This window comes from Streptomyces sp. NPDC041814, assembly GCF_055590565.1.
Map to the genome: position 1 here is coordinate 228,845 of NZ_JBVJAM010000002.1, position 57,061 is coordinate 285,905.

General features: G+C 72.7%; 48 protein-coding genes, 1 pseudogene and 1 riboswitch (2 of these 50 cut by a window edge). Of the genes and pseudogenes, 28 read left to right on the top strand and 21 right to left on the bottom strand.

From position 1 onward, the window contains the following. The 6 genes from ligD to ACZ6C6_RS06435 form a co-directional block, all read right to left on the bottom strand. A protein-coding gene (gene ligD / locus ACZ6C6_RS06410; RefSeq protein ID WP_469199681.1) for a non-homologous end-joining DNA ligase crosses the window boundary here: on the bottom strand, positions 1-925 show its 5' portion. Its footprint begins 44 nt before the window's first position; the window shows 925 of its 969 coding nt (coding positions 1-925); it begins with the start codon at positions 923-925; the stop codon falls past the left edge of the window. Positions 926-967: 42 nt separating this feature from the next. Continuing rightward, complete coding sequence (locus ACZ6C6_RS06415; RefSeq protein ID WP_469199682.1) at positions 968-1,522, bottom strand: hypothetical protein; 555 nt, start codon at positions 1,520-1,522, stop codon at positions 968-970. Between the two features lie 3 nt (positions 1,523-1,525). Next, a complete protein-coding gene (locus tag ACZ6C6_RS06420) occupies positions 1,526-1,786 on the bottom strand; it encodes a hypothetical protein (RefSeq protein ID WP_469199684.1) in 261 nt (86 codons plus the stop codon). A 128-nt stretch (positions 1,787-1,914) separates the two neighbouring features. Continuing rightward, positions 1,915-2,547: a class I SAM-dependent methyltransferase gene (locus ACZ6C6_RS06425; RefSeq protein WP_469199691.1), complete on the bottom strand. Its 633-nt coding sequence runs from the start codon at positions 2,545-2,547 to the stop codon at positions 1,915-1,917. A gap of 89 nt (positions 2,548-2,636) precedes the next feature. Then, positions 2,637-3,371 carry an SDR family NAD(P)-dependent oxidoreductase gene (locus ACZ6C6_RS06430; RefSeq protein WP_469199694.1) on the bottom strand — a complete coding sequence of 245 codons (735 nt, stop codon included), beginning with the start codon at positions 3,369-3,371 and terminating at the stop codon, positions 2,637-2,639. Between the two features lie 142 nt (positions 3,372-3,513). Beyond that, positions 3,514-3,681 (bottom strand): DUF6381 family protein, encoded by a 168-nt coding sequence (locus ACZ6C6_RS06435; RefSeq protein ID WP_469199696.1) that lies wholly within the window; start codon positions 3,679-3,681, stop codon positions 3,514-3,516. A 151-nt stretch (positions 3,682-3,832) separates the two neighbouring features. Here ACZ6C6_RS06435 and ACZ6C6_RS06440 point away from each other — a divergent pair, with 151 nt between their 5' ends. Together ACZ6C6_RS06440 and ACZ6C6_RS06445 are read left to right on the top strand one after the other, a co-directional pair. Continuing rightward, positions 3,833-4,519, top strand: a complete 687-nt coding sequence (locus tag ACZ6C6_RS06440) for a ribonuclease H family protein (protein WP_469199698.1) — start codon at positions 3,833-3,835, stop codon at positions 4,517-4,519. 148 nt (positions 4,520-4,667) lie between these two features. After that, positions 4,668-5,399, top strand: a complete 732-nt coding sequence (locus ACZ6C6_RS06445) for a CDP-alcohol phosphatidyltransferase family protein (RefSeq protein WP_469199700.1) — start codon at positions 4,668-4,670, stop codon at positions 5,397-5,399. Here ACZ6C6_RS06445 and ACZ6C6_RS06450 read toward each other — a convergent pair. Beyond that, positions 5,368-5,814, bottom strand: a complete 447-nt coding sequence (locus tag ACZ6C6_RS06450; protein ID WP_469199701.1) for an FAD synthase family protein — start codon at positions 5,812-5,814, stop codon at positions 5,368-5,370. The genes ACZ6C6_RS06445 and ACZ6C6_RS06450 overlap by 32 nt on opposite strands. Positions 5,815-5,966: 152 nt before the next feature. Here ACZ6C6_RS06450 and ACZ6C6_RS06455 point away from each other — a divergent pair, with 152 nt between their 5' ends. The 3 genes from ACZ6C6_RS06455 to ACZ6C6_RS06465 are packed head-to-tail and all read left to right on the top strand — an operon-like array spanning position 5,967 to position 10,269. Further along, on the top strand, positions 5,967-7,229 hold the full coding sequence (locus tag ACZ6C6_RS06455) for a glycosyltransferase (RefSeq protein ID WP_469199703.1): 1,263 nt from the start codon (positions 5,967-5,969) through the stop codon (positions 7,227-7,229). After that, positions 7,226-8,953 carry a P-loop NTPase family protein gene (locus ACZ6C6_RS06460; protein WP_469199705.1) on the top strand — a complete coding sequence of 576 codons (1,728 nt, stop codon included), beginning with the start codon at positions 7,226-7,228 and terminating at the stop codon, positions 8,951-8,953. Before ACZ6C6_RS06455 ends, ACZ6C6_RS06460 begins: the two co-directional genes overlap by 4 nt. After that, on the top strand, positions 8,950-10,269 hold the full coding sequence (locus tag ACZ6C6_RS06465) for an MATE family efflux transporter (RefSeq protein WP_469199707.1): 1,320 nt from the start codon (positions 8,950-8,952) through the stop codon (positions 10,267-10,269). The genes ACZ6C6_RS06460 and ACZ6C6_RS06465 overlap by 4 nt, the downstream gene beginning before the upstream one ends. Here ACZ6C6_RS06465 and ACZ6C6_RS06470 read toward each other — a convergent pair. Next, the gene (locus tag ACZ6C6_RS06470; protein WP_469199709.1) at positions 10,163-11,629 is read right to left on the bottom strand and encodes a hypothetical protein; all 1,467 of its coding nucleotides are present in this window, start codon (positions 11,627-11,629) and stop codon (positions 10,163-10,165) included. The genes ACZ6C6_RS06465 and ACZ6C6_RS06470 overlap by 107 nt on opposite strands. A gap of 113 nt (positions 11,630-11,742) precedes the next feature. Here ACZ6C6_RS06470 and ACZ6C6_RS06475 point away from each other — a divergent pair, with 113 nt between their 5' ends. Then, the gene (locus tag ACZ6C6_RS06475; protein WP_469199711.1) at positions 11,743-12,933 is read left to right on the top strand and encodes a glycosyltransferase; all 1,191 of its coding nucleotides are present in this window, start codon (positions 11,743-11,745) and stop codon (positions 12,931-12,933) included. Here the strand turns inward: ACZ6C6_RS06475 and ACZ6C6_RS06480 are convergent. The 4 genes from ACZ6C6_RS06480 to gmd form a co-directional block, all read right to left on the bottom strand. Next, entirely contained in the window at positions 12,905-13,732 is an 828-nt protein-coding gene (locus ACZ6C6_RS06480) for a glycosyltransferase family 2 protein (protein ID WP_469199713.1), read from the bottom strand. The two genes, ACZ6C6_RS06475 and ACZ6C6_RS06480, sit on opposite strands and share 29 nt — an antisense overlap. Further along, positions 13,729-14,445: a hypothetical protein gene (locus ACZ6C6_RS06485; RefSeq protein WP_469199715.1), complete on the bottom strand. Its 717-nt coding sequence runs from the start codon at positions 14,443-14,445 to the stop codon at positions 13,729-13,731. Before ACZ6C6_RS06485 ends, ACZ6C6_RS06480 begins: the two co-directional genes overlap by 4 nt. Further along, positions 14,442-16,685 carry a LamG-like jellyroll fold domain-containing protein gene (locus tag ACZ6C6_RS06490; protein ID WP_469199717.1) on the bottom strand — a complete coding sequence of 748 codons (2,244 nt, stop codon included), beginning with the start codon at positions 16,683-16,685 and terminating at the stop codon, positions 14,442-14,444. The genes ACZ6C6_RS06485 and ACZ6C6_RS06490 overlap by 4 nt, the downstream gene beginning before the upstream one ends. A 130-nt stretch (positions 16,686-16,815) precedes the next feature. Beyond that, on the bottom strand, positions 16,816-17,829 hold the full coding sequence (gene gmd, locus ACZ6C6_RS06495) for a GDP-mannose 4,6-dehydratase (RefSeq protein ID WP_469199719.1): 1,014 nt from the start codon (positions 17,827-17,829) through the stop codon (positions 16,816-16,818). A gap of 112 nt (positions 17,830-17,941) precedes the next feature. Between gmd and ACZ6C6_RS06500 the strand changes: the two genes are divergently transcribed. Then, a complete protein-coding gene (locus ACZ6C6_RS06500; protein WP_469199721.1) occupies positions 17,942-18,919 on the top strand; it encodes a GDP-L-fucose synthase family protein in 978 nt (325 codons plus the stop codon). A gap of 87 nt (positions 18,920-19,006) precedes the next feature. On the opposite strand, the gene ACZ6C6_RS06505 is transcribed toward ACZ6C6_RS06500, so the two are convergent. After that, positions 19,007-20,506 (bottom strand): sugar transferase, encoded by a 1,500-nt coding sequence (locus tag ACZ6C6_RS06505; RefSeq protein WP_469199723.1) that lies wholly within the window; start codon positions 20,504-20,506, stop codon positions 19,007-19,009. Between the two features lie 423 nt (positions 20,507-20,929). Here ACZ6C6_RS06505 and ACZ6C6_RS06510 point away from each other — a divergent pair, with 423 nt between their 5' ends. Then, positions 20,930-22,192, top strand: coding sequence for a D-arabinono-1,4-lactone oxidase (locus tag ACZ6C6_RS06510; RefSeq protein ID WP_469199725.1), 1,263 nt, complete (start codon positions 20,930-20,932; stop codon positions 22,190-22,192). A 9-nt stretch (positions 22,193-22,201) separates the two neighbouring features. Here the strand turns inward: ACZ6C6_RS06510 and ACZ6C6_RS06515 are convergent, their stop codons facing one another. Together ACZ6C6_RS06515 and ACZ6C6_RS06520 are read right to left on the bottom strand one after the other, a co-directional pair. Then, positions 22,202-23,197, bottom strand: coding sequence for an MASE1 domain-containing protein (locus ACZ6C6_RS06515; RefSeq protein WP_469199727.1), 996 nt, complete (start codon positions 23,195-23,197; stop codon positions 22,202-22,204). A gap of 68 nt (positions 23,198-23,265) precedes the next feature. After that, positions 23,266-24,099: a PP2C family protein-serine/threonine phosphatase gene (locus tag ACZ6C6_RS06520; protein WP_469199729.1), complete on the bottom strand. Its 834-nt coding sequence runs from the start codon at positions 24,097-24,099 to the stop codon at positions 23,266-23,268. A 166-nt stretch (positions 24,100-24,265) separates the two neighbouring features. Between ACZ6C6_RS06520 and ACZ6C6_RS06525 the strand changes: the two genes are divergently transcribed. Beyond that, a complete protein-coding gene (locus ACZ6C6_RS06525) occupies positions 24,266-24,565 on the top strand; it encodes a DUF1876 domain-containing protein (protein ID WP_469199731.1) in 300 nt (99 codons plus the stop codon). 54 nt (positions 24,566-24,619) lie between these two features. On the opposite strand, the gene ACZ6C6_RS06530 is transcribed toward ACZ6C6_RS06525, so the two are convergent. Then, complete coding sequence (locus tag ACZ6C6_RS06530) at positions 24,620-25,930, bottom strand: pectate lyase (protein ID WP_469199733.1); 1,311 nt, start codon at positions 25,928-25,930, stop codon at positions 24,620-24,622. A gap of 258 nt (positions 25,931-26,188) precedes the next feature. Then, on the bottom strand, positions 26,189-28,261 hold the full coding sequence (locus ACZ6C6_RS06535; RefSeq protein ID WP_469199735.1) for a SpoIIE family protein phosphatase: 2,073 nt from the start codon (positions 28,259-28,261) through the stop codon (positions 26,189-26,191). A gap of 192 nt (positions 28,262-28,453) precedes the next feature. Between ACZ6C6_RS06535 and ACZ6C6_RS06540 the strand changes: the two genes are divergently transcribed. Continuing rightward, positions 28,454-30,343 carry a rhamnogalacturonan lyase gene (locus ACZ6C6_RS06540; protein ID WP_469199737.1) on the top strand — a complete coding sequence of 630 codons (1,890 nt, stop codon included), beginning with the start codon at positions 28,454-28,456 and terminating at the stop codon, positions 30,341-30,343. 53 nt (positions 30,344-30,396) lie between these two features. Here the strand turns inward: ACZ6C6_RS06540 and pgm are convergent, their stop codons facing one another. Together pgm and ACZ6C6_RS06550 are read right to left on the bottom strand one after the other, a co-directional pair. After that, positions 30,397-32,037, bottom strand: a complete 1,641-nt coding sequence (gene pgm / locus ACZ6C6_RS06545; protein ID WP_469199739.1) for a phosphoglucomutase (alpha-D-glucose-1,6-bisphosphate-dependent) — start codon at positions 32,035-32,037, stop codon at positions 30,397-30,399. A gap of 46 nt (positions 32,038-32,083) precedes the next feature. After that, a complete protein-coding gene (locus ACZ6C6_RS06550) occupies positions 32,084-32,818 on the bottom strand; it encodes a 4'-phosphopantetheinyl transferase family protein (protein ID WP_469199741.1) in 735 nt (244 codons plus the stop codon). Positions 32,819-32,973: 155 nt separating this feature from the next. On the opposite strand from ACZ6C6_RS06550, the gene ACZ6C6_RS06555 reads away from it, so the two are divergent. Next, positions 32,974-33,456, top strand: coding sequence for a GNAT family N-acetyltransferase (locus ACZ6C6_RS06555; protein WP_469199743.1), 483 nt, complete (start codon positions 32,974-32,976; stop codon positions 33,454-33,456). Between the two features lie 7 nt (positions 33,457-33,463). Here ACZ6C6_RS06555 and ACZ6C6_RS06560 read toward each other — a convergent pair. Then, positions 33,464-33,964: pseudogene (locus ACZ6C6_RS06560) on the bottom strand (TetR family transcriptional regulator); the annotation flags it as partial. A gap of 401 nt (positions 33,965-34,365) precedes the next feature. Here ACZ6C6_RS06560 and ACZ6C6_RS06565 point away from each other — a divergent pair. From ACZ6C6_RS06565 to ACZ6C6_RS06640, 16 genes are all read left to right on the top strand, one after another. Beyond that, a complete protein-coding gene (locus ACZ6C6_RS06565; RefSeq protein WP_469199745.1) occupies positions 34,366-38,643 on the top strand; it encodes a discoidin domain-containing protein in 4,278 nt (1,425 codons plus the stop codon). 214 nt (positions 38,644-38,857) lie between these two features. Beyond that, positions 38,858-40,282: an extracellular solute-binding protein gene (locus tag ACZ6C6_RS06570; protein WP_469199747.1), complete on the top strand. Its 1,425-nt coding sequence runs from the start codon at positions 38,858-38,860 to the stop codon at positions 40,280-40,282. A 91-nt stretch (positions 40,283-40,373) separates the two neighbouring features. Further along, on the top strand, positions 40,374-41,333 hold the full coding sequence (locus ACZ6C6_RS06575) for a carbohydrate ABC transporter permease (RefSeq protein ID WP_469199749.1): 960 nt from the start codon (positions 40,374-40,376) through the stop codon (positions 41,331-41,333). Positions 41,334-41,349: 16 nt separating this feature from the next. Next, positions 41,350-42,309 (top strand): carbohydrate ABC transporter permease, encoded by a 960-nt coding sequence (locus ACZ6C6_RS06580; protein ID WP_469199751.1) that lies wholly within the window; start codon positions 41,350-41,352, stop codon positions 42,307-42,309. A gap of 108 nt (positions 42,310-42,417) precedes the next feature. After that, complete coding sequence (locus tag ACZ6C6_RS06585) at positions 42,418-44,043, top strand: glycoside hydrolase family 13 protein (protein ID WP_469199753.1); 1,626 nt, start codon at positions 42,418-42,420, stop codon at positions 44,041-44,043. A gap of 99 nt (positions 44,044-44,142) precedes the next feature. Next, positions 44,143-44,469: a cupin domain-containing protein gene (locus ACZ6C6_RS06590; RefSeq protein WP_132902544.1), complete on the top strand. Its 327-nt coding sequence runs from the start codon at positions 44,143-44,145 to the stop codon at positions 44,467-44,469. A gap of 43 nt (positions 44,470-44,512) precedes the next feature. Then, the gene (locus ACZ6C6_RS06595) at positions 44,513-45,139 is read left to right on the top strand and encodes a GNAT family N-acetyltransferase (protein WP_469199755.1); all 627 of its coding nucleotides are present in this window, start codon (positions 44,513-44,515) and stop codon (positions 45,137-45,139) included. A gap of 100 nt (positions 45,140-45,239) precedes the next feature. Beyond that, positions 45,240-46,112 carry an ABC transporter substrate-binding protein gene (locus tag ACZ6C6_RS06600; RefSeq protein WP_469199757.1) on the top strand — a complete coding sequence of 291 codons (873 nt, stop codon included), beginning with the start codon at positions 45,240-45,242 and terminating at the stop codon, positions 46,110-46,112. Positions 46,113-46,203: 91 nt separating this feature from the next. Continuing rightward, positions 46,204-47,136, top strand: coding sequence for a carbohydrate kinase family protein (locus ACZ6C6_RS06605; protein WP_469199759.1), 933 nt, complete (start codon positions 46,204-46,206; stop codon positions 47,134-47,136). Positions 47,137-47,217: 81 nt separating this feature from the next. Continuing rightward, on the top strand, positions 47,218-48,465 hold the full coding sequence (locus ACZ6C6_RS06610) for a beta-ketoacyl-[acyl-carrier-protein] synthase family protein (protein ID WP_469199760.1): 1,248 nt from the start codon (positions 47,218-47,220) through the stop codon (positions 48,463-48,465). 51 nt (positions 48,466-48,516) lie between these two features. Beyond that, on the top strand, positions 48,517-50,361 hold the full coding sequence (locus ACZ6C6_RS06615) for an acyl-CoA dehydrogenase family protein (protein ID WP_469199762.1): 1,845 nt from the start codon (positions 48,517-48,519) through the stop codon (positions 50,359-50,361). Positions 50,362-50,603: 242 nt separating this feature from the next. After that, entirely contained in the window at positions 50,604-50,846 is a 243-nt protein-coding gene (locus ACZ6C6_RS06620; RefSeq protein WP_469199764.1) for an acyl carrier protein, read from the top strand. Then, positions 50,843-52,066, top strand: coding sequence for a beta-ketoacyl-[acyl-carrier-protein] synthase family protein (locus ACZ6C6_RS06625; RefSeq protein WP_469199766.1), 1,224 nt, complete (start codon positions 50,843-50,845; stop codon positions 52,064-52,066). Before ACZ6C6_RS06620 ends, ACZ6C6_RS06625 begins: the two co-directional genes overlap by 4 nt. 36 nt (positions 52,067-52,102) lie before the next feature. Then, positions 52,103-52,289, top strand: a riboswitch (cobalamin riboswitch). 62 nt (positions 52,290-52,351) lie between these two features. Continuing rightward, a complete protein-coding gene (locus ACZ6C6_RS06630) occupies positions 52,352-53,380 on the top strand; it encodes an ABC transporter substrate-binding protein (RefSeq protein WP_469199768.1) in 1,029 nt (342 codons plus the stop codon). Next, positions 53,377-54,453 carry a FecCD family ABC transporter permease gene (locus ACZ6C6_RS06635; protein WP_469199770.1) on the top strand — a complete coding sequence of 359 codons (1,077 nt, stop codon included), beginning with the start codon at positions 53,377-53,379 and terminating at the stop codon, positions 54,451-54,453. Before ACZ6C6_RS06630 ends, ACZ6C6_RS06635 begins: the two co-directional genes overlap by 4 nt. Further along, positions 54,450-55,229, top strand: a complete 780-nt coding sequence (locus tag ACZ6C6_RS06640) for an ABC transporter ATP-binding protein (RefSeq protein ID WP_469199772.1) — start codon at positions 54,450-54,452, stop codon at positions 55,227-55,229. Before ACZ6C6_RS06635 ends, ACZ6C6_RS06640 begins: the two co-directional genes overlap by 4 nt. An 84-nt stretch (positions 55,230-55,313) precedes the next feature. On the opposite strand, the gene ACZ6C6_RS06645 is transcribed toward ACZ6C6_RS06640, so the two are convergent. After that, a complete protein-coding gene (locus ACZ6C6_RS06645) occupies positions 55,314-56,333 on the bottom strand; it encodes a PRC and DUF2382 domain-containing protein (protein WP_469199774.1) in 1,020 nt (339 codons plus the stop codon). Positions 56,334-56,707: 374 nt separating this feature from the next. Here ACZ6C6_RS06645 and ACZ6C6_RS06650 point away from each other — a divergent pair, with 374 nt between their 5' ends. Next, on the top strand, positions 56,708-57,061 hold the 5' portion of the coding sequence (locus ACZ6C6_RS06650; RefSeq protein WP_469199776.1) for an adenosylcobinamide amidohydrolase. The gene runs 237 nt beyond the window's last position; 354 of the gene's 591 nt are visible here — the first part of the coding sequence; its start codon is at positions 56,708-56,710; the stop codon falls past the right edge of the window.

The window sequence follows — 57,061 nt, forward strand, 5'->3', positions numbered from 1 at the left end:
GGTGCCGCAGCCGCCCCGCCGCCGTCCACTGCGACGCGCTGACCTCCGCCACCAGCCGCGGCTCCACCCAGTGCGCCCCGGCCACGTCGACCGGCCCCGTGAACGGGGACTCCGGGCGCGCGATCACCCTCAGGTACTCCCTCAGCTCACCCAGCTCCCGGTCCGACATCCCCGACCCCACGGACCCCGCGTACCGCAGTCCGGCCGGGTCGTCGAGCCCGACCAGCACGGCCCCGGGGACACCCGCCGGCGCGCCCTTGCGCTGGGTCCAGCCGCCGATGACCACGTCCAGCGTCTCGACCCGCTTGGTCTTGCGCCAGTCGGGTGAACGGAGACCCGGTGTGTACGGGGAGGAGAGCCGCTTGGCGACCACGCCCTCCAGGCCCCCGCGCACGACGGTCTCCCACGCCTTCGTGCCCTGGCCACGCACGTAGGACGGCACCGACCAGTGCGGTCCCGAGGACAGCAGCCCGGACAGAACCGCGCGGCGCTCCTCGTAACCCAGTGCCGTCAGCGTCCGGCCGTCCAGGTGCAGCACGTCGAAGACCACCAGGTGCGCAGGGACGTCCAGCGCGAGCCGGGCCGCGCGCCGTGCGTTCAGGATGCCCATGCGGCGCTGGAGCAGCCCGAAGTCGGACCGCCCCGACGCGTCCAGGGCCACGATCTCGCCGTCCAGGACCACGCCGCGGCCGCGCAGCACGTCGCCGAGCGCGTGCAGCTCCGGATAGGTCGGGGTCACGTCGTTGCGCGCCCGTGAGGTCAGCCGCAGGGTGCCGTCGCCGGGGGTCGCCAAGATGCACCGGGCACCGTCCCACTTGGCCTCGAAGGCCCACTCCGTGTCCGGGACGGGGAGCGGTCCTGGCACGGCCAGCATCGGTGCGATCCACGAGGGCGCCCCGGAGGCATCGGCGGGGATGGGGGCCATGGCCCCATGATCGTGCGACCGGCCGGACCTCGCAGTCCGGGCTCACGCCGCCCAGGCGGAAACGGTCAGGGTGGAGGCGAGGACCTGCCACAGGGCCCAGGCGCCCGCACGGCTCGCCGCGCCGCACAGCACCTGCCTCGTGCAGTCCGTCTCCCGGTCCTGCCACGCCGCGACGTCCAGGTAGTGGAAACCGAGGGAGCGGGTGAACGTGAACCGGATGTGCAGGCCGTTGCCCAGGTCGTGGCCGGGCAGCGTGGCGATCTGGAGGTGGTCGCCCACGGCGGACTCCACGCGCACCGGATTGGCGCCCAGCAGCTCGCAGGTGTCTCCGGTACGCACCCGGCCCGGGCAGCTCCCGCTCACCGGGAACAGCCGGAAGTTGTCGGTGAGCTGCAGGCGCACGGCCTCCGGCGTCGTGAACGGGTGTACGCCGAGCCCGTAGCCGTACCAGTACAGCAGGCGCCTGCCGTCGAGGCAGCGCTCGCGGTCCTGGTCGCACGAGGCAGCCCGGGCCGCCGGGGCGGCGAGTGCCAGGGCGAGGCACGGGGCCACCGCGAGCGCCAGGACGCGCCGGGCGGCCCGGCGCTCACGGGGCACGGCTCAGCCCGGTGACTCGTCCGGCACCGGATGCTCCGGGTGCACTCCGGCGTTACGGGCGGAACCGCGTCCCGACCCGGACTCGTCGGGGTCGGGCAGGTCCTCCCGGTCGTCGTCCCCGGTCTGCCCGGTGCGCGGCGGGGCCTGCACGTCCATCGGGTCCTCGCCGTCCTGGACCTGCTGGTCGGGCAGGTCAGCGGGCACCGGAGGCGGGCTCGGGGACGCGCCCTCGTGGACAGGGCCCTCTGGTCTGCGGTCGGTCATGGAAGATCCTCCGTCGTCGTCCCCGCAGGCGGGCGGCGGGGCATCGGCAGCCTCGGGGAGCCGGGTACCCGAGGTGGGCCCGCCAACTCATTGTGGGCCGGTGCGGACCGCACGGCATGTCCGCCCGCTCAGCGCCGCCGCGCGAGCAGGAACATCTGCGGTTCGGGCACGGCCGCCGGGACGGCGGGCACGAACATCGTGCTCTCCCGGGACAGGACGGTGAACCCGGCGTCCTCCACCAGCGCCGCGAACGCGTCCTCGCCGAAGCTGGTCACCTCGACCGGCTGACCCATGAACGTGCCGCTGACGCCCTCGACGTCGAACGGCACCGTCGCCACGGCCAGATGGCCCCCCGGCCGCAGCACCCGCGCGGCCAGGCGCAACACCTCGGCCTGGTCCGCCCGCGACATCTGCAACAGCGCGAAGTACAGGCACACCGCGTCGAAGGAGGCGTCCTCCAGCGCGAGCGTGCGGATGTCGGCGCAGCGGAACTCCGCCCCCGGCACCTGGCGCGCCGCGATGTCCACCATGACCGGGGAGACGTCGACGCCCAGCACGTCGTGCCCGGCGTCCACGAGGGTCTGTGCCGTCGGCCGGCCCGTACCGCTCCCCACGTCGAGCACCCGAGCGCGCGGCGGGAGCACCCCCAGCAGCCGCTCCAGTGAGGCGCGGTGCATGGCCGAAGCGGCGAACGCGGCCTCGTAATCGGTGCCGAGAGCGTCGAACACGGCTGCGGCGGTGCGACCTCGTCCCTCTGACATGGCAGGCCCCTTCCTGTTCCGGTGCACCACCACTTCTACTGCAACGGACGCACCCTCGCCCCGGAACGCCGGAAACCGGTGTGCCGCGCTCAGCGCCCGCCCGACACCCGCAGTACCGTCCCCGTCGCGTACGAGGCGTCCGGCGAGAGCAGCCAGGCGACGGCGCCCGCGATCTCCTCCGGTTCGCCGGGCCGGCCGAGCGGGGTGCCGGGACCGAGCTTGTCCGGGCGGGCCGGGTCCGCGTGGAACTCGGTGCGGATGACGCCGGGGGCGACCGCGTTGACGCGGATGCCGGACGGGCCGGTCTCCTTGGACAGGCCGACGGTCATCGTGTCGACGGCCCCCTTGGCGGCGGCGTAGTGCACGTACTCACCGGGGCTGCCCAGCGTGGCGGCGGCCGAGGACACATTGACGATCGCCCCGCCGCCCGAGGCCGTCATGTCGCGCACCGCACGGCGCGCGCAGAGCAGGTAGCCGAGGACGTTGACCTCCAGGGCCCGCCGCATGCCCGCCGCGTCGGCGTCGGCCAGCGGGCCCACCGGGCCGCTCATACCCGCGTTGTTGACCAGGCCGGTGACCGGGCCCAGCTCGGCGGCGGCGGTGTCGAAGAGGCGGTCCACGTCCACCTCGTCCGCCGTGTCCACCCGGACCGTCACACAACGGCGGCCCGTCCCCCGTACCGCGTCGGCGACCTTCTCCGCCGCGTCCGCGTCCGAGTGGTAGGCCAGCGCGATGTCATGGCCCTCACCCGCCAGGCGTACGCAGACCGCCGCACCGATGCCGCGGCTGCCTCCGGTGACCACGGTGACCGGTTGACCGTTCATGGCAGGCTCCACCCTTCCTCGTACTCGCTCGCGGAGCCATCGTAGGCGCGGGTGATCACCCACCCGGAGGGGGCCGGAACGCGGCGGTGGACTGCCACCCACTCATGGAAGGGTGACAGTCCACCGGTCTGTGCGGTCCGCCTCACACGGGCAGGCCGTCCTGCCGCTCGCTCTGCTCCTGGAGCTTGCGGGCCTTCTCCTGGAGGCGGCGGCGCTGCTCCGGGTCGCTGGTGCGCTCCGCGGCCTCGGTCAGGTGCCGCGCCTTCTCGCGCATCTGCTGGGCTCGGTTCACCTCTCGTGCAACGCTCATCGTCACTCCTCGGGGACGGTAGGGGAGAGCGGGCCCCTTCAGGGAAGCAGCGCGCCGTCACCGACGCACGCCGAAGCATCACCCACCGTGAAGGCCGCAGGTGGGGGGCTGGGGGACGGAACCGTTCCCGCGCGCTGGCATGATCGAGGGTATGAACGAGCGCATGATCGCCGCGTGTGACGGGGCGTCGAAGGGTAATCCGGGGCGGGCCGCCTGGGCCTATGTGGTGGCCGACGCCGAGGGCCGTCCCCAGCGGTGGGAGGCGGGGCCGCTCGGCACGGCCACCAACAACGTCGCCGAGCTCACCGCCCTCCAGGAGCTCCTGGAGTCCGTGGACCCCGCCGCGGCACTTGAGGTCCGGATGGACTCGCAGTACGCGATGAACGCGGTCACCAAGTGGCTGCCCGGCTGGAAGCGCAACGGCTGGAAGACCTCGGCCGGCAAGCCCGTCGCCAACCGTGAGCTGGTGACCCGCATCGACGAGCTCCTGACCGGGCGCGCCGTGAGCTTCGTCTACGTGCCCGCCCACCAGGTGGACGGCGACCCGCTCAACGCACTCGCCGACCAGGCCGCCAGCGAGGTCGCCGTCACCCAGAGTGCCGCCGGCACCTCCCACGGCTCGGCCACCCCGGTCCCGGCACCGTCCCGCGCCACCGAGGGCCGCCGGACCGGCGCGACCGCGAAGAAGGCCGCTCCGCGGAAGTCGGGCGGCGGCGCCACCATCCGGGCCAAGTTCGCGGGCCGCTGCCACTGCGGACGGCCGTACGCCGCGAAGGACATGATCGCGAAGAACGACCACGGCTGGGGCCACCCGGAGTGCCGGACCGCCTCCGCCTGACCGGTACTCTCGGCCAACTGCCCCCGTAAGCCCACCAGATGGGGCGTTCCGCCCGCGCGCCGGACGTCCCCGTGCCATGATGCGCTCCGGCGGCGCGCGGGGAGCGCCGCCGTGGGAGCGGTGGCGACACCGGGACGCTGGGGGGCGCATGGAAACCACGACGACGGTGCTCGGCCGGCTGCGCGGGGCGCAGAAGACGGCCAAGGGGGTCTCGCTCTACTCGCGGTACGTGAACCGCCCGGCCGGCCGGGTCTTCGCCGCCGCCGCGTACCGGCTCGGCATGACGCCCAATCAGGTCACCCTGACCAGTGCGGCGTTCACCTTCACCGCCATCGCCTGTGTGGCGCTGGTGCGCCCGGGCCCGTGGCCGGCCGTCCTCGTGTACCTCGGGCTCGCCGTCGGCTTCGCGCTCGACTCGGCCGACGGGCAGCTCGCCCGGCTGACCGGGCGCGGCGGGCCCGACGGCGAGTGGCTGGACCATGTGGTCGACTGCGCCAAGATGATCCTGGTCCATACCGCCGTACTGGTCGCGTTCCACCGGTACTTCGCACTGCCCGGCGACGGCTGGCTGCTGCTGCCGCTCGGCTTCCTGTTCGTCGCGGTGCTGACCTTCTGCGCGGGGCTGCTGCGCGAACAGCTCGGCAAGGCGGCGGTGCGTGTCGCTGCAGGCACGCCCGGGCCCGCGACGCCGCCGTCCCGGCTGCGGGCCGTGGCGCTGCTGCCCGCCGACTACGGGGTGTTCTGCCTCGTCTTCCTGCTGCTCGGCGACGAGTCCGCGTTCCGGGCCGGATACGCCGTACTCGCCGCCGTGCACGCGCTGTTCCTCGTCCTGTTCCTGGGCAAGTGGTTCAGGGAGCTGAAAGCGCTCCGGGCACACTGACGAGCGTGTCCAGCGCCCGGCGCAGCTGCGTGCTGGAGGTGTGCACGGTGTACGGGAAGTACACGACCTCCACACCCACTTCGGCGAAGTCGCGTTCGAGCTTCCTGCCCTTGTCCGTGTCCCGCCAGTCGTCCCCCTTGAAGATGACGTCGAACCTGACCTGCTGCCAGGTCTCGACCTTCTCCGGCACGGTCTCCACGAAGGCGGCGTCCACGTACCGCACGCTCCGCACGATCTCCAGCCGTTCCGGGAGCGGGATCACCGGCCGGTGTCCCTTGGCGAGCGTGGCCATCTCGTCCGATACGACCCCCGCCACCAGGTAGTCGCACTGGCTGCGCGCATGACGAAGGATATTGAGGTGTCCCACATGGAACAGGTCGTAGACCCCCGGCGCGTAACCGACCCTGTGCACCATCCGTTCTCTCCCCCCACGGTGAACGCGATGTCCGCGATAGTCCAACGAATCTACTGTGAAGACGACTTGCTCATCTCATGAACGGATAAGCTCGTTTTTGGGGCTGTTCCTCGGTGGAACACCGGTGGCTCCGGGGGGAAGGCGATCGTCCGATGCCAGACGAAGAGCACCGCAGACCGTTCGAGCAGCGCCGCCTGCTGGTGGTCTCCACGAACTACGCGCCGGAACTGACGGGCATCGGTCCGTACGCCGCTCAGCTCGCCGAGCACTGGGCCGCGTCCGGCGCCGACACCCACGTGCTCACGGGCATGCCGCACTACCCGGCCTGGCGGACCGACGCGGCCTACCGGGGGGCCTGGCGCGTCGAGGAACGGCGCGCGGGCGTCACCGTGCACCGCAGGCGCCACTACGTCCCGGCCCGCCAGAGCGCCTTGCGCAGAGCCGCCTTCGAGGGCAGCGTCCTGGCGCACGGCCTCCTCGCACCGCCCGCCATCAGGCCCGACGCAGTGGTCTCCCAGATACCCAGCCTCGCCGGCGGGGTCATCGGCGCCCGCCTCGCCCGCCGCCACCGGGTGCCGTACCTCCCCGTCGTCCAGGACCTGATGGGCGCCGCGGCGGCCCAGAGCGGCATCCGGGGCGGGGACGGGGCGGCGGCCCTCGCGTCGAAGGCCGAACGGTTCGCCCTGACCGCCGCGACGCTCGTCGGCGTCATCCACGAGAGCTTCGTGCCCCGTGTCACCGCCTACGGAGTGGACCCCGGGCGCATCCGGGTCGTGCCCAACTGGAGCCACGTACAGGCCCCTTCGGCCGACCGCGCCGCGACCCGGGCCCGGCTCGGCTGGTGCGAGGGCACACCGGTCGTCCTGCACTCCGGCAACATGGGCCTCAAACAGGGCCTGGAGGTCCTGGTCGACGCCGCCCGGCTCGCCCCCGAGATCCGGATCGTCCTGATGGGCGACGGCAACCAGCGCGAGGCCCTCCGCGCCCGCGCCGCCGGGCTGCCCAATCTCGACTTCCTGCCCCCGGCCGGGGCGGACGAGTTCACCGACATCCTGGCCGCCGCCGACGTCCTCGCCGTCACCCAGCGCGCCTCGGTGCTCGACATGAGCGTGCCGTCGAAGCTCACCTCGTACTTCGTGTCGGGGCGCCCCGTCGTCGCCTCCGTCGCCGAGGAGGGCGGCACCGCCGAGGAGGTGCGGCGCTCCGGGGCCGGGCTCCTCGTCGCGCCCGAGGATCCGGCCGCCGTGCTCGGTGCCGTCCGCAAACTGGTCGAGTCACCCGCCGGGGCCGACGCGCTCGGCGCCCAGGGGCCGCGCTATGTGGCCGGCCATCTGGGCCGGGAAGCGGCGCTGGCCCGCTTCGACGCCCTGCTCACCGAGGCCCTGCGGGACGGCCGGGGAGGCCCACGCCGATGACCGAACCGATCCGTTCCCTGGACGAGCAGGACGAACCCGCCCTGCTCCGGGACCAGTTCCGCCAGCTCCTGCGCTACCGGACCCTCCTCGTCGCCGGTGTGCTCCTCGGCCTCATCGGCAGCGGCTGGCTCGCCCTCAGCGGGGACGACACCTACGCGGCCACCGGCGAGGTGTCCGTACGGTCCGCCACCTCCGACCCCTTCGCCGCGGGGGCCTCCGCCGACAAGGGCATCAACATCGGCTCCGAACGCCAGACCGCCGTCAGCGACGCCGTGGGCACCATCGCGGCCGGCACCCTCGCCAAACAGGGCGACACAGTCGAGGTCGGCGCACTGCTCTCCGGGCTCCAGGTCACCAACCCTCCCAACACCCTCGTCCTCAAATTCGCCTACACCGGCCGCACCCCCGAGCAGGCCAGGGCCCGGGCCGAAGCCCTCGCCGAGGCATACCTGGAGATACGCCGGGAGCGCACCGAGGACAGCATCGACAACATGATCGACGGCTATCGCGCCCAGCTCAAACCCCTCACCGAGCAGCGCGACCGGCTCGCCGAACAGGAGACCGGCACCGGCGGCGACGACGTCACCAGCGCCCGCGCCAACCTCATCGTCGCCATCTCCGCGCTCAACCAGAAGATCTCCGAACTCCGCGCGCTGGACACCACCCCCGGCTACCTCAACAAGAAGCCCGTCGCCCCCCAGCACCCCACCGGAGCGGGCCTGCCGCTCCTCCTCGGGCTGGGCGGCGTCGTCGGTCTCGCCCTCGGGCTGCTGATGTCGTGGGTGCGCCTCGTCTTCGACCCGGCCGTCCGCTCCACCAGGGAACTCGTCCGCTCCCTGGGCGCCCCGCTGCTCGGCACCCTGCCCAGGGAACGCGCGGCCGCCGGCACCCTGCTGGCGATCGGCCGCCCCGGCAGCCGGCTCGCCGAGGAGTACCGGGCGGTGGCCTTCCGGCTCGCCTACGACCCGTCCTTCGCCGAACGCCGCCGCCTCCTCGTCACCGCGCCCCGGGGCGACAACGACATGGCGCGGGCCGCCGCCGCCAACCTGGCCGCCGCCTTCGCCGAGATGGGCCGCGACGTCCTGCTGGTCGAGGCCGACCTGCGGACCCCGTCCCTGGCCGGCGACCTCGGAGCCGCCCACCCGGGCCGCAGCCCCCGCTGGGCGACCGGCAACCAGGACCGCGGCTGGCCGTCCGACAGCCGGGCCAACGTCGACGTGCCGGGGTCGGGAGCCTTCACCCTGGTCGCCGGACGCCGCACCGACAACGTGCCGCGCGCCCTGACCTCCGCCCCCGTCAGCCGCATCATCGCCGAGGGCGGCAGGCCCGGCGCGGTCGTCATCGTGCTCGCCCCTCCTGTCCTGTCGTACGCGGACGCCGTCGCGCTCGTGGACCGCGTCGAAGGCGTCGTCATCGTGTGCCAACCGCGCGAGGTGCACCGCAGCGACCTCGAACGCATCCGCGAGATCATCGGCGCGGCGGGCGGCTCCGTCCTCGGCACCCTGCTCCACCCCGGCTTCGGCCGGCTGGACCGGCCGGCCCGCCGCAACGCACCCCGGGGCGGGCGGGGGCAGCAGCCGGCCACCCGGGAGGCCGCCGCACCGCGCGGCAGGTACGGCGACCCCGAGGCGGCCGGCCGCACCGGTGACCCCGCCGAGACACTCGGCCTCCGCACCGTGGACGACGGCCGCGGCGGCCGCAACAGCGCGGCCGGACACCGATGAGAGCCCGTACCGCGATCGCCTGCTCGGTCGCGGACCAGGGGGTGGCGGCCCTCACCAACATCCTGGTCCTGGTGGCCGCCGCCCGGCTCTCCAGCGTGACCGGCTTCGCCCGCTTCTCGGCCGTCTACCTCGTCTTCACCGTCCTGCTCGGTGTCTCCGGCGCCTTCACCGGACAGCCGCTCGTGCTCCGCCGGGGCGGCGGCGAGGACACCAGGTCGGCCTGCCGGTCGGCAGTCTGCTTCACGCTGCTCGCCGCCACCGCCCTCGGCGGTCCGCTCGCCGCCGTCGGCGTCCTGCTGCCCGGCTCCACGGCAGGGGCCCTGATGGCGCTGGGCCTGGTGCTGCCGGTGGTACTGGGCCAGGACATCGCCCGTTACGCCTTCGCCACCCTGCACGCCCAGCATCTGGCCCTGGCCGCCGACACCCTCCGGCTGGTGTGCGTCATCGGCGCCCTGGCCGTACAGCCGCACGGGGCGCCGGCCGCTCGGCTGGTCGCGGTCTGGGGGCTCTCCGCCCTCCCCGCGCTGCTGCTGTCCCTGGCCGCCCTGCACCGCAGGACCAGGGGGGCTCCGGTGGCGCTGCGGCCCCTGCTGGCGAAGGGGCACCTCGGCCGGAGGTTCGTGGTCGAGTTCGGCGTGGGCAACGCCACCTCCCAGCTCTCCGTGCTCGGCCTCGGCGCCGTCGGCAACCCCCTCGTCGTGGGCGCCCTGCGCGGCGCCACCACGCTCTTCGGCCCGCTCAACGTGCTGTTCACCTCCGCCACCGGCTTCGGCCCGCCGCTCCTCGGGCGGCTCGCGACCGACCGGCTCCGGGTGCGCGCGACCGCCGCGCTGGCCGCCGTCCTGGCGCTGACGGCCGCCGCCTGGGCCACCGCCCTCGCTCTGCTGCCCGGCTCGGCCGGCCGCCACCTGCTGGGCGCGACCTGGCCCACGGCGGCGGCGCTCCTCCCGGCCACCGGCAGCCAGTACGCGGCGATGGCCGCCGGGACCTGCGGACTACTGGCCCTCCGGCTCCTCGACCCGCGCACCACGCTCTCGATCCAGGTGGTGTTCTCGCTCGCCGCGGTCGCCTTCCTCGCCACGGGTTACGCGATCGGCGGGGTGACCGGAGCCGCCTGGGGTCTGTGCCTGGGCTCCGTCTGCAAGGCCGTCGCGACCTGGACCCGGGTGGCCCGGCTGACCCGGGCGGGCGCGCGGGCCCCGGAGCCGGTCAGCGCGGACGCCGCCCGGACCGGAGACTCGTCACCAGCGCCAGGCACAGGGCCGCGATCGCAGGCTTCCCCGCCGCCTGCAACAACGGACCGCGCAGCAGGATGAAGGTGTACCCGGCGATCAGCGGCGCCGCGATCGCCAGCACACTGCCCGCCCCCGGACCGTCCCGCGAGACCGCCCGCGCGTAACGCCGATCGGTGCGTGCGGCCCCGTACCCCGTCAGCGCCAGCCCGCCGACCAGGCCCACCACCCCGAAGTCGACCCACAGCTCCGCCCACAGCGGCGCGGAGAGGTTGGTCATGTTCATCCCCATCCACTGCCCGACGCGCACCCCGGTGTCCTCCGGCTTCCCGCTCCACGCCGCCCTCGGCACGAAGAAGAACGCGGACCCCGCCAGCTGCCGCCCATAGGTGTGCCCCCGGGTGCCGACCCAGGTGACCGTGTTGGCGAACATCACCGTCTGGTCGTAGTCCTTGGTGGCCAGCGGCTCGAACACCGACGACGACTGGACCGGGCGGTACCCCTCGTCGTCGTACCGGAACCGGTCCGCGTACGGGAACAGCACCAGCGCCCCGATCACCCCGAGCGCCAGCACCGACCGGTACATCGCCGCACTGCGCGGGAACGCCGTGAACAACAGCGAGACCAGCACCGTCAGGAACCAGTAACGGGCGTTGGAAACGGGGTTGTTCACGATCAGGTTGACAGCCGCCAGGCCGCACCAGACCAGCACGGTCGACGGAGCGCGCCTGGCCCGGCGCGAGGTCACCAGCCTGCGCGTGTAGAACAGCAGCGCCAGCAGCGCCGGAACCGTGCCGAAGCCCTTCAGGAACGCCGAACCCACATTGGACTCGCCCGACGCCACCCCGCTCTCGGCGACCGAGGCACTGATCTCCTGCCTGCTGGAGAAGAAGACCGCGGGTCCGCCCAGCTTCAGCACGTAGTACCCGCTCGCCGCGAACGCCACCAGCACCAGCAGCCGCAGCCGCACGGGATGCGCGGTGGCGCCGTGCCCGTCCCCGCGCACCGTGCGGCGGCGCAGCGGGCGCCGCGACGCCAGCAGCGCCCCCAGGTCGAAGGCCGCACACCCCACGAGCACCAGCGCGACGGCGGTCACCAGGTCGGCGCGCGGCCCGACCGCGGGCGTCGGCGTCTGTCCGATGACCAGCTGGGCGAACGGCGCGACCCCCATCGCGATGTACACGAACATCCAGAAGATGCCCTGGAGGAGCCGCCGCCGCGTGGACAGGATCATCGTCGCGAGCCGCGCCCCCGAGTAGCAGGTCAGGACGAGCTGCAACCAGTACGCGGTGTCCCGCACCCCGGTCCCGGGCTGGGCGGCGATCAGCGCGGGCAGGAAGCACACCAGGCCGAGGACGATCGGCACGGCCAGCGCCCGCGACAGCATCGCCCAGGACAGTGGGCGGGCGGGCGCGGAGGGCGCGCTCTCGTGCACGGTTGCCATCAACTCACCGTCTCCGAAGCGCGGTTGTGTGGCACCACCTTAACGAATCACCACACGTGAGGAGATGTGACGACTAGTCTGGGCAGGGCCGGACGAGGGCAAGGGGGACCCTGGTGAAGATCCTGCACATCGTCACGCTGCACACCCCGGACCACGCCTTCGGCGGTCCGACCCGGGTGGCGCTGAACCTCTCGAAGGTCCAGCGTGCCGGGGGCGACGACGCGAGGATCATGGCTCTCGGCGACGGCTTCGACGGACCCCTGCCGTCCGAGGTGGAGGGCGTCCCCGTCCACCTCTTCCAGGCGCGCCACCTGCTGCCGATGTTCGAGGTCAGCGGGATCACCTCCGCCGCCCTGCTGCGGACCGCGCGCCGCATGATGCGCGGCGCCGACCTCGTCCACGTCCACCTGATGCGCGACCTGGTCACCCTGCCCGCCGCCCTCCTCGCCCTGGCCTCCGGCACCCCCCTGGTCGTCCAGACGCACGGCATGGTCGACCCGACCGAGAAGCGCGTCGCGCAGCTCACCGACCTCCTGGGCGTCCGCAGGGTGCTGCGCGGCGCCGACGCGGTGCTCCACCTCACCGAGGCCGAGCGCCTCGACGTCAACGCCGTCGCCGCCCCCGTGCCGCTCACCCGCACCGTGCGCCTGGTCAACGGGGTGCGCCCGCAGCCGTTCAAACCGGCCCGCGAGCCCGGCCGCCCTCCGACCGTGCTGTTCCTGGCCCGCATCCAGGAGCGCAAGCGCCCCGAGGACTTCGTGGCCGCGATGCCCGCCGTGCTGGCCGAGCATCCCGGCGCCCGCTTCGTCCTCGCCGGACCGGACACCGGCGCCCTGCCCGGCACCCTCGCACTGGCGCGCCGCCTCGGGGTGACGGACTCGCTCGACCACGTGGGGCCGCTCGGCCACGAGGAGGTGCTGGAGGCGGGGCGCGAGGCCGACGTCTACGTCCTGCCGTCCATCGAGGAGCCCCTGGGCGTCTCGGTCCTGGAGGCGATGTCCGTCGGCACCCCGGCCGTCATCACCCGCACCTGCGGGCTCGGGCCCGATGTGGCGCGTGCCGGGGCGGGCCGGGTCATCGACAGCCGGGTGGGGGAGGACGCCGCCAACGCGGGCAAGGTCGCGCGGGCGGTCCTGGAACTGCTCGACCCGGACGCCAACGCGGTCGCCGGGAAGGCCGCCTGGGAGCTGGTCAACGAGCACTTCACCATCGAGGTCGTCACCCGCACCCTCCGGCGGACCTACGAGGACGTGGTCCGCCGGAGCGGCGAGGGCGTCAGGAAGCGGGCCTCTCCCGCGACTTGAGCGCGATCTGCCAGCGGTAGAAGCTCATCGCCAGGGCGAAGTCGAACCCGGCGCGCCCGTCGAGGAACCCCCGCCGGTAGACGTACATGTACGCGAACGACAGCAGCGGCTTGAACGGCGCCTTGTGGAACAGCTGCCCCTGCCGCGACTTGGCGCGGCGGACCTGTTCCTTGACCTCCGGATGATGATTGAGCCACGCCTCCCAGTCCGAGTACCGGTTGTGCCGTTCGAACCAGGCCGTCACCGGGTCCAGATCCTGGTGCTCGATCGGATGACGCAGCGCCGCCGTGCTCCGCGCGACCGGCTGGTAGTGCCCCTCCACCTCCCCGATGCCGGGTGCGTCCAGATCGCCGACCTCCGGGTAGTGGCAGCGCGTCCGGTCGGTCAGCGAGCGCTTGCGGATGGTGTAGCCGTGCCGCAGCCGCCTCCCGGAGAACCAGTAGCCGAGCGGGATGTCGTACGCGGCGGGCTTCGGCGCGCCCGGATCCGCGAAGATCCCCCGCAGTTCGGCCAGCAGCCCAGGGCTCAGCCGCTCGTCCCCGTCGAGCAGCAGGATCCAGTCCAGGTCCGTGCGCACATGGTCCAGGCACCACTGCTTCTTGCGCGGATGCCCCCCGTCCCAGGTGTACAGGACCACCTCGGCGCCGCACTCGGCGGCGATCTTCGCCGTGTCGTCGGAACTGTGCGAGTCCACGACGACCACCGCCTCGAAATGGCCGATGACCGACCGCACGGCCTCCGCGATGTTCAGCCCCTCGTTCTTCGTGGGGATCGCCACGGCTATCGGCAGCTTCCTCATCCGTTCTCCCCTTCGGGCAGCCAGGCCCAGCAGCCTGTGGAGGTGAAGGCGAGGGCCGCCTCCGGAATCGTGATCGTGGTCCGCTTGCCGTTCCGCGAGGAGCCCGAGAGCAGCACCTTTCCGGCCGGACCGGTGACCTCCCAGGCGCAGTTCGCGGTGGGGGAGACGTCCCGGTAGCGGCCGGGCCGCAGCGCCTCGCCCCGGTGCACCCCGTCCGCGTACCCGTGCGAGGCCCGTTCCACGAGGTCCTTGTGGACGGGGCACAGATGGGCGACCGCGGGCTCCGCGCCGGTGATCTCGCCCGTCACGATGGCACCCACCGCGGTGTCCCGGTCCGCCTTGACCAGGTAGCCGAGCCGGTCGCAGGTCTCCTGCCCGGTCTGGAGCACAGCGGCCGGGTCCATGCCCACGGGCACCCGGTCGGTCAGATACTCCTTCTGCTTCCTGGTGAACGTGCCGGTGGCGGGCGTCAGCCGGTCGGTGGGGATCTTGGGCGGCTCGCTGCTCCGCGAAGGCCGGGGACCGGCGGAAGCGGCCCCTGAGGGCTCCGCGTCCGTCCCGGCCACGCGCCCGGGGGAGGAGGCGACGGCGCGAGGTGCCCCCGCCGCCCTGCCGCCCCCGGCACCGTCCCCGTGACCGGAGGACGAGCCGCACGCGGCCAGTGCCGCCGTCGCGAGAACGACGGCGGCACCGGCCAGGAACGTGTTCCTCATGCACTGTTCCTCAGCGCGTAGTGGGCACTGACCTGGGCCGCGGTCAGCGCGGCCGGATAAACGGCGGTCTCGTCGATCTGCCCGGCGAAGAAATTGCTCGTCGGCCGGTTCGGCCAGGTCGCGAGATTGTCCCCGCCCACCCGCCAGTAGCCGGTGTAGCTCTGGTTCCTGGTGTACCGCGAGTTCGAGGCGCGCAGCTGCCCGTCCACGTACAGGGCCATACCGCCGGAGCCCTGGGTGGCGACGACATGGTGCCAGGCACCGTCGTTGTACGCCCCGGTCGTGCTGACGGTCTGGCCGCCGTTGTTGGAGGTGCCGAACGTCAGCCGCCCATTGTTGAGCATGTACACGTGCTTGTCGTACTTGCCGCTCAGCTCCATCGTGTTGCTGCCGAAGCCGATGATCTTCCCTCCCCGGGTCGTCGTGGTCTTGATCCAGGTCTCCACGGAGAACGCCGGGACCTGGGACCGGCTGCCGTTGCTGTACGCGTACTGGGTGGACCCGTTGAAACCGATGGCGGTCGAGGGCCCGGCCACGGCCGCCGGGGTCTGCCGGTACGAGGGCGAGCCGCGCAGGAAGCCGTTGTCCAGCCCGGCCCCGGTGTCGGCGGCGAACGTCGACGTGCCCTCGTCGTAGCGCCAGTAGAGGGTCGCCCCGTCGGAGAGCACCTTCGCCGGATAGCTCTCGGCCTTGGCGGCCACGGTCGCGCTCACCGCGGGCGACTTCGCGCTGGTGTTGGTGCCGTCGCTCGCGCTGATCCGGTACGTGTGCGTCTCACCGGGCGCCACGTCGGTGTCCGTCCACCGCAGCTGCGGACGGTCCCAGAAGACGGAGTAGCCCGTCGTCGTGTGGACCGGGGTGGATGCCCCGTCCTTGTAGATCCGGTACGTGAGCACCCCGTCGTCGGTGTCGAAACTGGTCTGCCAGTTCACGTCCACCTTGCCCGGGGCGACCGTCGAGACGCTCACGTTCGGCACCCACGGCGCCCCCGTGTCCGGGCCGTCGGCGAACCGGGTGAGCCCCTGCTGCGCCTTGCTGTTGACCGTGGTGAACTCGCCGCCCACCCACAGGTAGTGGTGCCCGCCCTTGTCCGTCTGTGCCATCACGCGCGGGCCGACCGGCTCGCCGATGCCGTCATTGGTGTCCGGGAACCACGGCAGCAGCTTCGGGTCGTCCACCGACTGCGCCAGCAGGTGCTTGCGCGGCTGGTCCGGGAACTCGCCCATGGACGCGCAGTCGTGCGCGTGACTGCCGCTGTAGAGCACCCCGTTGTGGACCAGCAGCGCCTGTGTGGCGCCCAGGCAGGTGTCGCGCCACACTTGGTTGAACGTGGAGAGGTCGAGGGCGATCCGTCCGTCGAACACCCCGCCGCCGGTGCCCTCGTTGGCGGTGTAGAACTGCTTGGCGTCGCTGGTGAGATCCTGCACCGTCGAGGTGTTCGGGATGAAGCCCGGGTAGCTCTTGTCCAGTGCGCCGGTGGTGGCGTCCACCACCGCGAGCGCGTGCGTGCTGGTGCCGTTCACGGTGAAGAAGTCCCCGCCGAGCACCACGTGCTGCCCGTCCGGTGTGACCTCCACCGCCCGGCCCACCTCGTCCGCGTTCGCCGTCCACGGCTTCAGCGCCGCACCGGTGGTGACAGCGGCGAAGAAGTTGCGGGACTGGCCCGCCACGCTCTTGAAGTCGCCCCCCAGGTACACCGTGTCGTCGGTGACCGCGAGCGCCCGCACGGTGGCGGAGACGGCGACCTTGAAGTCCTGGCGCGGGGTGCAGGTGGCGGTGTCGATGGCCGCCACGTTGCTGACGCCCACCCCGTTCACGGCCCCGAACTGCCCGCCCGCGTAAAGGGTTTCACCATCCGGGGACAGGGCCAGCGCACGCACGGTCGCGGTCCCGGAGGAGAGCGTGAACGACAGGGAGCAGCCGGTGGGCGCACCCGTCGCGGTGTCGAACGCGGCGAAGTTCACCGCGGGCTGCTCGGAGGTCCCGGCGGCCGCGCCCGGCGGCCGTACGGTGGAGAAGGTGCCGCCCGCGTAGACCACACCGTCGTCGGACGCGGCCATCGACCAGACGATGCCGTTGGTCTGCCAGGTGGAAAGGTTGTCCGCGGTGATCGACACGGGTGCGGTGAGGGCGGCGGCCGGGGGACTGCCCGCGGCGGCGGCGCTCAGGGCGCCCGCGAGCAGGCCGAGCGCCGCGGCCCGCGTCCGGCCGCGTCGGCGCCCTGGGGTTCGGTTCATCATTCAGCTCCGAAGGTGAGAACGAGCTGCGGCCCGCTGGCCGCGGTCGAGGGGGCGGAACCGGGGCCCCGCCCCAACCGGCGCGTGCGGCCCCACCGTGTCACCGGTGGGGGTGGGGGCGCGCCGGAGCCTGTTACCGGTCCACGCGCACGGCGGCCCCCGCGAGTTCGTCGGAGAGCCGGCGCACATCGGCGTCGACCATGATCCGGGCCAGCTCCCGGGCCCGTACGGCCGGTTTCCAGCCCAGCAGCTGTGCGGCCTTCGAGGCGTCCCCGATCAGCGCGTCGACCTCGCTGGGCCGCTCGTACTTCGCGTCGTAGCGGACGTACTCGCGCCAGTCCAGGCCGGCGTGCTCGAAGGCGTACTCCAGGAACTGCCGGACACTGACCCCCTCCCCGGTGGCCACCACGTAGTCGTCCGGGGTGTCGCACTGGAGCATGCGCCACATCGCGTCCACGTACTCGGGGGCGTAACCCCAGTCGCGCACCGCGTCCAGGTTGCCCAGATGCAGCCGGGACTGGAGGCCCGCCTTGATCCGGGCCACGCCGCGGGTGATCTTCCGGGTCACGAAGGTCTCCCCGCGCCGGGGCGACTCATGGTTGAACAGGATGCCGTTCACCGCGAACATCCCGTAGGCCTCCCGGTAGTTGACCGTCGCCCAGTACGAGTACACCTTGGCGACGCTGTACGGGCTGCGCGGGTGGAACGGCGTCAGCTCGTTCTGCGGGGGCGGGTTCGCGCCGAACATCTCCGAGGAGGACGCCTGGTAGATCCGGGCGTCGATACCACTGGCCCGGACCGCCTCAAGGAGCCGGATCGTGCCCAGGCCGGTCACATCCCCCGTGTAGAGGGGTGCCTCGAAGGAGACCCGCACATGCGACTGGGCGCCCAGGTTGTACACCTCGTCGGGCCGGATGTCCCGCAACAGGTTCACCAGCGCGACGCCGTCGGCCAGATCCGCGTGGTGCAGCACGAAGGACCGGTGCTCCTGCTCCGGGCCCTGGTAGATGTGATCGATCCGCTCCGTGTTGAAGCTGGACGACCGGCGGACCAGCCCGTGGACCGTGTATCCCTTCTGGAGCAGCAGCTCCGACAGGTACGACCCGTCCTGGCCGGTCACCCCGGTGATGAGCGCGGTCTTCGCCACGTTTCCCCCTTCTGCGGTCGCCCGTAAGGCAGTTGGTCATGAAATGTCAAGGTCTGAGGTATCCGGACCAAAACGTCACCGTTTCGCCCGGCTGCTGGCACAATCCGAAAACATGACGACTGATCTCCCCGGCCCTCCCCGGGAACGAGTCCCGTCCCTGCTACGCCCCGGCGCCCGCGTGTTCGTCGCAGGTCACCGGGGCCTGGTCGGGTCGGCGGTGGCCCGCCGCCTCACCGCCGACGGCCACGAGGTGATCACCCGCGGCCGCGACCTCCTCGACCTCCGGGACGCCGGGCGCACCGCCGCCTTCCTGCGCGGCATACGCCCGGACGCCGTGGTGCTGGCCGCCGCCCGGGTCGGCGGGATCATGGCCAACAGCACGTATCCCGTGCAGTTCATCGAGGACAACCTGCGCATCCAGCTGAGCGTGATCGCGGGCGCGCACGCGGCCGGCACCGAGCGGCTGCTCTTCCTCGGTTCGTCCTGCATCTACCCGAAGCGCGCCCCGCAGCCGATCCCCGAGAGCGCCCTGCTCACCGGGCCGCTGGAACCCACCAACGAGGCGTACGCGCTGGCGAAGATCGCCGGAGTCGTGCAGACGCAGTCCTACCGCCGCCAGTACGGCGCCTCCTACATCAGCGCCATGCCGACCAATCTCTACGGCCCCGGCGACAGCTTCGACCTGGAGACCTCGCACGTGCTGCCCGCCCTGATCCGCCGCTTCCACGAGGCCCGCGAGTCCGGCGCGCCGGCCCTCACGCTCTGGGGGTCCGGAAACCCCCGGCGCGAGTTCCTGCACGTGGACGACCTCGCCGCCGCCTGCGCGCTCCTGCTGGAGCGCTACGACGACGACGCCCCGGTCAACGTCGGCTGCGGCGAGGACCTCACCATCCGCGAACTCGCCTCGACGGTCGGCGAGGTGACCGCCTACGAGGGCGAAATCCGCTGGGACACCGGCAAACCCGACGGCACCCCGCGCAAACTCCTGGACGTCTCGCGGCTCAGCTCCCTCGGCTTCGTACCGCGCATCCCGCTGAAGGAGGGCATCGCGGAGACTTACGCCTGGTGGCTCCGGCAGCGGGCCGCGTAGCCGCCCCCGCCCGGCCGGGCGGCCCGTCCCCGTCCATGACGGACGGGCCACCCGGCCCCTTGTCCCGGTGCTCATCGGCCCCCGTCCTCAGTACGCCCCGCGGCCGTCGGTGACGGCACGCAGTGTCCGGGCCATGAGCCCCATGTCCGTGGCCACCGACCAGTTGTCGACGTACCAGAGGTCCAGCGACACCGTCTCCTGCCACGAGAGATCGGACCGGCCGCTGACCTGCCACAGGCCCGTCAGCCCGGGCTTCACCACGAGCCTGCGCAACTCCCGCTCGTCGTACCGGGACACCTCGTCCGGCAGCGGCGGCCGAGGGCCGACCAGGGACATGTCACCCTTGAGTACGTTGATGAGCTGGGGCAGTTCGTCCAGCGACGAGCGGCGCAGCAGGCGGCCGAGCCGGGTCACCCGGGGGTCCCGGCGCATCTTGAACATCGGGCCGTCGTTCTCGTTGGCCTCGTCCAGCCGCGCCCGGTGCCGCTCGGCGTCCACCACCATCGTGCGGAACTTCCACATGACGAAGGGGTGGTTGTGCTGCCCCTGGCGGACCTGTCGGTGGAAGACCGGCCCGGCCGAGGTGAGCCGGACCGCCACCGCGATCAGCAGCAGCAACGGGGACAGGGCGACCAGCCCGCAGGCGGCACCCGCCCGGTCCACCGCCGCCTTCAGGACCGGCTGAAGACCCCGGCGCAGCGGCGGCACGATGTGCAGCAGGGTGAGCCCGGCCGCCGACGAGGGCCTGATCCGGTCCGCCGCGGTCTCCGAGAGGTGCGAGAGCACCGACACCTCAAGGCCGCCGTCGTGCAGCCCCCAGGTCAGCCGCCGCAACCGCTCCTCGGCCAGTCCCGGGCCCGGCACCACCAGCGCCAGGTCCGCCTCGTGCGCGAAGGCCGCGCCCAGCACCGTCGAGGCGTCGTCCCCCGCCGGTGCCGGAGCGAGCCGCCCCGGCACCGGGACCTCGCAGCTCAGCGCCGCCGCGCCCACCGGCAGCGCGGCCACGACCAGATAGCCGTGGTCCTCCCGCGAGGTGAGCAGCCGCACGGCCCGGTCCACCCCGGCGGCCTCGCCGACCACCAGCACCCGGCGTGCCGTCCGGCGCCTCCCGGACCAGGCGAGACGGCGGCGGGCCCACGAGGTGCCCGCCCCCGCCACCAGCCCGGGAATCAGGGCGACGACGGCCGCCGCCGGGTCGATCGGCGCGTCCAGCACGGTCCACAGCACCGCCAGCAGACCGATGAGCAGCAACCAGTCCCCGGGCGTGGTCAGCGCCCCGGGCGGACGGCCCGGCACACGTAAGACGTACCGGCCCCGCGCCACCCGGACCCCGCACCACACCAGGGTGGCCGCGAGCGCCCCGGCCAGGGCCTCGGGCTGCCCGTCGGCGCGGAGCACCAGCCAGGCGGGTAACCCCAGTCCGGCGGATTCGGCGCACACCACCAGGGGCAGCGGGCCCGGGCGCCTGCCGGTTGCCCCGGCGCCGCGTGCGGACGGCACGTCCGGGAGCTGCCGCGGCCGGCCCAGGTCCTGGCCGCGCGGCAGTCCTGAAGAGGTCCGCGGACGTGGCGCTCCCGCCAGTCCCACGGGCCTCGGTATATCGGATTCGGGTAGCTCGACATGCCCCATGAACCCCCCAGTCACAGTCGCATCGCCACAAACGGGGCGCATCCGCCTATCCAGTGGACTGACGGACGCGCCCTCGCTCGGTGCACGATATCCACACACATGGCATTTCGCTGGAGTTCCGGTGAAGTTCAGACAGGAGCGGTGATCCGGTACTCGTCCCGATCCGTACCGGATCCCATGTTCTGTGTGCACCTGTTGGTATGTGTGACACGCGCCAAACGGTTGGTGTGCGGATATGTACCTTGGTCTGCCAACTACCGTACGTGCTCGTTCGGTTGCGTGGGTGGTTTCGGGCCGCTCGGCTCCGGCGGCCGCGGGGCGGTCTGGGAGAATGCAGTGCCGGGAGCACGTGCCCGGCCATGAGTGGAAGAAGGACGCACGGTGACCCCCGCGGAGAAGAACTGGGCCGGCAACATCACCTTCGGCGCGAAGCGGCTGTGTGTGCCGAGATCCGTCCGGGAACTGCGCGAGACGGTCGCCGCCTCCGGCGCGGTCCGCCCCCTGGGGACCCGGCACTCCTTCAACACCGTCGCGGACACCTCCGGCGACCATGTGTCGCTCGCCGGACTCCCGCGCGTCGTGGACATCGACGTCCCGGGCCGCGCCGTCTCGCTGTCCGCCGGACTCCGCTTCGGGGAGTTCGCCGCCGAACTGCACGCGCGCGGTCTCGCCCTCGCCAACCTGGGCTCGCTCCCGCACATCTCGGTCGCCGGCGCCGTCGCGACCGGCACCCACGGCTCGGGCGTGGGCAACCGCTCATTGGCGGGCGCGGTGCGTGCCCTCTCCCTGGTGACGGCCGACGGGGAGACGCGCACCCTGCGGCGCACCGACGAGGACTTCGCGGGCGCGGTCGTCTCCCTCGGCGCCCTCGGCGTGGTGACGTCGCTGGAACTCGACCTCGTGCCCGCCTTCGAGGTGCGCCAGTGGGTGTACGAGGACCTGCCCGAGGCGACACTCGCCGCGCGCTTCGACGAGGTGATGTCCGCCGCCTACAGCGTCAGCGTCTTCACCGACTGGCGCCCCGGCCCGGTCGGCCAGGTCTGGCTCAAGCAGCGGGTGGGCGACGAGGGGGCACGGTCCGTGATGCCCGCCGAGTGGCTGGGCGCCCGGCTCGCCGACGGCCCCCGGCACCCGGTCCCCGGGATGCCCGCCGGGAACTGCACGGCGCAGCAGGGGGTGCCCGGGCCCTGGCACGAGCGGCTTCCGCACTTCCGGATGGAGTTCACCCCGAGCAACGGCGACGAGCTCCAGTCGGAGTACTTCGTGGCCCGCGCGGACGCCGTCGCCGCCTACGAGGCCCTGGCCCGGCTGCGGGACCGGATCGCCCCGGTGCTCCAGGTCTCCGAGCTCCGCACCGTCGCCGCCGACGACCTGTGGCTGAGCCCCGCCCACGGCCGGGACTCGGTGGCCTTCCACTTCACCTGGGTCCCGGACGCGGCGGCCGTCGCGCCGGTGGCCGGGGCGATCGAGGAGGCCCTGGCCCCGTTCGGCGCCCGCCCGCACTGGGGCAAGGTCTTCTCGACGGCCCCCGAGGTGCTGCGCACGCTCTACCCGCGCTACGCGGACTTCGAGGAGCTGGTGGGCCGCCACGACCCCGAGGGCACCTTCCGCAACGCGTTCCTGGACCGGTACTTCCGCCGCTGATCCGCGGGCTCAGCGACCGTCGCGTCCGTCCTCGGCCCGGGACGGCCAGGCGGCGGCCGAGCGGCCCGGGGCGAGCTGGTCGACCACCTCGGCCAGCTCCTCGCAGGCGTGCTCGATGCGCTGCCGGATGTTCTGCTGCTCGGTGACGATGGCGGCCAGCAGGAGAGCGGTGAGGGCGACGGCCCCGTTCAGCACCGTGAGGTTGATCATCACCTCCACCATGGTGTGCCCCGCGAACGGGCCGGCCCGGTCCGTCCCGGCCATGATCGCCAGGACGGACACCAGCAGGGCGCAGGGCGCGCTGCCCGCGAGCCGGAAGCGCAGTGCGGCCCAGATGATGACCGGGAAGACCAGGTAGAGCATCGACAGCGAGCTGCGGGTGGCGACCAGCGTCCCGGCGACCGCGACCGCCAGCAGCGCCACCGCCTCCGCCCAGCGGTCCGTCAGCCGGGGCAGCCGTGCGCGGGGCAGGACCAACAGGACCGGGGTGACCATGAGCACGCCCATGACGTCGCCCGCCCACCAGGCCGCCCAGACGGACCAGAAGTCGTGGAGCGGGAGCTTTCCGTCCACCACCAGCAACCCCGCCCCCGTCGTGCTGCTGATCGTCATGGGGACCATCCCACCGAGAAACACCAGGATGAGGCCGTCGCGCAGCCGTTCCAGCCCCTTGCGGAAACCGGCCCGGCGCATCAGCAGGTACGCGCACAGCGGCGCGAGCGTGCTGCCCATCACGATGGCGGCGGTGGCCGGTCGCGGACTGCCGGTGAGGGTGGTGACGACGGCCAGGGAACCGATCGCGACCCCGGGCCACGCCCCCGCCCCCAGGTACAGCAGACAGCCCAGCGCGATCCCGGTCGGTGGCCACAGGGGTGTGACCACCGCCCCGTGGACGGTCACCTGCCGCAACAGCCCCAGCCGGGCCGCCCCGTAATACACGGCGGCGACGCCCACCACACGCAGGACCGCCATCAGGTACCGGCGGGTCCGTTCGCTGTGGATCACGCCTCTCATCAGACACCGGCCCCGGGGCGGACGGCGATGTGACACGCACGGGCGGCCCGGGGCCTGCCTCACCCTCCGCCGGAGGCCGGGCACCCGTGCCGCAGGACGAGCACCGCGGCGTCGTCCTGGTGCCCCGTCCGCTCGGCGGAGCCCATGACCGCGTCGGCCAGCGCGTCCGCTTCCCCGGTCGCCCGGGAGCGTACGAGCCGCACCACCTCGTCCAGCCCTTCGTCCAGGGAGTACGAGGGGCCCTCGACCACCCCGTCGGTCAGCAGTACGAACGCCCCCTCGTCGCCGAGCGAGCGCGTGGTGACCGGGTACTCCTCGCCCGCCTGCACCCCGAGCGGCAGCCCGCCCTCGTCGTCCGTGATGCCGGCCCGGCCGTCGGCGGTGGCCCAGACGGCGGCCACATGACCGGCCCGGGCGCTGCGCAGTTCCCCGGTGGCCGGGTCGAGACGTACGAAGGTGCAGGTGGCGAGCCGTCCGGTGTCGGCGGCGAGCAACAGGTCGTTGGTACGGCTCATGACCTCGCCCGGGTCCTCCGCCGTGAGCGCGAGGGCGCGCATCGCGATCCGGATCCGGCCCATGAAGGCGGCGGCCTCCACATCGTGGCCCTGGGCGTCCCCGATGGCGAACGCCAGCGCCCCGTCGGGGAGCACGAACCCGTCGTACCAGTCGCCGCCGATGTCCAGGCCGCTGCGCGCGGGAGCGTACCGGGCGGAGGTCCGCAGGCCCGGCGCCGACGGCAGGTCGGGTGGCAGCAACTCGCGCTGGAGCGCCTCGGCCAGCTCCACCCGGGCCCGGTGCAGCTCCACCTCGCGGCGGGCGCGGGAGGTGAGGTCGTGGAGGGTGGTGAGCAGTTCGTCGGAGCTGGCCGACCGGGAGGGACGACGCCGGTTCATGGGCCGCTCCGCGGGACGGGGGATGGCGGGCCGGGCCCCTGCATCCTATTTCGGCGGGGGACCGGGCGCAGGCCGGGCGGGCGGCGGCGGCCGGTTGGGTGGATGCTGGAGGTGGACCCGTGCGTCGGCCCGCGCCCGCCGGCCGGTGCGGGCCGGGAGGTACGCGATGAACCGCACGCTGGAATGGACGGTGCGCGTCGAGCTCTCCGAGGAGGGCGGGACGACGAGGGCGGAAGCGGTGCTGGACACCGGCACCGCGAAGCTCACCGGCCAGGGGGTCGCCCGGCTCGGCCCCCAGGACCCCGACGTCCCCACGATCGGCGACGAGGTCGCGGCGAGCCGGGCCATGCACGACGTCGCCGGGCAGCTGATGAGCGTGGCCGACCGCGCCATCGGCGAAGCCGGCGCCGGCCGGCCGGACGGCCCGGTGCCACCGCCCTACGCCTGGTCCGACGCCACGGCCTGAGCGCGCGCCGCGGCCCGCCCCCGGCGAGGGGGACGGGCCGCGGCCCGGTGGCCGTCAGTCGGCGTACGTGATGTCCGAGCCGCTGTAGATGCAGTTCGTGCCGTCCGCTCCGGTACCGGTCTTGGACGGCTCGCCGCTGGTCACCCCCTTGTACTTCGTGCAGATGTCGATGTCGTGGTCCGAGTCGTCGTAGATCGTGACGCCCGAGAAGCGCGCCGTGTCGCCGTAGTTGGTGTTGATGCCGACCAGGGTGTCGCCCGGCGCGGTGACCCACACGTTCTGCACCTGGACGTGCCGGCCGTACTGGGTCGAGCAGTTGCCGCACGAGCGGTAGAGCTTCCCGAAGTCCTCGACCTGGAAGTTCTTGATGATCAGCGTGCCGCCGCCGTTGTGCTGGAAGACCTTGTCGTCCGCGCGTCGCGCGCCGCCGCCGTCGACCGTGCGGACCAGCGAGGAGGAGCCGCCGAGGAAGGTCGCGGCATCCTCGCCCACGTCCTCCCACCAGACGTTCTTCAGCGTGCAGGCGCCCGCGCAGTGCACCCCGTCGGCCGCCGGGGAGCCCAGGATGACGTTCTGCAGCGTGGCTCCGTCAGCCAGCTCGATCAGCGCGGGCTGGTCCTCGTCCTGGCCGTCGCTGCCGAGGTCGCCGCTCCCGTAGAAACGCTTCATGCCGCCGTCGTAGCTGCCCGACACCTTCATCGTCGAGGTGAGGGCCTGGCTGCCGTTGGCCGACGGCCACGCGGGGCGGGTGCCGGGGTCGGTGGGCGGATCGGTCGGCGGGTCCGTGGGGTCGGTCGGGTCCGTCGGCGTCGAACCCGCCGCGGTGAAGGTCCAGCGCTTGCTGGTGACCGAGTCGCAGGAGTTCTGCTGCACCAGGGCACCGGCCGCGGTGGAGCTGTCCTTCACGTTGAGGCACTTGCCGCCGTTGGCGTTGACGACGCGATAGGTGTCGCCGCTCACCGGTGAGAGCGTCCACACCTGGCCGGCGCCACCGGTGCAGGTCTGCTGCTCGACGGCCTTGCCCGCGCTGGTGGAGGCGTCCCGCACCCCGGCGCACTTGCCGCTGTGCGCGGCGGTCAGCGTGTAGCCGCTGCCGGATGCCTTGAGCTGCCAGGTCTGGTTGGCGGCGCCGGTGCAGCCGCGCTGGGCGAGCTGGGTGCCGTCGGAGGTGCCCGAGCCGGGGACCTCCAGGCAGAGCCCGCTCGCCCCGTTCGACAGGCTGTACGCGCCGGTCGTGGGCGCGGCCGTCGCGGAACCGGTCGCGACCAGCGCCGTGACACCGGCGAGGATCAGTGAGGAGAGGGCGACGAACGAGGCGGCTGTCCGGCCGCCCCGCCGTCTGGCATGCTGATTTCTGGTACGCACTGGGTGTTCCTTTCACCGCCCGCGGCGTCCTCCGCGGGCACCAATGAGTGGTTCGGTGCGGTGGTAAGGCGATCCCTCGACCCTGCGGAACGATGCCGTTCGCGTCCCGCAGGGTGAACCGAGTTCTTGTATGCGAACAGCGGCGACCGTACGGCATCGTCATGCACCGGTCAATAAGTGGCCCTGATGTGTTACCGGCGCCCCGCGCCCCGGCGCATCCCGCCCATCGGGCCGGGGCGCACCGCACCCGTATGCCTGTCAGGAGTCCTCGTCCCGGAGCTCCTGCTCCGTCCACAGCGCCTTGCCGTTCGTGCTGTAGCGGGTGCCCCAGTGGTGGGCGAGCTGCGACACGATGAACAGCCCGCGCCCGCCCTCGTCCACCGTCCGCGCGTGCCGCAGATGGGGGGCCACCGGGCTGGTGTCGTGCACCTCGCAGGTCAGCGCGCGGTCCAGCAGCAGCCGTAGTTGGAGGGGCGGCGTCCCGTAGCGGACCGCGTTCGTGATCAGCTCGCTGACGATCAGTTCGGTCGCCTCGATGGTGTCCTCGTCCAGCTCCCAGCCCTCCAGGCGGTCCCGGACGAGGGTGCGGGCGACCGCCGGAGTGGTCCGGTCGTGGACCAGCTCCCAGGTCGCCACCCGGTCCGGCGGCACCACGCCCGTCCGGGCGAGCAGCAGCGCGGCCCCGTCCGGATCGGCCTCGGCCGGCAGGTTGTACACGATCGCGTCGCACAGGTCGCGCAGCCGCCGCTCCGGAAAGGCCAGGGCGTCCCGCACCCGCTCCACCGACCGCTCCTCGGGCAGCAGCGAACCGGTGAGGAACGCCAGCACACTGCCCTCCTCCAGCCGCACCGAACCCGTCGCGAAGGGCGCGCTGTCCGTCGAGAAGAGCGCCGGCCCCTCCGGCACGTCCAGCAGGAGCGGACGCCCGTCCGGCCCGACGGCCACCGGAGCGGGATGCCCGGCGCGGGCCACCGTGCACACCTGCGTGAACGGGTCGTAGACCGCGTACAGGCATGTCGCGGTCAGCGGCTGGCGGTGCAGCGAGTCCCCCGGCGGCAGCGACCGCCGCTCCTCGACCAGCCGGTCCGCCGTGTCGTTGAGCCGGGCCAGCACCTCGTCGGGCTCCAGGTCGAGCCCCGCCAGCGCGTGGATGACGGTGCGCAGCTGCCCCATCGTGATGGCGGTCTGCAACCCGTGTCCGGCGACGTTGCCGATGATGAGCGCCGTCCGGGCGCCGGAGAGCCCGATCGTGTCGAACCAGCATCCGCTGTTGCGCCCGGGCAGCAGGACGTGCGCGGTCTCGATCGCGACCCGGTCGCCCTCGTGCTGGGGGAGCAGCCGGCGCTGGACGGTCGAGGCGATCACGTGCTCGCGGGCGTAGCGCAGCGCGTTCTCGATGCTCAGCGCCGTGTGCGCGGCGGCGGTCAGCGCGAGCGTGAGGTCTCGCTCGTTGAAAGGATCGCCCCGGTGCCGGTACAGGCTGACGAGGCCGAGCACGGAGCCGTGCAGCTTCAGCGGCGCCACGATCATCGAATGCGCCCCGGTCGCCTCGATCATCCGGCGCGTCGACGGGTCGGCGTCCAGCCAGGGCGTGTCCGGGCCCAGTTGGACCAGCCGGGGCCGCAGATCCGTGACGGAGAGGGCGAACGGGGTCGCCTCGGGCAGCCGGCGCAGCTCACCGACCAGGTTGTCCGGCGCCGCCTCCGTGCCCCGCACCGCCGCACGCCGCAGCGGCACGTCCCGGCCCAGTGGGCTCAGCGGGGGATCAGCCCCGCGCAGCACCTCGTCCACCACCTCGACCACGGCCAGGTCGGCGAACGCGGGCACCAACGCCGACACCAGCCCCTCGCAGGTCGCCGCCACATCGAGGGAGTGGCCCGCACCCCGGCGCACCGCCGCCAGCACATCGGCCCGCACGTGCGCCTTCTCCCGCTCGTTGACGTCGACCACGGCCGCCAGCAGTCCGAGCGGGCGGCCGTCCCCGCCTTCCAGGCGGTGCAGGGTGACGTTCAGGCTGCGGTCGGGGCCGGGGGCCCGGGCGACGCGCCCGCGCACCGGGTGGTTGACCACCGGCGCGCCCGTCTTCAGGACCTGGCGCAGCAGGTGATCCGCCTCGTCGGGGTCGTCCAGCCGGTAGGCGTCGGTGAAGTGCAGGCCGACGATGTCCTGCGGATCCACCTCCTCGGTCAGGGCGTTGACGCGGACCACCCGGAGCTCCAGGTCCAGGACGTGCAGACCGACCGCGGACTGGGTGAACAGCGTTTCGAGCAGCGCCTCTTCCATCTCGTCGCCCGGGCCCGCACCGGGGGCCGTGGTACCGGTGTCCGACACGTCGCACCCCCAACGGGCTCCGCCACCCCTGGCGATCGGCAGCTCTCCGGACAGCCTGCGCGCCCCCGGGACGGGGCCGCCACCGCGCGGCGCCGAACGGGTGAGCGCGTACGGGATTCGCGGGGGCGGCAACCTTTCCGTGCCCGGCGGCCACTGAGCAGTACCCCACCCCCACTCCGGAAGGCACGTACCGTGGCTCTCGCGTATCCCCGCACCTCCCGCAGACGCCGTACCACCCGGACCCGGACCCTGCTCGGCGCCGTCACCGCCGGAATCCTCGCCGCCGCCGGACTGGTCGTCACCGGCCATACCTCGCACGCCGCGACCGCACGTCAGGTGGAGGCGCTGGACCGGGGCGTCGTCAGTGTGCACACCGACTCCGGCAACCTCATCAGCTGGCGCTGGCTCGCCACCGACCCCGATTCCGTCGCCTTCAACGTCTACCGCGCCGGTACGAAGGTCAACGCCTCGCCCATCACCGGCTCGACCAACTACTTCCACACCGGCGCCCCCAACTCGGCCGACTACACCGTGCGCGCAGTCGTCGATGGCGTCGAGCAGGGCGACTCCGTGCACGCGGTCCAGTTCCGCGCCGGCTACAAGGACGTGCCCATCAGCCCGCCCCCGGGCGGCACGACCCCCGACGGCGTCGCCTACACCTACGAGGCCAACGACGCCTCCGTCGGCGACCTCGACGGTGACGGCGCGCTCGACTTCGTACTGAAGTGGCAGCCGACCAACGCCAAGGACAACTCCCAGTCCGGCTACACCGGCAACACCGTCGTGGACGGCATCAGGCTCGACGGCACCCGGCTGTGGCGGATCGACCTGGGCCGCAACATCCGCTCCGGTGCGCACTACACGCAGTTCCAGGTGTACGACTACGACGGCGACGGCCGGGCCGAGGTGGCGATGAAGACCGCCGACGGCAGCGTCGACGGCCGGGGCACCGTGATCGGCAGCGCGTCGGCCGACCACCGCAACTCCTCCGGCTACGTCCTGTCCGGCCCCGAATACCTCACCATGTTCAACGGCCTGACGGGCGCCGCCATGGGCACCGTCGACTACGTCCCCGCACGCGGCACCGTCTCGTCCTGGGGCGACAGCTACGGCAACCGCGTCGACCGCTTCCTCGCCGGCACCGCCTATCTGGACGGTGGCAGGCCCTCACTGATCATGGCGCGCGGCTACTACACCCGCACGGTGATCGCCGCCTGGGACTGGCGGAACGGGGCGTTCACCCGGCGCTGGACCTTCGACACCAACAGCTCCACCAACACCGGCCGGGGCTACGACGGCCAGGGCAACCACCAGCTGTCGGTGGCCGATGTCGACGGCGACGGCAGGGACGAGATCGTCTACGGCGCCATGGCCGTCGACGACAACGGCAGCTCCCTGTGGACCACGAAGAACGGCCACGGCGACGCCATGCACGTCGGCGACCTGGACCCGGCGCGCCCGGGCCTGGAGGAGTTCAAGGTGGATGAGGACGGCTCGAAACCCTCGTCCTGGATGGCGGACGCGAAGACGGGCCAGATCATCTGGTCGACGCCCGCCGGCGGCGACAACGGACGCGGTGTCAGCGACGACATCTGGGCGGGCAGCCCGGGCGCCGAGTCCTGGTCGTCCGCCGCCTCCGGGATACGCGACCCGCACGGCACCGTGGTCGCGAGCCGCAAGCCCTCCAGCACCAACTTCCTGGCCTGGTGGGACGGTGACACCACCCGGGAGCTGCTGGACGGCACCCACATCGACAAGTACGGCACCTCCGGTGACACCCGCCTGCTGACCGGCGCCTCCGTCCACTCCAACAACGGCACCAAGGCCACCCCGGTCATCTCCGGCGACCTCCTCGGCGACTGGCGCGAGGAGGTGGTCTGGGCGACGACGAACAACACCGCGCTACGGATCTACTCCACGCCGTACGAGACCGGCACGAGGATCACCACCCTGCTCCACGACACCACCTACCGCACCGCCCTGGCCTGGCAGAACACCGCCTACAACCAGCCTCCGCACCCCGGGTTCTTCCTCGGGAACGGGATGGCGACGGCCCCGCGGCCCACGGTGTGGACCCCGTGAGCTGAGGCCCGCCCTCCCGGTGGTGGTACCGGGAGGGCGGGCACCCCGCAGGGTCAGGCGTTCAGCGCCGCCGACACCACGGCCTTGGCCTCCTCCTGCACCTGGGCCAGGTGCCCGGCGCCCCGGAAGGACTCCGCGTACACCTTGTAGACGTCCTCGGTGCCCGAGGGGCGGGCCGCGAACCAGGCGTTCTCCGTGGTCACCTTGATCCCGCCGATCGCGGCCCCGTTGCCCGGTGCCGTGGTCAGCACGGCGGTCACCGGCTCACCGGCGAGGGTGTCCGCGCCGACCTGATCGGGGGAGAGGCGCGCCAGGACCGCCTTCTGCTCGCGGTCGGCGGGGGCGTCGATCCGCGCGTAGGCGGGCTCGCCGAACCGGGCGGTCAGCGCGGCGTAGCGCTGGGAGGGGGACTCACCGGTGACCGCCTGGATCTCGGAGGCCAGCAGGGCGAGCAGGATGCCGTCCTTGTCGGTCGTCCACACCGAGCCGTCCCGGCGCAGGAACGACGCCCCGGCCGACTCCTCACCGCCGAAGCCCAGCGACCCGTCGGACAGCCCGTCCACGAACCACTTGAAGCCGACCGGCACCTCGACCAGTTCGCGGCCGAGGTCGGCGGCGACCCGGTCGATCATCCCGGACGACACCAGAGTCTTGCCGACGCCCGCCCCGGACGGCCAGTTCTCCCGGTGCGCGTACAGGTAGTCGATGGCCACCGCGAGGTAGTGGTTCGGGTTCATCAGCCCGCCGTCCGGGGTGACGATGCCGTGCCGGTCGGCGTCGGCGTCGTTGCCGGTGGCGATCTGGTAGCGGTCGCGCCGGTCGATCAACGAGGCCATCGCGTGCGGCGACGAGCAGTCCATCCGGATCTTGCCGTCCCAGTCCAGCGTCATGAACCGCCAGGTGGGATCGGTCAGCGGGTTGACCACGGTCAGGTCCAGCCGGTGCTGTTCGGCGATCCGCCCCCAGTACGCGACCGAAGCGCCGCCCAGCGGGTCGGCGCCGATCCGGACCCCGGCCTCGCGCACCGCGTCCAGGTCGAGGACGGAGGGCAGGTCCGCCACGTAGGTGCCCAGGAAGTCGTACCTGCCGGTCGTCGAGGCGGCGAGCGCCCGCGCGTACGGTACCCGGCGGGCGTCCTTGAGCCCGCCCGTGATGATCTCGTTGGCCCGGTCCTGGATCCAGCCGGTCGCGTCCGAGCCCGCCGGACCGCCGCTCGGCGGGTTGTACTTGAACCCCCCGTCGCCCGGCGGGTTGTGCGACGGGGTGACCACGACGCCGTCCGCGAGGCCGGTGGCACGGCCGCGGTTGTACGTGAGGATGGCGTGCGACACCGCGGGCGTCGGCGTGTACCCGTCCTCGGTGTCGATGAGGACGCGGACGTCGTTGGCGGCGAACACCTCCAGGGCGGTGACCCGGGCCGGCTCCGACAGGGCGTGGGTGTCCGCCCCCAGGAACAGCGGCCCGTCCGTGCCCTGTTGCGCCCGGTACTCGCTGATGGCCTGGCTCGTCGCCGCGATGTGGTCCTCGTTGAACGCGGTGGCCGTCGAGGAGCCGCGGTGTCCGGAGGTGCCGAACGCCACTCGCTGGCCCGGCTCGGCCGGATCGGGATGCAGCGCGTAATACGCCGTCACCAGCCGTGCCACATCGGTCAGGTCCTCGGGGCGCGCCTGCTGTCCGGCTCGTGCGTGCGGCATCTGCCACTCCTCCGTATCGGTCGTTCGGTGCGATGTGCCCGTGCGGTCATTTTCGCCGGTCTTGGCCCCCGGCGGGCGCCCGCCCCGCCGCTCGCACGGCCACCGCCGCCGCGTACCCGGTGGGGACGGCGACATCGGTGACGGCCCAGTCCGGCGGCCCGAGCGGGACCGGGCCGGTGCCGACGTGCTCGCGGTGCAGGCCGCCCGCGAGGCCGGTGCCCTCGCCCTTGAGGTACGCCTCCTTGCGGGTCCACACCCGGGCGAAGGCGGCAGGCCGTCCCTCTTCCGGCAGCGCGGCCAGCTCGGCCGCCTCGGCCGGGTGCAGCTGCCCGGACACCTCCGCCACCACCCGCGCCTCCGGGACCCGCTCCACGTCCACCCCGACCGGGACGTCCGCGAACGCCAGGAGGGCGATGCCCCGGGTGTGGGAGAGCGAGAAATGGGTGCCGCCGCCGGTCGCGGGCCGGCCGTGCGGGCCGTCGCAGGAGGGGCAGCGCTCCCGCGTCAGCCGTACGGCCTCCGGGGCGACGCCCTGGCGGGCGCCGAGCAGCAGGCGCAGGGCCAGGTGGGCGGCGGTGTAGCAGGCCCGGTCCGCGGGGAAGGCCAGCCGCTCCGTCCGGGCGAGCTCCGAGGCGTCGAGGATCTTCGGGGCCAGCAGCCGGGCGGCCTCGGCCGCGCGCTCCGTGTCCACCAGCCACAGGGAGGGGGCCTCGGCGCTCCAGGAGGGCGCGGGCCCCCGATAGCCTTCCTCGGTCAGCGTCAACTCATGGGGCTGGTACACCGTTACGTCGTTTCCTCGGCGGGTACGGGCGCCTCGGGCGGGCACCGGCGGGGCAGGGGCGCTCTTATCCTATGGAGATCCGGAACGCGTCCGACGTATGTTCGATCACCCTGTGCCCCCGATCCGGGCGGCGCCACTCGGACAGGAGACACCGCATGCCGTTGGACAGCCGCCCCGCCGTGCTCCGGGAGGCCCGGGCGGACGACGCCGGGCCGCTGACCCGGCTCTTCCTCGCCTCCCGCGCCGCCGCCATGCCGTATCTGGCGCGGGTGCACAGCGACGAGGCGACGCTCGCGTGGCTGACCCATGTGGTGCTGCCCGGCACCGATGTCCGGGTGGCCGAGACGCGCGAGGGCGGGGAGGTGCGGATCGCCGGCTTCCTCTCCCTGGACGGCTCCGAGGTGGAACACCTCTACATCGACCCCGGCCTGCGCCGCCGGGGCATCGGCTCGCTCCTGCTGGCGGCGGCCAAGGAGGCCAGCCCCACGGGACTCGCCCTCCACACCTTCCAGCGCAACACCGGGGCCCGGTCCTTCTACGAGCGCCACGGCTTCACCGCGGTCGCCTTTGACGACGGCAGCCGGAACGAGGAGAACGAGCCGGACGTCCGCTACCGGTGGGCGCCGCTCGGCCGATGAGCTGAGCTCACACTCCCTGCGGGCTGCCGCCGTCCCCTGCCAGGCGCGTCAGCCACTCGTGCAGCAGGCGCTGTTCGGCTTCGCTCAGGACGCCGGTGTCGTCGGGGAGGGCGGCGCGCAGCGCGCGGGCCGCCGGGGCGGGGCCGGACTCGGTGGCGGGGACCACCGGCTCGGCGCGGGTGACCGCGGCGACCATGGACTCGCGCAGGACGGTCAGCAGTGCCGGATCGCGGCGTTCCGCGGGGGTGGCGTGCCATGTGGTGACCCCGCCCTGCCCGGTGGCCCGGATGATCTGGGCGGCCAGCTCCTCATTGACCCGCAGCCACCCCGAGGCCGCCAGCCGGCGCACCCGGCCGCGCAGGATCTCCAGGCCCGCGCGGTGCGCCGCGTCCGCCGTCGAGCCGGTGGCCCTGTTCATCACGGCGAAGAGCTCCGGACGCGAGATCCCGAACTCCACCGCCACGTCCCAGCCGCGGCGCAGCTCCTCCACCGGATCCTCCGGCGCGGGACCCTGGCCGAACTGATCGGACGGGAACCCGCGACGTTCCGCACGCTGCTGGAGCGCGCCTGGGCCGAGTAGTCCCGGCTTTATGGGGACACCCCGTCCGAGCTGGTGCCTTTCATCGGCTTGCAGATTTACGCAAACTCCTTGCGGGTGCTGGCGCGCTCGGCCGTCTCGGTGTGTCCGTGATCAAATGCCCTTCTTGTCACGGAAGTTGGCCCGTGAGGGCGGCGCCCGCAAGGCTGCGGATTTCTGCCGGAGTGGTGGACTCCACGTCAATTCTCTGCAACTCTCTGACCGCAAAACGCAAAAGGTCATCCCGCCGGTGCAGAAATTCATGTACCGGCGGGGTCGCAGACTGAGCCGCGCCTCGGCCGTCCTGCGCCGAGGCAGCAGATCGGGGACAGATGAGAACGCGACGCTGGAGATGGCGGATCCTTTCCGCGACCGTCTCCACCAGCCTGATGATGGTCGCCTGGCCGGCGCTGAACGCCTCGGCCGCCGGCGGCCCGAACATCGCGGCCGGCCACCGCGCCGCCGCGAGCAGCGGGAAGTCCGCCGGGAACATCGCCGACGGACAGCAGTCCACCTACTGGGAGGGGTCGGGCAAGTCCCTGCCCCAATGGGTGCAGAGCGACCTGGGCAAGGTCACCCGCATCGACCAGGTCACACTGAAGCTCCCCGCCGACTGGTCGGCCCGCCGCCAGACGCTCTCCCTCCAGGGCAGCGTCGACGGCACCAGCTTCTCCACGCTGAAGACCTCGGCCTCCTACTCCTTCGCACCGGGCAGCTCCAACAAGGTCACCATCAGCTTCCCGGCGGCCCGGACCCGCTTCGTCCGGGCCGCCATCACCGCGAACACCGCGTCCGACAACGGCCAGCTGGCCGAGCTGGAGGTCCGGGCGGCGGCGGAGTCCTCGGTGAACCTGGCCGCCGGGCGCCCGCTCACCGCCAGCAGCAACACCCAGACGTACATCGCGGCCAACGCCAACGACGGCAACCGGGCCAGCTACTGGGAGAGCCGCAACAACGAGTTCCCGCAGTGGCTCCAGGCCGACCTGGGCTCCTCGGTGCGCGTCGACCGCGTGGTGCTGCGGCTGCCCGACGGCTGGGAGACCCGCAGCCAGACGCTGAAGATCCAGGGCAGCGCCAACGGCTCCGACTTCACGGACCTGACCCAGGCCGAGGCGCACACCTTCACCCCCGGCTCCGAGACGGCGACGATCACCTTCGACGCCACCACCACCCGCTACGTCCGCGTCCTGGTCACCGCCAACAGCGTGCAGCCCGGCGCCCAGGTCTCCGAGCTGGAGATCTACGGCCCCGAGACCGGTGACACCCAGGCACCGAGCGCCCCGGCGCAACTGGCATACACCGAACCGGCCACCGGGCAGATCAAGCTGACCTGGAAGGCGTCGACGGACGACACCGCCGTCACCGGCTACGACATCTACGCCGACAACACCCTGCTGACCAGCGTCGCCGGTGACGTCACCACGTACACCGACACCCGTCCGGCGAGCTCCACCGTCTCGTACTACGTACGGGCCAGGGACGCGGCGGGCAATGTCTCGGCCAACAGCAACACCGTCACCCGCAAGGGGGACTCCGGTGACACCCAGGCGCCCACCGCACCGGCCGACCTGAGCTTCACCGAGCCCTCTTCCGGCCAGATCAAGCTGACCTGGACGGCGTCCAGCGACAACAAGGCCGTCACCGGGTACGACATCTACGCCAACAACGTGCTGCGCAAGACCGTGGCCGGCGATGTCACCACCTACACCGACACCCAGTCCGCAGGCACCACCGTCTCGTACGTCGTACGGGCCAGGGACGCGGCGGGCAACGTCTCGGGCGACAGCAACACCGTCACCCGCAACGGCTCCACCGGCGCGGCCTCCAACCTCGCCGTCGGCAAGCCCATCACCGCCTCCTCCATGGTGCACACCTTCGTCGCGGAGAACGCCAACGACAACCAGCTCTCCACCTACTGGGAGGGCGCCGGCGGCAGCTACCCCAACACCCTCACGGTGAAGCTGGGCGCCAACGCCGACACCCAGAGCGTCGTCGTGAAGCTCAACCCTGACAGCAGCTGGGGAGCCAGGACCCAGAACATCCAGGTCCTCGGCCGCGAGCAGAGCGCCTCGTCCTTCACCGGCCTGGTCGCCGCCAAGGACTACGCGTTCAGCCCGGGCAGCGCCAACACGGTGACGATCCCGGTCGACGCCCGGGTCGCCGACGTCCAGCTGAAGTTCACCTCCAACACCGGCGCGCCCGCCGGGCAGGTCGCGGAGTTCCAGGTGCTGGGCGCCCCGGCCCCCAACCCGAACCTCCAGGTCAGCGGGGTCACCGCGAGTCCGGCGGCGCCCGTCGAGTCGGACCCGGTGACGCTCACCGCGACGGTGCGCAACACCGGCGCGGTCGCCGCCCCGGCCGGCAAGCTCGCCTTCCGGCTCGGTGACACCAAGGTCGCGACCGTCACCGTGGGCGCGCTCGCCGCAGGTGCCTCCACGCAGGTCAGCGCCGATATCGGGGCGCGCGACGCGGGCACGTACCCACTGAGCGCGGTCGTCGACCCGGACAACCAGATCATCGAGCAGAACGAGACCGACAACACCTACACCAGCGCCTCCGGCCTGGTCGTCAAGCCGGTCGCCAGCTCCGACCTGGTGCCCACCGCGGTCACCACCTCGCCGTCCGCCCCGGCCCAGGGCGACAACGTCACCTTCTCCGTCGCCATCCGCAACCAGGGCACGGTCGCCTCCGCCGCGGGCGCCCACGCCGTCACCGTGACCCTGCTCGACGCCAAGGGCGCCACGGTGAAGACCCTCACCGGCAGCTACGACGGCTCGATCGCCGCGGGCGCCACCAGCGCCCCGGTGAACCTGGGCTCCTGGACGGCGGCCAACGGCTCGTACACCGTGAAGACCGTGGTCGCGGACGATGCCGAGGAGCTGCCGGTCAAGCGCGAGAACAACACCGTCAGCAGCTCCTTCTTCGTCGGGCGCGGCGCCAACATGCCGTACGACACCTATGAGGCCGAGGACGGCGTCACCGGCGGCGGCGCGAAGGTCGTCGGGCCGAACAGGACCGTCGGCGACGTCGCGGGCGAGGCGTCGGGCCGCAGGGCGGTCACGCTGAACAGCACGGGCAACTACGTCGAGTTCACCACCCGGGCCAGCACCAACACCCTGGTCACCCGCTACTCCATCCCGGACTCGGCGGGCGGCGGCGGCATCGACTCCAAGCTCAACATCTACGTGGACGGCACCTTCCTCAAGGCGATCGACCTCACCTCGAAGTACGCCTGGCTGTACGGCGCCGAGACCGGCCCCGGCAACTCCCCGGGCTCCGGCTCACCCCGGCACATCTACGACGAGGCCAACGTGATGCTGGGCAAGACGGTCCCGGCGGGCAGCAGGATCCGGCTCCAGAAGGACGCCGCGAACACCAGCACCTACGCGATCGACTTCATCGGCCTGGAGCAGGCCACCCAGATCGCCAACCCGGACCCGGCCGCCTACGCCGTTCCGGCCGGCTTCACCCACCAGGACGTCCAGAACGCCCTGGACAAGGTGCGGATGGACACCACGGGCAAGCTGACCGGTGTCTACCTGCCCGCGGGCGACTACGAGACCGCCAGTAAGTTCCAGGTCTACGGGAAAGCCGTCCGGGTGATCGGTGCGGGGCCCTGGTACACCAGGTTCCACGCGCCCTCGACGCAGGAGAACACCGACATCGGCTTCCGGGCCGAGGCGAGCGCCAAGGGCTCGACGTTCGCGAACTTCGCGTACTTCGGCAACTACACCTCGCGCATCGACGGACCGGGCAAGGTGTTCGACTTCTCCAACGTGTCGGACATGGTCATCGACAACATCTGGAACGAGCACACGGTGTGCCTCTACTGGGGTGCCAACACCGACAACATCACCATCAAGAACTCCCGCATCCGCGACACCTTCGCCGACGGCATCAACATGACCAACGGCTCGACCGGCAACCACGTCGTCAACAACGAGTCGCGGGCCACAGGTGACGACAGCTTCGCGCTCTTCTCGGCGATCGACGCCGGCGGCGCGGACATGAAGGACAACGTCTACGAGAACCTCACCTCGCTCCTGACCTGGCGCGCGGCCGGTGTGGCCGTCTACGGCGGCTACGACAACACCTTCCGCAACATCCGCATCGCGGACACCCTGGTGTACTCGGGGATCACCGTCAGCTCGCTCGACTTCGGCTACCCGATGAACGGCTTCGGGACCGGCCCGACGACGGTCGAGAACGTCTCGGTGGTCCGCTCCGGCGGCCATTTCTGGGGCTCGCAGACCTTCCCCGGCATCTGGCTGTTCTCCGCCTCCAAGGTCTTCCAGGGCATCCGGATCAACCACGTCGACATCGTCGACCCGACGTACAGCGGCATCATGTTCCAGACCAACTACGTGGGAGGCCAGCCGCAGTTCCCCATCGAGGACACCATCCTGACCGACATCTCGATCTCCGGCGCCCACAAGAGCGGGGACGCCTTCGACGCCAAGTCCGGCTTCGGGCTGTGGGCCAACGAGATGCCCGAGGCCGGCCAGGGGCCCGCCGTCGGTGAGGTCACCTTCAACGGGCTCAGGTTCAGCGACAACGCCCAGGACGTGAAGAACACGACGTCCACCATGAAGATCAACATCAACCCGTAGCGACCACTGCACCCAGGGGCGCCGTCCGGTCCGCCGGGCGGCGCCCCGTGCTGCGCCCACGCCGTGTTCCGCATGCGGCGTACCAACGACTGTCAAACTTTTACGAAAACTGCGCGAGATATTGCGTTCACATGTCGGCGCTGGTTGAGTGTGCCTCGCCCCGGCAGTCAGTCGGCCGAGGGCCATCCACGCTCATGCCCGAAGGGGACCATCGATGAGAAGTGCTGGGTTGCGCCGCACACGCCGTATCAGCCGTGCCTCCGCGGCTGCCCTTGTCACCGCACTTGCCCTGACCTCGCTCGCGTCCTGCGGCACGAGCAGCAGCAAGGACGACGACACGAGCAGTTCGTCCAAGGGTTCGTCCGACCCCTCGGCTCCGCTGGACCCGAAGACCAAGGTGACGATCTCCATCGACTGCATGCCGCCGGCCGCCAAGGCCGCGGAGCTGCGGGAGTGGAAGGAGGACATCAAGACGTTCAACCAGCAGTACCCGAACGTCACGATCAACGGTAAGTCCACCCCGGGCCAGTGCAACGAGCCGCCCCGCTTCACGGCCATGCTGAAGGGCAAGTCGCAGCCCGACGTCTTCTACGCCTACTTCAGCGACCTCCAGCAGGTCCTGGACAACGACGGGGCCGAGGACATCTCCGCGTACGTCAGCGACAAGACCGTGCCCGCGCTGAAGGACATCCAGCCGCAGGTGGTCGACGTGGCCCGCAAGGACGGCAAGCTCTACGGGCTGCCGACCAGCAACTACACCATGGGCCTGATGATCAACCGGAAGCTGTTCAAGCAGGCCGGTCTGGACCCGAACAGCCCGCCCGCCACCTGGGACGAGGTGCGCGTCGCCGCCAAGAAGATCGCGGGGCTCGGCAAGGGCATCTCCGGCTACGGCGAGTACAGCGCCGGCAACAACGGCGGCTGGCACTTCGCGGCGACGCAGTTCGGTCTCGGCGGGGAGGTCGTCGACGCCTCCGGCAAGAAGGCCGCCTTCAACAACGAGACCGGCAAGCAGGTCCTCCAGCAGCTGCACGACATGCGCTGGGAGGACGACAGCATGGGCAAGACCCAGCTGCTCAAGTGGGGCGACCTCCAGAAGCAGATAGCCAGCGACAAGCTGGGCATGTTCCTCGCCGCCCCCGACGACATCGCGTACATGGTGCAGCAGCTCGGCGCCCAGTACGAGACCTTCGGCCTCGGCCCCATCCCCGGCGGCAAGGGCACCCTCTTCGGCGGCAACAACTACCTGATCAAGAAGGGCAGCTCGCCCGACCAGATCAAGGCCGCCATCGCCTGGCTGAACTTCAAGAACCTCACCCCCGGCAAGGGCCAGTTCGACTGGGCCCGCACCAAGGCCGACAAGCTCCCCGTGGGCCTGCCGCAGCCGAACTTCTTCCTCGGTGAGAGCAAGACCAAGGACGACGCCGCACGCGCCCAGAACGCGACGATGCCCGTCGAGAACTTCAAGGCGTTCATGGACAACCCGGTCCCCGGCAAGGCCGAGCCGCCGAAGGCCCAGGAGATCTACAAGATCCTCGACAACGCCATGTCCGGTGTCCTGACCAACAAGAACGCCGACATCGACAAGCTGCTCTCCACCGCCGAGCAGCAGGTCAACCAGGTTCTGGCGAACCAGTAACGGACGCGCGGGGCCGGGTCACGCGGACCCGGCCCCGCATCCGGACCCCGTCCGCTACGCGCTCGTCGTACACCGGCACCGAGGAGACACCATGTCGGCCCCAACCCTGTCCCCCCGCAAGGCGACCCGGCCTCGCCCAGGACACCACGGCTCCGCCCGCCCGGACTCCGCCCGCGAGGAGTTCCTGCGCGCCCTGCGCCGCAACATCTCGGCGCACGGCTTCCTGATCGGAGCGGTGCTCTGCTTCTCGCTCTTCTCCTGGTATCCGATGGTCCGGGAATTCATCCTGGCCTTCCAGAAGAACGAGGACGGCACCACCACCTGGGCCGGCTGGTCCAACCTCACGTACGTCTTCAACGACCCGGCCTTCTGGCAGGCCTGGCGCAACACCCTGCTCTTCACCGTCCTCGCCCTGCTCCTCGGCTTCGTCGTCCCGTTCGCCGTCGCCGTCGTGCTCAACGAGTTCCGGCACGGCCAGGGCTATCTGCGGCTGCTCGTCTACCTCCCCGTCATGCTGCCGCCGGTCGCCTCCGTACTGCTCTTCAAGTACTTCTACGACCCCGGCTACGGGCTGTTCAACCGCATCCTGGCCATCTTCCACCTGCCCGAACAGCAATGGCTCCAGGACACCAGCACCTCGATGCTCTCCGTCGTCATCGCGGCGACCTGGATGAACATGGGCGGCGCCACCCTCATCTACCTCGCCGCGCTCCAGGGCATCCCCGGCGAGCTGTACGAGGCGGCCGAACTCGACGGTGCCGGGCTGCTGCGCAAGATCTGGCACGTCACCATCCCGCAGACCCGCCTCATCCTCTCGCTCCTGCTGCTCATGCAGATCATCGCGACGATGCAGGTCTTCACCGAGCCCTTCCTGCTCACCAACGGCGCCGGACCCGAGGGCTCCACCACCACCGTCGTCTACCTCATCTACCAGTACGCCTTCAACTTCAACAACTACGGCAGCGCGGCGGCACTCGGCCTCGTCCTGCTCGTCGTCCTCGCGGGATTCTCCGCGGTGTACGTACGACTGAGCCGCAGCAGCGAAGACTAGGACGGGAGCCAAGACCATGGCATCGAACACGCTTGTCTCCCGGCGCGGGAGCACCTCACGCAAGTCCGCCCGGCGCAGGTCCGAAGGCGCCGCCGAGCGCGGCCGCCAGCGCACCCTGATCTCGCCGGCCCAGCTCGGCCGGCCACGCGGCAAGGCCGTCTACTGGATCGTCTTCGGCCTGGTGATGGTCCTGTTCACGGCCGTCTTCCTCGGCCCGCTGTACTGGATGGTGACCGGCGGTCTGAAGACCACCCAGGAAGTGGTGCAGAGCCCGCCCACGGCCTTCCCCAAGTCCATCCACACCGAGAACTACAGCCAGGCATGGACGGTCATGGACCTGTCCAAGCTGCTGTTCAACACCCTGTACTACGCCTTCGGCGCGCTCGCCTTCCAGCTGATCTTCGACGTGGCCGCCGCCTACTCGCTGTCCAAGCTGCGGCCGATGTTCGGCAAGGTCATCCTCGGCATGATGCTGGCCACGCTGATGATCCCGGCCACCGTGCTCGTCGTCCCGCAGTACCTGACCGTCCTGGACGTGCCCCTGGTCCAGCGCAACCTGGTCAACTCGCCCTGGGCGATCTGGCTGCCGTCGGTCACCAACGCCTTCAACATCTTCCTGCTGAAGCGGTTCTTCGACTCCATCCCGGGCGAACTCCTCGACGCCGCGGCGATGGACGGCGCCTCACCGCTGCGCACCCTGCGCTCGATCATCCTGCCCATCTCCCGGCCGATCCTCGGGGTCGTCTCCATCTTCGCCGTCGTCGGCGTGTGGAAGGACTTCCTCTGGCCGATGCTCACGCTGCCCGACCCGAACAAGCAGACCCTCAACGTGGGCATCTACTCACTGGCCAGCGGCGTCCCCGAGAACGTCCTGATCGCCGCGCTCACCATCGCGTCGATCCCGACGCTGCTGATCTTCCTGCTCTTCCAGCGCAACATCATGAGCGGTCTCACCGCGGGCGGCCTCAAGGGCTGACGCCCGCTCCCCGAACCGCCTTCCCCTCAGCGCTCCGCCGCCGGCTCACCCATCCTGCCCCGCTTGCCGGGCCGGCGGCGGAGTCCCACCTGCCCGAAAGGAACGTCAGTGGCAGCCAACCGTCCGTCCGAGGCCACCGCACACTGGTGGCGCGACGCCGCCATTTACCAGATCTACGTACGCAGCTTCGCCGATGGCGACGGCGACGGCACCGGCGACCTGGCAGGGGTACGGGCCCGGCTGCCCTACCTCGTGGAACTGGGCGTGGACGCCCTCTGGTTCACCCCCTGGTACCTCTCACCGCTGGCCGACGGCGGTTACGACGTGGCCGACTACCGGACGATCGACCCGGCGTTCGGCACCCTCGCCGAGGCCGAGAAACTCATCGCCGAGGCCCGCGAGCTGGGCATCCGCACCATCGTGGACATCGTGCCCAACCACGTGTCCGACCAGCACGCCTGGTTCCGCGCCGCCCTCGAAGCCGGCTCCGGCAGCCCCGAGCGCGACCTCTTCCACTTCCGCAAGGGCCGCGGCGCGAACGGCGAGATCCCGCCCAACGACTGGGTCTCCGAATTCGGCGGCACCCCCTGGACCAGACTGGACGACGGCGAGTGGTACCTCCATCTCTTCGCCACCCAGCAGCCCGACCTCAACTGGGCGCACCCCGCCGTCCGCCGCGAGCACGAGGACGTACTGCGCTTCTGGTTCGAACGCGGCGTCGCCGGTGTGCGCATCGACTCCGCTGCCCTCCTCGCCAAGGACCCCGCGCTCCCCGACTTCGTCATCGGCAGCGACCCGCACCCCTTCGTGGACCGCGACGAACTCCACGACATCTACCGCTCCTGGCGCGCCATCGCCGACGAGTACGGAGGCGTCTTCGTCGGCGAGGTCTGGCTCCCCGACACCGAGCGCTTCGCCCGCTACCTGCGCCCCGACGAACTGCACACCGCCTTCAACTTCAACTTCCTGGCCTGCCCGTGGGAGCCGGAGAAGCTGCGGGCCGCCATCGACGACACGCTCTCCGAGCACGCCTCGGTCGGCGCTCCCGCCACGTGGGTGCTCTGCAACCACGACGTCACCCGGACCGTCACCCGCTACGGCCGTGAGGAGACCGGGTTCGACTTCGCCGTCAAGACCTTCGGCACCCCCACCGACCTCGCCCTCGGCACCCGCCGGGCCCGTGCCGCCGCCCTCCTGTCGCTGGCCCTGCCCGGTGCGGCCTACCTCTACCAGGGCGAGGAACTGGGCCTGCCCGAGGCCGACATCCCGCTCGACCGGATCCAGGACCCGATGCACTTCCGCAAGGACGGTGCCGATCCGGGCCGGGACGGCTGCCGGGTGCCCATGCCCTGGGCGGCGGGCGAACCGTACGCCGGATTCGGGGCCACCACGGAGCCCTGGCTCCCGCAGCCGGAGGGCTGGTCCGGCTACGCCGCCGACATCCAGAACGGCGACCCGGACTCCATGCTCAACCTGTACCGCGAGGCCCTGCGGCTGCGGCGCTCCGAACCGGGCTTCGGGACCGGGGGAGAGCCCGGCATCCGGCGGCTGACCTGGCTCGACGCCGCGCCCGGGGTGCTCGCCTTCGCCCGGACCGACGGACTCCTCTGCGTCGTCAACCTGGCCGCCGACGCCGCGGAGCTGCCCCCGCACAGCGCGGTGCTGCTCACCAGCGGACCCCTGGACGAGGCGGGCCGCCTCCCGCGCGACACGGCGGTGTGGCTGCGCGCCTGACGACGCCCTGACCGGCCGCTCGGGCCCGGACGCGTGGGAGCGCGCCCAGGCCCGAGCGGCACGTTCGCGGGCGGGCCGGAGCTGCGGCACAGTGGGCCTATGGACGCTCCGAACGATCTGAATGCCCTTGCCGCCGAGCACCTGGCCGCCGCCCGCGAGGCCCCGCACGGCCGCAGCGCCCACCTCCTGCTCCACCAGGACCCGCTGCGGCAGACCGTCATCGCGCTCACCTCGGGCTCCGCGCTGGACGAGCACAACGCCCCGCCGGCTGCCTCGCTCCAGGTCCTGCGCGGCTCCGTCCGGCTCACCGCCGCCTCCGGGGACGTCGAACTGACCCCCGGCCGGCTGCACCCGATCCCGCAGGAGCGGCACGGGCTCCTCGCCCTGGAGGACGCGGTCGTCCTCCTCACGGCCGTCAACCCCTGACACCCCCTTGTGAGAGCGCTCTCAGAGTGGGCAGGATGGGCCGGTGACCTCCCATCCCGGCCTCCGGCCCTACCGCCCCGAAGACAGCGCCGCGCTCTCCGACATCTGCATACGCACCGCCGCGGGCGGCGGCGACGCCCGGGACATCTACCCGGACCACGAGCTGGTGCCGTCCATCTTCGCCACGCCCTACGCCGAGCTGGAACCGGACCTCGCCTTCGTCCTGGACGACGGCACGGGCCGCGCCGTCGGCTACATCCTCGGCACCGCCGACACGCCCCGCTTCGTGAAGGAGTACCGGGAGAGCTGGCTGCCCCGGGTCGCGGACCGCTTCCCGCTGCCCGAGGGCCCGCCGCGGAGCCCCGCCGACGAGATGACCGCGCTCCTGCACAACCCGGAGCGCATGGTCCTGCCCGAACTCGCCGCCCACCCCGCCCACCTGCACATCGACCTGCTGCCCGAGTGGCAGCGCAAGGGGTACGGCAAAGAGCTGATGAACACCTTCCTCGCGGCCCTGAACGCCAAGGGGGTCGAGGGCGTCCATCTGTCCATGCTCACCTCCAACACCCCGGCCAGGGCCTTCTACGACCGGCTCGGCTTCACCGGGATCCACGTCCCCGACCCCGGCCCCGTCAGCTACCTCGTACGCTCCACCCGGGCGGATCTGTAGCACCCGTCTCGCCTCCGGAGGATGCGGCCCGCTCCCGCTGGGCAGGGTACTGGTCGACCGCCGTCGCCGGGCGGCGGACTCCGGCTGGGAGGCGTGTGACGTGAACGAGCGGACCGTGTGGCAATTCACCGACGACCGGGGGCAGTTGTCGGCAACCGGCGAGCGCCCGCAACGGGTGCTCGCCTACATACAGGCCGGGGCGACCCTGTGGGACCACGGGATACGCCCCGCCGGGCTCTTCGGCTCGGGCCACGACGACCCGGCCGCGCCCGACCCCGCGAAGACCGGGTCGCTCCCGGCGGACGGGATCGCGTACGCCGGTGCCGGGGCCACCCTGGACGCGGACGCCTTACTGCGCTGCGCACCGGACCTCGTCGTCGCCGTCAGCTACGGCGGCGGCCAGGTCTACGGCCTGGGCCCGGAGACCGCCAAGCATCTGGAGGGCCACGTCCCGGTCGTCGTCATCGACGTCGGCCAGGGGCGCACCCTCGCCGGGATCGGCGACCGGTTCGCGGAGCTGGCCCGCTCGCTGGGTGCCGGGGAACCGGCATCGGCGGCCCGCGAACTGGACGCCGCCCGCGACCGCCTGCGCGCGCTCACCTCGGGCCCGGACCGCCCGAGGGTTCTCGCCCTGTCCCCGGCGGACCAGGACCAGGCGTACCTGGCCCGCCCCCGCATGTGGCCCGAGCTCCGGGTCCTCGCCGACCTCGGCGTCGGCCTGATCGAGCCCGCCGAGGGCCCCGGGGCCAACTGGTCCACGGCCGGCTGGGCCGAGGCCGCCGCCCTGCGCCCCGACGTCGTCCTCGCCGACATCCGGGTCAACGCGACCCCGCTCGCCGAACTGCGCGACAACGCCGAGTGGGCGGCCGTCGCCGCGACGGCCCGGGTGGTCCCGTGGAACCCGGAACCGGTGTGCAGCGCCCACGCCCACGCCCGGTTCCTGGGGCTGGTGGCCGACGCGCTGGACACGTAGGACCACCGCCCGGCAGGGCCCGGACCCGGGGCCGTACGGTGGGCCGGACGTTCCGTCACCCCTCCGCCGCACCCCGGGAGATCCCGCCCTCATGCCCGACCGCCCCGACTTCCTGGTCATCGGCGAATGCGTCGCCGACATCGTCCGCGTCCCGGGCGCACCCGACCGGGTGCACCCCGGGGGCAGCCCGGCCAACCTGGCGTACGGCCTGGCCAGGCTCGGCCACGACGCGGCGCTGCTCACCCAGCTGGGCCGGGACGGCAACGGACGGCTGATCCGCGCGCACCTCACCGGGGCGGGCGTCGAGGTGCTGACGGACGGAGCCCCCGGCCCGACCCCGTCGGCCGTGGTCACCCTGGACGGCGAGGGCCGCGCCGCGTACGCGTTCGACATCGCCTGGACGCTCGGCCGGGTCGCCCTCGACCGGCAGCCCCGGCACGTCCACACCGGCTCGATCGCGGCGGTGACCGAACCCGGTGCGGCCACGGTGCTCGACGCCGTCGAGTCGCTGCGGACGGCCGCCACCATCAGCTACGACCCCAATGTGCGGCCCGCGCTGATGGGCGACCACGGCCCCGCCGTACGACGGGTCGAGCGGTGCGTGGCCCTCAGCGACGTCGTCAAGGCCAGCGATGAGGACCTGGGCTGGCTGTACCCCGGCCAGGACCCGGCCGACGCCGCCCGGCGCTGGCTCGCGTCCGGCCCCGCCCTCGTCCTCGTCACCCGGGGCGGCGACGGCGCCACGGCGGTCCTGCCGGGCGGCCAGGTGGACATCGGCGCCCTCCCCGCCGACGTGGTCGACACGGTGGGCGCCGGGGACGCCTTCATGTCCGGCACCCTGCACGCGCTCGCCGCCCACGGCCTGCTCGGCGAGGCCGGCCGGAAGCGGCTGCGCTCCCCGGAACGGGGCACCGTGAGCGACGTACTGCGCCACGCGGCGGCCTCGGCTGCGGTGACGGTGGCCCGGGCCGGGGCGAACCCGCCGGACGAGGCGGAGCTGCGCGCGGCGCTCGGGCTCGGCTGACATCCGGCTCCGCCCGCACCCTCGACGGCCCCCGGCGCGTTCCCCTTCAGAAGGACCGACGACGCAGGGGAGGACCGGGGCATGGCGCGGGACACGGGGACGGCGACCGTGGTGACGGGGCTGGGGCTGGTCACCCCGGCGGGCGACGACGAGCGTGCCTTCTGGGCCGGGCTGTGCGCGGGGCGCTCCACGGCCCGGCGCTGCGGGGAACTGGCCGGGCTGCCCGCCGACTTCGCCTGCCCGGCCGACCGGACCGACCTGGACGAGGCCATCGGGGGCCGCGCCGCCTGGCGGATGGCGCGGTTCGCGAAGATGGCCCTGGTCGCCGCGCGCCGGGCCGTCGCCGACGCCGGGCTGCGCCCGGACCGCTGGGACGGCGGCCGGGTGGGCGTCGTGCTCGGCGTCGGCGTCGGCGGGGTCTCCGCCCTCGTGGACAACGTCCGCCGGTACGACCGCGGCGGCGCGCAGGCCGTCTCGCCGCTCCTGGCGCCGATGATGATGCCCAACGCGGCGGCTGGCGAGATCGCCATCGACCTCGGCGCCCACGGCCCCAGCCTGGCCCCCGCCACCGCCTGCGCCTCGGGCGCCACCGCCCTGGCCACCGCGCACGACCTCCTGGCCACCGGCCGGTGCGACCTCGTCGTCGCGGGCGGCGCGGAATCCGTCCTGACGCCCCTGGTGGCCGCGGCCTTCGCCCAGCTGGGCGCGCTGTCCACGCGCACCGGCGACCCCGCCGCCGCCTCCCGCCCCTTCGCGCCCGACCGCGACGGCTTCGTGCTGGGCGAGGGCGCCGGGGTGCTCGTCCTGGAGCGCGCCGCCCACGCGGAGGCCCGGGGCGCCCGGGTGCGGGCCGTGCTCGCCGGGACCGGGGCCGCCACGGACGCCCACCACCCCACCGCACCCGACCCCGGCGGCCGAGGCGCCCGGCGCGCCGTCGAGGCCGCCCTGGCCGCGGCGGGCTGGGCCGCCCACGAGGTCGGCCACGTCAACGCGCACGGCACCTCGACACCGCTGAACGACGCGATGGAGGCCGAGCTGATCGCCGGCCTCTTCCCGCACCGGCCCCCGGTCACCGCCCCGAAGGGCGTCCTCGGGCACACGCTCGCCGCCGCGGGCGCGATCGAGGCCGCCGCCACCGTGCTCACCCTCGAACACGGGGTCGTCCCGCCGGTCGCCAACCTGGACGCCCCGCCCGCCGACTGGGACATCGACTGCGTCACCAAGGAGCCGCGCCGCCTCCGCGTGGAGCGGGCCGTCAGCCACTCCTTCGGCTTCGGCGGGCACAACGTCGCCCTCTGCTTCGAACGGGTTCGCCCCTCCGGACGGTGAACATCTGCCCGAGCGCGGTGTCCTGACCGTACGCCGGTCGTTCAGCTTTGTATGACCACCACGCTCACCGTCGCCGACCCCCTCGCACGACCGCTCACCTCCGTACTCCTCGGCGCCGACGCCCGCCGGGAGCACGGCTTCTGGCGGCGGCTCGTCGCCACCGAACCGTTCCGGCTGCCCCCGGGGCCGGCGGCCGGGGGCACTCCGGACGAACGGCTCGCCCGCGCGTACGCACGACTGCGCACCCTCAACGACGCCCTGGACAGCGCCGCCCGCCCGGCCGCCGACTTCCGGGCGCTGGCGGCCCTGCACGAGTGGCTGGCCCCGGTCGACCCGGCGCTCGCCACCATCGCGGGCATCCACTACAACCTCTTCCTCGGCAGCCTCCTGGACCACATCGCCGACAACCCCCGCGACCTGTCGGACTTCCTGACGCTGCGGCGCACCGGAACCTTCCTCTGTACGGAGGTGGCACACGGCAACGACGCGGCGGCCGTCGAGACGACCGCCTCCTACGACCCCGTCCACGACGGGTTCGTGCTGCACACCCCGCACTGCGGGGCGCAGAAGTTCATGCCCAACACCGGGCAGGCGGGCGGGCCCAAGTCGGGGCTCGTCGCCGCGCGGCTGCTGGCCGGCGGGGCCGACCGGGGGGTCTTCCTGCTGCTGGTTCCGCTCACCGACGCCACCGGTCCGCTGCCGGGCGTACGCGTGCGCGGACTCCCCGCCCGGATGGGCAGCCCCGTCGACCACAGCCTCACCTCGTTCGACCACGTCTTCGTGGGGCGCGAGGCGCTGCTGACGGGCCCGCAGGGGTGGATCGACGGCGACGGGGAGTTCCGCAGCGCCGTCGAGGGCCGCAGGCGCCGTTTCCTCGCCTCCATCGCCCGGGTCGTCACCGGCAGGATCTCCATGAGCGCCAGCGCCGTCGGCTCGGCGCGCGCCACGCTGGCCGTCGCGGTGCGGTACGGCGGCCACCGCCACGTCTCCGCCGGACGCGGGGCGCGGCTGCCGGTGCTCGCCTACCGCACCCACCACGGCCCGCTCGCCGAAGCCATGGCCACCGTCTTCGCCATGAGCCTGCTGCACCGCCGCGTCCTGGACCGCTGGGAGGCGGCCCAGGCGGGGCCCGAGGCCGGGCGGGAGGCGGCCGAGCGCCTGGTGGACATCGCCAAGGGCTGGATCACCTGGCAGGCCAGGGCCGTGATCGTGGAGTCCCGGGAACGCTGCGGCGCCCAGGGCCTCCTGGAGAACAACGGGATGGCCGCGCTCGTCACCGGCGTCGAGGGCGCCATCACCGCCGAGGGCGACAACCTCGCCGTCCACGCCAGGGCCGCCGCCGCCCTGCTCGCCGACCGCCCCCCGTACGAGCCGGGCGCCCCGGACAGCGGCGAACTCACCGACCTCCGGTTCCTGGTCCGGCTCCTGGGCCGCGCCGAGGAGCTGTGGTTCGCACGCGCCGGGGCCCGGGCGGCCCGGACGGCCCCCGGCGACCCGCTGGGCCGGTGGAACGCGGCGGCGGGCCCCGCGCTGCGCGGGGTCGAGGCGCACGCCTGCCGACAGGCGGCCGAGGCGTATGCGGAGGCGGTCGAGGCACTGCCCGCCGGAGCGGACCGGGACCGGCTCGGCGAATTGGCCCGGCTGTTCGCCCTGGGCCGGGTCGCGCGCGACAGCGGGGACCTGCTCGCGGCCGGCCACCTGAGCGCCGGTCAGGCGGAGGCGCTGACGGACCACACCGAACGGCTCATCGACGCGGTGGCCCCGCACCTCCCGGAGCTCGCCGACTCCTTCGCGTTCCCCGAGGAGATGCTCGCCGACTGGCCGATCGCGGGCGCCGGTTACGCCGAGGCGTACGACGATCCGGAGGCCCACTGGCACCGGGCGGCCGGCCGGTGAGGGGTACACGGGCGCGCCGCGCGGCACGCGCCGTACAAGGGCTCGGGGCGGGGGCCGCCCTCCTCGCCTACTGGACGACCGTCGCCCTGCTCGCGCGGTGGTGCGGGGCGCCCCGGCCGGATGTTGGTGAATCGGTTCGCCGCTGGGCGTAACCGGAGCGACGCTGCTCAGTTGTTCCGGCGTCGGGGCCGTGCGCACAAGCACCGGACGCCCCGCCCGGATGGCATGAGGAAAGGAAGACCATGAGCACGATCCACCCCCGCATCACCGACGTACTCAGCCGTACCTTCAAGGTGCCCGTGGCCGAGATCCTCCCGGACTCCACGATGGACAGCCTGGACATGGACTCCCTGGCGGCCGCCGAGTTCGCCGTCGTCCTCCGGGAGGCCACCGGGGTCGAGCTGGACACGGGCACCCTCACCCGGGGGACCACCCTCGCCGAGCTCACGGCGCACCTCGACGCGGCGGTGGGCGCCGCCCGATGAGGACACCGGCCATCGCCGTCACCGGGCTGGGCATGATCACCCCGGTCGGCAACGACACCGAGTCCACCTGGGAGGGGGTGTGCGCGGCCGTGAGCCCGGCCCGCACCGTCCCCGCGCTCGCCGGGTGCGCGATCGACTTCGCCTGCGTGGTCGACGGCATCGACCTGGACGCCGAGATCGGCCGCCGTACGGCCTTCCGGATGGGCCGGTACGTCAAGTTCGCGGTCCTGGCCGCCCGGGAGGCCGTCGCCGACGCCGGGCTCGACCCCGCCGGCTGGGACGGCAGCCGGGTCGCGGTCGTCGTCGGCACCAGCAGCGGGGGCTCCGCGCACCTCACCGACCAGGCGCTGGTGCTGGAGCGGCGGGGCCCGGAGGCCACGTCGCCCGCCGGGGTCCTGCTGACCATCCCCAACATGCCCGCAGCCGAGATCGCGATCGAGATGCGGGCCACCGGACCCAGCATGGCCCCCTGCACGGCCTGTTCGTCCGGCGTCACCGCGCTGTCCGTCGCCCGCGACCTGCTCGCGACCGGGCAGTGCGACGTGGCCATCGCGGGGGCGACCGAGTCGACCGTCTTCCCGATCGCCATGACCGGCTTCGCCCGGTCCGGCGCGGCCGCCCGCGCGGACGGCGACCTCTCCCGGCTTAGCCGGCCCTTCGCCGCCGACCGCGCCGGACTCGTCATGGGCGAAGGGGCCGCCGTCATGGTGCTGGAACGCGCCGCCGACGCGGAGGCCAGGGGCGCCGAACCCCGGGCCCTGATCGCCGGCACCGGCGCCACCACGGACGCCCACCACCCCACCAGCCCGCACCCCGACGGGCGGGTCGCCCGGGCCGCCGCCGAGGCCGCCCTGCGCGACGCGGGCTGGCGGGCCGACGAGGTGGAGCACGTCAACGCGCACGGCACCGCGACCGTACGCAACGACGCCGCCGAGGCCGCGCTGATCAGCCGGGTGTACCGGCACCGGCCTCCCGTCACCGCCCCCAAGGGCGTGCTCGGGCACTGCATGGGCGCGGCCGGGGCGATCGAGGCGGGGCTGACGATCCTCACCCTCCAGCGGGGGGTCGTCCCGCCGGTCGCCAACCTGGACGCGCCCGCGCCCGGGTTCGACATCGACTGCGTCACGAAGGTGCCGCTGGTGCGGCCGGTCAGCCGGGCCGTCAGCCACTCCTTCGGATTCGGCGGGCACAACGCGGTGGTGGCCCTCCAGCGCCCCTGACCGGCCGGACGCGGCGCTGAGCTGCGGGTAAGCCCGTGGTAGCGTGCCGGAGCCAGTCGAACTCCTCGTGGGAGTCAGGGAATCCGGTGCGAATCCGGAACTGACGCGCAGCGGTGAGGGGGACGGGCGGGGCCACGGCCACTGGGAGACCCGGCGTCTCCCGGGAAGGCGTCCCGTCCGAGCGAACCCGAGTCCGAAGACCTGCTGGCGACCGCCGCCCGGGACCGGGCGGCGGACCGTACAGCGGGCCCCGCGCATGGGCCCAGAGACGCCGAGGTATGCCCCGTGCCGCCCATACGTACCGCCGCTCTGCTCACCGTCGCCCTCCTGCTGCTGACGGCCTGCGGAGGGTCCCCGTCCGGGAAGGCCGACGCCGTCGGCCCGACGGACGGCTATCCGGTCACGCTCAGGAACTGCGGGCGCACCGTCACCGTGGACGCCCCGCCCCGGCGCGCGGTCTCCGTCGACCAGGGCACCACGGAGATCCTGCTCTCACTCGGCCTCCAGGACCGGATGGCCGCCACCGCCACCTGGACCGACCCCGTGATGAAGGGCCTGGAGAAGGCCAACGCGGGCGTGAAGCGGATCGCCGACAACCGGCCCTCGTCCGAGAAGGTCCTCGACCAGGAGCCGGACTTCGTCGCGGCCGACTTCGAGTCGACGCTCGCCAAGGGCGGCGTCGCCCCGCGCGAACAGTTCGAGAAGCTGGGCGTCCCCACCTATGTCTCGCCCGCCGACTGCACAGCCAAGGACAACACCAAGGACGGCGACGGCGTCCGCAGCGGCGCCCTGACCATGGACAGCGTCTACGCCGAAGTGCGCGACCTGGCCCGGGTGTTCGGCGTGCCCGAGCGCGGGGAGAAGCTGGTCGAACGGCTCGGCGACCGTATCCGTGAGGCCGCCGACGGCGTCGACGGATCCGGCACCTCCGTCATGTACTGGTTCGCCAACTCCGAGTCCCCCTACCTGGCGGGCTGCTGCGGGGCGCCGGGCATCATCACCCGGGAGCTCGGCCTGAAGAACGTCTTCGACGACACGCACGACGAATGGCCCCAGATCAACTGGGAGACCGTCGCCGACCGCAACCCGGACGTCCTGGTCATCGGCGACCTCACCCGCAAGTCGCAGACCGCCGAGAGCGCTGCCGGGAAGATCGCCTTCCTGGAGTCCAACCCCGTCACGAAGAGGATGGACGCCGTACGCCACAAGCGCTACGTCCTGCTCAGCGGCCAGGCCATGAACCCGACCATCCGCACGGTCGAGGGCGTCGAACTGGTGGCCGCCGGGCTGCGCGACCTCGGACTCGCGGGGTGACGGCCACCGCCCGGCTCACCGCTCCGCGCGAGAAGGACCCGGAGACGACGCCCGCACGCTCCCGGCTGCGCGGCGGCCTCCTGTGGACCGGCGGCCTCCTGCTGCTCGCCCTGTCCGTCGCGGTCGCCGTCACCGTCGGACCGGCCCGGATCTCCGTCGTGGACGTCTGGTCCGCCGTCGCCGCCCACCTCGGCATCGGCGAGGCCCGGCTCAGCCCGATCCGGGACGGCATCATCTGGAACCTGCGCATGCCGCGCACCCTGCTCGCCGCCGTCTGCGGGGCAGGCCTCGCGGTCTGCGGGACCGTCATGCAGTCGCTGCTGCGCAATCCGCTGGCCGACCCCTTCGTCCTCGGCGTCTCCTCCGGCGCGTCCACCGGCGCCGTCCTGGTCGTCGTGCTCGGCGTCGGCGGGGGAGCCGTGACGCTGCCGGCCGGGGCGTTCATCGGGGCCCTCTGCTCCTTCGCCCTGGTGATGCTGCTCAGCCACACCCTGGGCGGCTCCACCGACCGGGTCGTGCTCTCCGGCGTCGCGGCGATGCAGCTGTTCTCGGCGCTGACCTCGTTCGTCGTCATGACCGCCGCCGACGCCGAGCAGACCCGCGGGGTGCTGTTCTGGCTGCTCGGCTCGCTCGGCGGAGTCGGCTGGACCGATGTCTGGGTCTGCTCCGCCGTCCTCGCCGTCAGCCTGCTGATCTGCCTGGGCCACGCCCGTACGCTCGACGCCTTCGCCTTCGGGCAGGACGCGGCCGCCGCCCTCGGCGTGAACGTCGCACGCGTCCGGACCGTCCTGCTCTGCACGACCGCGCTCCTGACCGCAGCGCTCGTCAGCTCGGCCGGGGCCGTCGGCTTCGTCGGGCTGGTCCTGCCGCACGCCGCCCGTGCCCTCACCGGCTCGGGCCACCGCAGGCTGCTGCCGGTCACCGCGCTCGCCGGGGCCGTCTTCCTCGTCTGGGTCGACACGCTCGCCCGGACCGTCCTCGACCCCCAGGAGGTCCCGGTGGGCGTCGTCACCGCCCTGATCGGCGTGCCCGCGTTCGTCGCCGTCCTCCACCGCACCAGGCGGCCCGCGTGACCGGGCCGACGACCCGGGGCCTGCGGGCCGAACGGGTCGGCCGGGAAGCCGGCGGCCGCCTCCTCCTGGACGGCGTGACCCTCGCGCCGGAGCCCGGCACCACCGTGGGCCTGATCGGCCCCAACGGCTCCGGGAAGTCCACGCTGCTGCGCGTCCTCGCCGGGGTCCTCGCCCCGCACTCGGGCGTCGTCACCCTGGACGGCGCGCCCCTGCCCGCCGTCGGGCGCCGCGCGGTGGCCCGGCGCGTCGCGGTCGTGGACCAGCACGCCGTCACCCAGGAGGAGCTGAGCGTCCTGGACGTCGTGCGCCTGGGCCGCATCCCGCACCGCCGCGCCTGGGCCGCCCCGACGGGCGAGGACGCGGCGGCGGTGGACGAGGCGCTGGAGCGTACCGGGCTCGCCGCCCGGCGCGACCAGTCCTGGCACACGCTGTCCGGCGGGGAGCGCCAGCGCGTCCAGATCGCCCGCGCGCTCGCCCAGCGGCCGCGCGAACTCCTGCTGGACGAACCGACCAACCACCTGGACATCCAGCACCAGCTGGAACTGCTCTCCCTGGTCGCCTCGCTCCCGCTGACCGCCGTCGTCGCCCTGCACGACCTCAATCTGGCCGCCATGTTCTGCGACCGGATCGTGGTGCTGAGCGGCGGACGGGCGGTCGCGGGCGGGACCCCGGAGCAGGTGATCACCGAGGCGCTGATCCAGGAGGTGTACCGGGTGAGGGCCGTCGTGACCCCGGACGGGCCGCAGGGCAGGCCCTCCGTGCGCTTCCTGCCCTGACCGGCCCGGGCACACGAGAGGGCGGGCCCGTCGGCGGGCCCGCCCTTCGCCTGTGGTGCGGTGCGGCAGTCATGCCGGCGGGGGTCAGCGGTGGCGTCCTCGGCCCATGTCGCCGCCGGTGTCCTTGCCGCCCATGTCCTTGCCGCCCTTGGTGGTGCCGTCCGCGTAGTCGATCTGCTCCTTGCGCAGCTCGGCGGAGACCTCCTTCTGTTCCGTGACCCTCTGGGTCTCCATCCGGACGCGTTCGACCGGGACGGTCTCCTTGCGCATCGTGGCGCGTTCCGCGTGCAGGGTGACCTCCACGTCCTGCTCCGTCAGGTCGCCCGTTCGCGCGGTCGTCCTGTCGCCCGGCTGAAGCGGCTCGCGGACCACCCGAACCTCCTCGTGCGAGACCGGCACGCTGCGCGTGACGTTCTCGGTGACGACGTACTTGTGCAGGCGGGCCTTGCCGCTCTCGTACTCCTCGGTGCCGATGTGCAGCTGCTCCTCGGAGCGGATCATCTCCTCCTTGCCGCCCAGGTCGGCCCCGGACCGGGTACCCGCGCCGGCTCCGGCCAGCGGACGTCCCGCGCCCGTGCCCGCCGCCTCGGTGTCCCGGTGCCGGCCGGTCCCGGCCGTCTGCGTGCGGTCCTTGCCGGAGGTGCCGGCCGCGCCCATGGCTCCGGCCCCTGCTCCGGCTCCGGCCCCGGCCGCCGCGCCGGTCCCGGCCGCGCCCATGGTGCCGGTGCCCGTGGTGGTCGGTGCGCCGGTCCCGGAACCCTCGCCCAGGTTGCCCCGGGTGTTCCTGGTCAGGCCGTAGTGCCGGTACAGCTCCTCCTCCTCCGACACGGACAGATGCGCGTCCGCGTCCACCCGGGGGGCGTCCTTGACCTGGTCCTTGCCGTGGGAGATGTGCAGGTCGGAGCCCACTCGACGGGCTCCGGCGAGAGGCACGAAACTCTCCTTCATGCCGAACAGGCCGGTCTTCACCGTGATCCAGTCCGGGCGGCCGGTGTTGTCGTCGACATACACGCGGCCCACGTTGCCGATCTTCTCGCCCTCGGTGTCGTACACCGTCAGGCCGTCGAGCTCTCCGGAATCCGTGAAACCGTCAGCGGCTCCCATATCCGAATCCTCCTCGCCCGGGCGCGTCCTGTGGGTGGGTCCAGCAGAGAAGGCGCGTCCGGATTCCATCGCGCCTCACCCGGATGGGCGCTGCAACCGCCCGGCCACCGGGCGCGGCGCGCGGCATCCGCCTCGGACCGCCACAGCCCCCGCATCACGCGGTTGGGCGGCTCTCGGGTCCATTACGCCATCCGGGTGAACGGGCCGGGCCCCGGGCGCCCCGGCCCCGGCGCATATGATCAACGGGTCCACGCCGACCGGCGTCCCGCCGCGCCACCCGGGGGTGCCCCATCCGTTCCGTACGCGTCCCGATCCCCGCGCAACGCGGCGAACTGCACGCCCGACGCGAGGACGGCACGGAGCTGCACCATCTCGTGTGGCGGCTGGGACCCGGCTGGCGGGTGTGCAGCAGCGCGGTCCTGGGCGGCGGCCTCGGCCCGCGCGAGTGGATCCTCAACGCGCAGGTCCCCGGCGGCTACCCCCGCATGGACCCGGACCGCCATCTCGCCGGGATCGCCGCCGCCGCAGGCCTCACCGGCCCGGGCGCCGGCCTCATGACCGCCGCCGACGTCGCCGCGTACAGCACCGCCGACGACGAGGACGTGTACGCCACCGCCACCTGCGGTCTGGGCGTGCGCGGCTGGGCCGCCGCACCGGCCGATGGCACCGGCGGACCGCCGCGCCCCGGCACCGTCAACATCGTGGTGACGCTTCCGGTACCGCTGTCC

What these genes read in the sequence shown, in the direction of transcription:
- ACZ6C6_RS06565 (WP_469199745.1), top strand. Translation starts at nt 34,366, where the DNA reads ATGAGAACGCGACGCTGGAGATGGCGGATCCTTTCCGCGACCGTCTCC.
- ACZ6C6_RS06435 (WP_469199696.1), bottom strand. Translation starts at nt 3,681, where the DNA reads ATGAGCGTTGCACGAGAGGTGAACCGAGCCCAGCAGATGCGCGAGAAG.
- ACZ6C6_RS06430 (WP_469199694.1), bottom strand. Translation starts at nt 3,371, where the DNA reads ATGAACGGTCAACCGGTCACCGTGGTCACCGGAGGCAGCCGCGGCATC.
- ACZ6C6_RS06580 (WP_469199751.1), top strand. Translation starts at nt 41,350, where the DNA reads ATGGCATCGAACACGCTTGTCTCCCGGCGCGGGAGCACCTCACGCAAG.
- ACZ6C6_RS06605 (WP_469199759.1), top strand. Translation starts at nt 46,204, where the DNA reads ATGCCCGACCGCCCCGACTTCCTGGTCATCGGCGAATGCGTCGCCGAC.
- ACZ6C6_RS06525 (WP_469199731.1), top strand. Translation starts at nt 24,266, where the DNA reads ATGAACCGCACGCTGGAATGGACGGTGCGCGTCGAGCTCTCCGAGGAG.
- ACZ6C6_RS06440 (WP_469199698.1), top strand. Translation starts at nt 3,833, where the DNA reads ATGAACGAGCGCATGATCGCCGCGTGTGACGGGGCGTCGAAGGGTAAT.
- ACZ6C6_RS06610 (WP_469199760.1), top strand. Translation starts at nt 47,218, where the DNA reads ATGGCGCGGGACACGGGGACGGCGACCGTGGTGACGGGGCTGGGGCTG.
- ACZ6C6_RS06420 (WP_469199684.1), bottom strand. Translation starts at nt 1,786, where the DNA reads ATGACCGACCGCAGACCAGAGGGCCCTGTCCACGAGGGCGCGTCCCCG.
- ACZ6C6_RS06460 (WP_469199705.1), top strand. Translation starts at nt 7,226, where the DNA reads ATGACCGAACCGATCCGTTCCCTGGACGAGCAGGACGAACCCGCCCTG.
- ACZ6C6_RS06470 (WP_469199709.1), bottom strand. Translation starts at nt 11,629, where the DNA reads ATGGCAACCGTGCACGAGAGCGCGCCCTCCGCGCCCGCCCGCCCACTG.
- ACZ6C6_RS06590 (WP_132902544.1), top strand. Translation starts at nt 44,143, where the DNA reads ATGGACGCTCCGAACGATCTGAATGCCCTTGCCGCCGAGCACCTGGCC.
- ACZ6C6_RS06645 (WP_469199774.1), bottom strand. Translation starts at nt 56,333, where the DNA reads ATGGGAGCCGCTGACGGTTTCACGGATTCCGGAGAGCTCGACGGCCTG.
- ACZ6C6_RS06570 (WP_469199747.1), top strand. Translation starts at nt 38,858, where the DNA reads ATGAGAAGTGCTGGGTTGCGCCGCACACGCCGTATCAGCCGTGCCTCC.
- ACZ6C6_RS06465 (WP_469199707.1), top strand. Translation starts at nt 8,950, where the DNA reads ATGAGAGCCCGTACCGCGATCGCCTGCTCGGTCGCGGACCAGGGGGTG.
- ACZ6C6_RS06520 (WP_469199729.1), bottom strand. Translation starts at nt 24,099, where the DNA reads ATGAACCGGCGTCGTCCCTCCCGGTCGGCCAGCTCCGACGAACTGCTC.
- ACZ6C6_RS06450 (WP_469199701.1), bottom strand. Translation starts at nt 5,814, where the DNA reads ATGGTGCACAGGGTCGGTTACGCGCCGGGGGTCTACGACCTGTTCCAT.
- ACZ6C6_RS06615 (WP_469199762.1), top strand. Translation starts at nt 48,517, where the DNA reads ATGACCACCACGCTCACCGTCGCCGACCCCCTCGCACGACCGCTCACC.
- ACZ6C6_RS06445 (WP_469199700.1), top strand. Translation starts at nt 4,668, where the DNA reads ATGGAAACCACGACGACGGTGCTCGGCCGGCTGCGCGGGGCGCAGAAG.
- ACZ6C6_RS06620 (WP_469199764.1), top strand. Translation starts at nt 50,604, where the DNA reads ATGAGCACGATCCACCCCCGCATCACCGACGTACTCAGCCGTACCTTC.
- ACZ6C6_RS06625 (WP_469199766.1), top strand. Translation starts at nt 50,843, where the DNA reads ATGAGGACACCGGCCATCGCCGTCACCGGGCTGGGCATGATCACCCCG.
- pgm (WP_469199739.1), bottom strand. Translation starts at nt 32,037, where the DNA reads ATGCCGCACGCACGAGCCGGACAGCAGGCGCGCCCCGAGGACCTGACC.
- ACZ6C6_RS06490 (WP_469199717.1), bottom strand. Translation starts at nt 16,685, where the DNA reads ATGATGAACCGAACCCCAGGGCGCCGACGCGGCCGGACGCGGGCCGCG.
- ACZ6C6_RS06575 (WP_469199749.1), top strand. Translation starts at nt 40,374, where the DNA reads ATGTCGGCCCCAACCCTGTCCCCCCGCAAGGCGACCCGGCCTCGCCCA.
- ACZ6C6_RS06555 (WP_469199743.1), top strand. Translation starts at nt 32,974, where the DNA reads ATGCCGTTGGACAGCCGCCCCGCCGTGCTCCGGGAGGCCCGGGCGGAC.
- ACZ6C6_RS06485 (WP_469199715.1), bottom strand. Translation starts at nt 14,445, where the DNA reads ATGAGGAACACGTTCCTGGCCGGTGCCGCCGTCGTTCTCGCGACGGCG.
- ACZ6C6_RS06500 (WP_469199721.1), top strand. Translation starts at nt 17,942, where the DNA reads ATGACGACTGATCTCCCCGGCCCTCCCCGGGAACGAGTCCCGTCCCTG.
- ACZ6C6_RS06425 (WP_469199691.1), bottom strand. Translation starts at nt 2,547, where the DNA reads ATGTCAGAGGGACGAGGTCGCACCGCCGCAGCCGTGTTCGACGCTCTC.
- ACZ6C6_RS06455 (WP_469199703.1), top strand. Translation starts at nt 5,967, where the DNA reads ATGCCAGACGAAGAGCACCGCAGACCGTTCGAGCAGCGCCGCCTGCTG.
- ACZ6C6_RS06480 (WP_469199713.1), bottom strand. Translation starts at nt 13,732, where the DNA reads ATGAGGAAGCTGCCGATAGCCGTGGCGATCCCCACGAAGAACGAGGGG.